Here is a 51,708-nt window from a genome sequence, read left to right as displayed (position 1 = left end):
AATGGTTCAACAACGTCGTTGCGAGCCACAGCAGACGTCCACCACTCCTTCTCAAATAAGTTTTATCTCAAATTCTTAATCCAACTGTTCAAAAATCGCGCTGCTCTCAATTAATAGAATTCCAAATCAACCTTTGATATGTGTGTAAAACTCATGCTTAACTGGCAGGGGTCAATGGTTCAACAACGTCGTTGCGAGCCACAGCAGACGTCCACCACTCCTTCTCAAATAAGTTTTATCTCAAATTCTTAATCCAACTGTTCAAAAATCGCGCTGCTCTCAATTAATAGAATTCCAAATCAACCTTTGATATGTGTGTAAAACTCATGCTTAACTGGCAGGGGTCAATGGTTCAACAACGTCGTTGCGAGCCACAGCAGACGTCCACCACTCCTTCTCAAGTCAGTTATATCTCAAAGTCTTAATCCTAGTATTCAATAATCACGCTGATCTCAATTAATAGAATTCCAAATCAAATTTTTGATGTGTGTGTAAAACTCATGCTTAGCAGGAGAAACCCATACATATTAAGGTTGTCGCAACCAGTGATAAAACATTTCACAACATGTTTTCATGACATCGTAACCTTTAATAACAGAATTTAGGTCATTTATGATGACATCTTGCCAATTTAAGGTTTAAATTAATTTTTACTTTTGATTTTTTCTTTAAATAAAAATTACTTATCAATATTTTTCAATCGTCGATATGATAGGTATCTACGCAAATCGTAAGTTAGGAATAATATGAATCATAAACTGGCTGAGAAAATGCGAGTTTTGATCATTGATGATCAGGTGCTTGCCAAAGGGTATTTAAAATACTCTTTGGAACAACTTGGATTTCAACATATCGATTATGTTGAAAAGTCTTCACAAGCCGTTACAGCTTTGCGAAGTCATTATTACGATTTGGTAATCTGCGCTTATGATTTAAAAGAAGAGCGTGAAGGGTATTTCCTTTACGAACAGCTTAAGGATAATAAAGAACTTCCAGCCACCACTGCATTTGTATTTATCAGTGCTGATACCTCAGCTGAAATTGTCCACTCAATTGTAGAGTTACAACCTGACGAATTTCTTGCCAAGCCTTTTACGATTGGAGATTTAGACAAGCGTCTGAATCGAGTTTTAAAACGAAAGCAAGTCTTAAAGCCTATCTATCAGGCAATGGAAGAAGACAAGCAAGAACAGGCATTGGAGGAAATTGAAGCCTTTTTAACTGAGCCAAAACATGCTGAATTTTTCCCTCTTGCGCTCAAATTAAAGGGTGAAACATTACTTGCATGCGGATTAATTGAACAAGCCAAAGATTTTTATCAGGCCATTATCAATGTCCAGAATTTTACCTGGGCACAGATTGGATTAATCAAAACATTTATAATGCTTGATCAGGATAACGATGCAGAGAAACTAATTTTAGAACTAGCTTTATCACCTGATGCCACCTTAATGGCTTATGATTTACTGACAGGCTTACAAATTAAATTGCACGAATTTGAAGATGCGCTGGAAAGCGTCTCCATGGCGGCAGATATATCACCCCGTAATATTAAACGTCATGAAACCGCCCTGGATTTATCTCGTATCACGCACGATTATCAAGCACAGTACGAAGCGGCTAAACGCATTGTAAAATTCGCTAAAAACTCTATTCATGATAAGCCAGAAATTTATTTGAACGTAGCGCGCGCAAGTATTGATTTTGCGATGACCGCGGAAGATAAACAGACAAGTCAGCTAATAAAACAAGCCACCGATTCTCTGCGGCAAATGAAAAGCAATTTTCCGAAAGCTGATGTAGACGACCAAGTCAAGGTCATTGACGCTCGAATTATGTATTTACGTGATGAGAAAGATAATGCGAAAGCATTGTTACATCAACTCTGTGATGACAGTTGGGAAAAAGAAAATAATGAAGCGCTTCTGGATAAAGCCAAAGCGTTTCATGAAGTCGGGCTACAGGAACACGCTCTAAAAATTCTGGATGTAATAGAAAAACGTTGCCAGGACGACCCTCAACAAAGTGAATTATTCCTACAATATGTACAGCAGGAAAAAACCGAAAAGACTGAAATTACGCATAGTCCAAAAGACCTCAATAATTTTGCCGTGATTAAATATAAACGCGGCGATTTAGCCACCGCCTTGAAAACCTTCCGCCAGGCTTTCACCATCATGCCTAAGAATCCGTCGATTGCACTGAACTTACTTCAAGCCACTGCGATGGAATTAAGGGAAAAAGACAGAATTATAAATGGCAAGGCCGATACCATTATTCATCGCTGCATGAAAACCATCGAGATGGGAACGCTAAGCCAAGAGCAAGAACAAAGGTATCAGAGAATAAAGAACATTCTGGCTGATTTACATTGATTAAGCCTCCCTTTATCAAGGAGGTGTTCGACTGATTAACAACCAGTTACGATAAACTAGTCGTCATGCGTTAAGCCATTGGTTGCTTGATGATTAATTGCGTAGAAATTTTTTCCACCAAATACAACCATTGCCGCATGTGATAATTCGCTTTATCTGTTTACGGGCCAAGTACTGAAAAAATTTCCTGCTTTAACGATTCGTTTCTCACGAGTCTTCGTCATAGGATTCGAAAACGCCCCGGTAGGACATTCTCTTTATAACATTAAAAATTGTTATTCTTCGCAACACCGAGTTAATTCTAGACGCAAATCGCTATGGTCAAACCTAAGTAGTGGCAAAACTATTAATTTTTTGGGTATAAACCACCACTTCTTCATCGAAAAGTTCATCCTGATAATGAAACGTGTGACTATATGTCATGCCGAGTTTCTTCATTATGGCAATGGATGCATGGTTATTAGGATTTGCCAACGCTGAAAACTGACTAATACCAAACTCTGTGAGCGAATCTCTAACTGACTGAGCAGCTTCAGTAGCAAAACCATTTCCCCAATATTCGCGCTTAAAACGCCATCCTAATTCCAAATTCTCAGGGTCTGCTGTGGCGGTGAAAAAACCCATTGGCCGAACCAGTACCCAGCCGATGTCCTGCTGAGTTTCTTTTATGGATACTCGCCAAATCCCCCATCCCAGAGGCAAATTGGCATAGGCTTGTAAACGGGGTAAAAAGACACCTTCAATTTCCTCCCGCGTAGTTGGTTTTCCGCCATTGATATACTTCATAACCGCCTGATCCTGATCGACTTCCCACAAAAAGTCAGCATCAGCTTCCGTCACAAACGAAAAGGTAAGTCTTTTGCTGTCTTCAATTTGCATTGTTATGAATCCTTTTTTATCCGCCAATCATAGCAAAGGGTCTGGTCGCGTCGGTTTCAGGCTCGTGTTACAGGTTCAAAACGCGTTTTCGTCAAGAAAATATTCTACCCATTGAATGTCTCTGTTTATAAGAAAATTTCAAAGTACGATAACAGCGCCACTGAACAAGCATAAATGTAATCTACCTACTGCGCACACGCACAGACGATTACAATATTGACAGAAATCTTTACTGAAAGAAAATTTGAAATTTAGCCGGTCAGGCTGCTCCGAGTGTCAACACTGTGTGGCGCGTCCTATATCAGGCAATGTGGAATTTCGGAGCCTCGATTTTTCGCAACTATCAGCATTGATTGAGCCGAGTAATAATGCTCCCTCAAGGCTAGTTGGTGGTTACACGTCTCCATAAGATCAATAAAGCACACAGGCGTATTCTTCATCCTCGTTAAGAAACGCTTTGACCGTCCTGTGGTATATCCTGCAAACCATACCGCATTAATTTTAACCGCCATGGCAGTTCGAGGGCGTTAAACACACCTGCGGATAAACCATTCACCTTGGTTTTTGCGATAACAGCAGTGGACGGAGCAGGCTCTAAACAATCACTGTTCACATTCACTTGCATGCCCCCCTGCCCTGGTCTAAGCAGCAGCCTGCTGAATTAATCTTGCTGCGTGGGTTGGTAAAACGACTTTTCACATACGTAGGTGCGCGCGCAAACTTCGATAAATTAGGATAACGCTGGATGTAGAGTCGGCTCTTCGCCCGTCACTCAACTTCTACAGGGCTGGTTGGACGGCAGATGTTACCAAGGTGCTTGTTTCGTAAGTAGAAAAGAAAATTAACACTGGTGGACCGCTGTCTTAAGAAAGATAAAATTACCTTTGCAAAAGACAATTCTTGATGATCGAAAGGCGCTAACAATGACCTGTCTGCTAAGCGGATCTTTCAACCATAACTGGTCCGGAAAACAATTTACGTTATATCAGAGGTATTAACATGCCATAAATTTCGTATTGCCCACACTAAAACCTATTATTGATGATAGGATATCGCTCAATTAAATGCCGCTTTACTATTTCAATTATGCGTTCGAGCCGATTCCCCACTTCTCCCAACACCCCTATTCGCTGGCAAGTTTTTCCCATGTTGCTCCCCTATCTTCTCGAGTTTAAGGGTCGAATTGGCTTGGCTTTGGTATGTCTGATTGGAGCAAAGATCGCTACCATTGGCCTACCCTATATATTGAAATTTACCGTGGATTCGTTAAATGCGCCGTCTGCTGCGGAAATAGCAATTGCGGTCGTTGCCGCGCTAGTGGTGGCTTATGGGGCCTTACGCTTGCTCAATGTGTTACTTTCAGAGATACGTGATACGCTTTTTGGCCGCGTCACTGAACGGGCTATGCGTAGACTAGGTTTGGCAGTTTTTCGTCATCTCCACGCTTTAGATTTACATTATCACCTTAACCGACAAACAGGTGGGCTGGCCCGGGATATTGAACGAGGCAGTAGTGGCGTCAGTTTTTTGATGCGCTTTTTAGTTTTCAACATTGTGCCTACGTTTATCGAAATTTTTATCGTCGCCGGGCTGCTATTAAGTCAGTATGGAGCCAATTATGCGGTGGTGATTCTATTATCAGTCCTTATCTACGTCGCATTTTCGATAGTGGCTACGAACTGGCGCACCCATTTTGTTAACGAAATGAATCAGGCCGATTCAGCATCCAATTCCCGGGCTATTGACAGTTTATTGAACTATGAGACGGTGAAGTATTTCAACAATGAAGCCTATGAATGCGCGCATTACGACAGTTCACTGGCGCACTGGGAAACAGCCCGACGAAAAAACCGATTATCGCTGTTTGCACTAAATGGTGGGCAAGCTCTCATTATCGCCGTTGCCATGACAGCCATGTTAGCGATGGCGGCTTTTGATGTGGCGGCACAGAAAATGACCATCGGCGATTTTGTATTGATCAACGCTTTTACTATGCAAATTTTCACGCCACTAAACTTTCTCGGTTTCGTGTATCGGGAAATTAGAGGGGCTATCGCTAATATTAATAATCTATTTACGATATTAGAAAAGCGTTCCAGCATCGAAGACCGCCCCCATGCCCCAGCACTTTCAATTCAAAACAGAAAATTAACGTTTAGTCAGGTAAGTTTTGGCTACGACGAAAAACGCCTCATTTTGCAAAACGTCAGTTTTTCGATCGAACCAGGACAAAAAGTTGCTGTGGTTGGAGAAAGTGGCGCGGGTAAATCGACGTTAGTCAAATTGTTATTCAGATTTTACGACGTTAGTAATGGTACTATCTTTGTTGACAATACAGATATTCGTGATGTGAGTCAGCAATCTTTACGCGAGGCATTCGGGGTAGTGCCGCAAGATACGGTGCTCTTTAATGATTCCATTTGGGAGAACGTTAAGTATGGAAATCCCACTGCATGCGATGAAGAAATCTGGCATGCAATTAGGCAAGCGCAACTTTTGTCGTTTGTAGAGTCGTTACCAGAAAAAGAAAACACCAAGGTAGGAGAACGAGGCTTAAAAGTGTCTGGCGGTGAAAAACAGCGCATCGCGATTGCCAGAGTATTGTTAAAGAACCCACCTTTTTTGTTATTCGATGAAGCGACGTCTTCATTAGACACCCACTCTGAAAAACGGGTAATGGAAGCCATTAATCAGGTAGCACAGAACGCTAGCACTTTAATTATTGCGCATCGATTATCCACTATCGTTGACGCAGATCGTATAATTGTTTTACATCAGGGTGAAATTGTAGAGCAAGGTACACATAGCCAACTGCTCATAAACAATGGTCGATATGCGAAACTGTGGCAAGCACAACTGAAGGAAACATCTCATTGATCCTTTACAAGAAGCGATCAATCAAATAATGCCGTTTGGGAAATATGCAGGCAGAAAACTTATCCATCTACCTGAGCCTTACCTTGTCTGGTTCCACCAGCAAGGTTTTCCTGAAGGTAAACTGGGGGAACAGCTCGCCCTCATTTATGAAATCAAGTTAAACGGGTTGGAAAAAACCGTCAGGCCATTGATTGATATGTCAATTTCATAGGACTGTGGGTTTATTCGGCAAAATGATAAGTATTAAGAAATACTAGTCTTCATCCTGCAATCCGTACTCCAATTCATAATAATGTTTGCCGTTATCCACTTTAATATTCATGGAGCCGACAATACCAGATAATTCTCCGGAGCCTGAATTTGGAATGATTGGAATGTGCAACGCTTCACCTGAAGGGCCCATTATTCCGCTATGTTGCACCACAAACGCGCCCTTTTTCCCCTCAAGCGAGCCCTTAATAATTTCCAACGCAACATAGCCAGCTGAGCCTTTTACGGGTGTAAGGAGACTTAGCATTTCGCCTTTACCTGAAGCGGATAAATTGCCTTTATAAGATTTGTTAATTGTCATGCGATTGACTGTATTATCATCATCCGCCATGAATGTGGGTTCAATGGGTTTTAATTCCACCTCAAACTCGCCTACCACTTTCCTCATGTATCACTCCTTACGCAATAAATCTGATTTTACTTTTACGGTCACCAAGGATAATAGTGCTTACCTTGATAGGTTTATATCGTTTTGTAAACTGTCCGCGCTCGAACGAAAATTAGGCATACCACTGTGCTTTGTTGCGCAAGCCTGCCAGCCAATGCTTTCCATACTTCAGAACATACGGTCAGCAGATAGTGCAGATCGCTTTACCAGATCCACCCATTGTCGGCCACCATCACAGACTGTATACTCATACAGTTAACTTTACAACGTGTATGGATTTGTATTTTGAGACCTAAGCGCCAACAACAAGTCGTTATTGACCGCCAGATACTTGCATTGCATAAAGCGATGGTTGACAAAGTGGTAGCCAGACCTGAATTATGTGAGATATTGCAAAACAACCTTGAGCGATATAAAGAAATGGGCCTGCTCAGTTATGGTAGTGCTTTATTGTGGGAAAGCATATTAGCGGCCTATTCCAACCCCACGATATTCCGTGAACTAATATTAAGCAACGAGCAACGCATGGCCCAATTGCGAAGGCGCACAATATTTAGCGGTATCTTGACTGAGAATGAAAGAGAAAAAGTGCTGGCGCATTATATCACCAGCGAATTAAGTTAAGTATCAGAAGCTATTTAGCTTTGACGCAGATGATCGGCCACCAAAAAGGCCATCTCCAGCACCTGGTCGGCATTTAAGCGTGGGTCACATTGCGTTTTATACGCTTGTTTTAAATCGTCATCACTGATTTGATACGCCCCCCCGGTGCACTCAGTCACATGTTGACCTGTCATCTCTAAGTGGATCCCCCCGGCATGGGTCCCCTCGGCATCGTGTGCGGCGAAGAATTGCTTAATTTCACTCAAAATCGCATCAAAATTACGGGTTTTGTAGCCACTGGACGCTTTAAATGTATTGCCATGCATCGGGTCAGAACTCCACACCACATGCCGGCCTTCCGCTTTAACCCGACGTAGTAAGCGCGGTAAATTTTCAGCTAACGTATTAGCGCCCATGCGAGTGATAAAGGTTAACCGACCAGGATCATTTGCAGGATTCAGCGTGTCTATCAATTTCATTAATTCATCTTCCTGCATGGAAGGGCCGACTTTCACTCCAATCGGATTGTGCAGACCGCGAAAAAATTCGATATGAGCATGATCGAGCTGACGCGTTCGCTCCCCTATCCACAACATATGCGCAGAGCAGTTATAGGGCTTGCCTGACAACGTATCAATACGGGTAAGTGCCTGTTCATAATTGAGTAATAATGCTTCATGAGAAGTAAACAAAGAAGTCTCATGCAGGGTGGCGCTGGTCGTAGAATTGATACCGATGACGTCCATAAACGCGAGCGTATCGTGAATACGCGTCGCCATATCATGATAGCGCTCTTTGAGCGGGTTGTTTTCAACAAATGCCATATTCCAGCGGCTAACCTGGTGCAAGTCAGCTAAGCCACCCTGCGCAAACGCCCGTAGCAAATTCAGTGTTGCCGCACTGTGGTGATAAGCTTCAAGCATTCGGTTCGGGTCTGGGCGGCGAGCGGCTTCGGTAAACTCAAAACTATTGATGATGTCCCCGCGATAACTGGGCAGACTGACCCCGTCCAGGGTTTCCAAATCTGCAGAGCGCGGTTTGGCGTACTGACCTGCCATTCGCGTCACTTTCGTTACGGGACAACGACCGGCAAAGGTTAAGACAATCGCCATTTGCAGCAATACCTTAAAGGTATCGCGAATTTTAGGTGCATTAAATTCAGAAAAGGATTCTGCGCAGTCCCCACCCTGTAATAAAAAGCCTTTACCCTGACTCACTTCACCAAGCTGACGATATAGCTCTCGCGTTTCTTCGGCAAATACCAATGGGGGATATTTACTCAGTTTGCTCTCAACCGCTGCCAGCTGTTGCTGGTCTTCATACACAGGTTGTTGAAGAATAGGCTTATTCCTCCAACTATCCGGACGCCACTGACTCACTTTATCTCCTTAACTTTTCAACTAAGCAATTCACAGTGCTGAACGAACACGTAACCGAACAAACCGCTTAGTTTTATGCATGTACTTATAGTAGGCAGGGTGATTGTTATTATTTTTATGGCGATACTTGCCTTATTCTCCAGAAGCTTACCACACTTAAGGGGGATCAGAAGCCCCTAGCGCGTCGATTTGCCACGTATTTGCGTGTCTTTTTACATCAAAATGGCATTGATAAGTCCGCTTAAGTATATGGGGCGTAATAATATCTTCAGCACCGCCTTGCGCGATTAATTTTCCTGCTTGAATGCACCAGATTTTATCGGCATAACGTGCACTTTGGGCAATATGATGAGAACTACATACCAACGTGTTACCTTGGTCAACTAATTGACGTGAATATTCCAAAAAAGCAAGTTGGTGACGAATATCCAACGCTTGTAATGGCTCATCCAATACAAGTAAGGCTTCCCCTGCTCCTATGGCTGGCCAGACCTGAATAAGTGAGCGACAAAGCTCCACCCGCTGCAACTCTCCTCCCGAAAGGGTAGTGATTTTTTTATTGAGAAGATGGTACAGCTCAAAGACATGTTCAAGTGGCGAAGGAAGATCCCTGTAATTTTGTAAATAAAAACCCAGATACTCGTTAACAGGCAGATCAAATACAGGTTGTACGCTCTGCTGGTGAAAACAACGCAGCGTGGCGAGTTGAGCAAGGGGGATATCTTTCAACATTTGGCCTTGATAAACCACGTCGCCAGAATCAGCGCAAAGGAGTCCGGCAATGAGCTGCAGCAAGCTAGACTTGCCGGCTCCATTCTCTCCTAACAGATGCACCGAAGTGCCTTTCGCTACCTTTGCTGAGATTTGCGACAGACGCGCTCCCACCGAAACGTTTACTAAGGAAAGAGAGCTCACGTTCGCCACCTGCCTCGATAAAGTACCGCCAGCAACATAGGCCCTCCAATTGTGGCGGTTACCATAGAAACAGGTAAGGTGATGACCGTAGCGAGCTCACTTACCGCTGCCACCAGCAGCAAAATTAAGGCGCCGGTTAGCGCCGTCGCTGGGAGTAATTTTTGATTGTCATGGCCTATCACATAGCGCATCACATGTGGCACTAACAGACCAATAAAGGCGATCGAACCAGACACGGAAACAGCTGCTCCCACACCAATGGCGGAAACAAACAAGCATCGATTGATAAGCGCTTGCGGATGCACACCTGCTGCGGCTGTTGCCAATTCTCCCGCATAAAGGAAATTTAATTGTTTGGCATAATAAAGTTGTAAACCAATGCTCAGTAACATTATCGGCCCACTTACCGCGAGCAAAACCCAGTCAGATTGATGCAGGCTGCCCATGATCCAAAAGGTAAGATTACGCATAGCTCCTGCATCAGCAATTAGATACAACCAGCCAATAATAGCTCCTGCCAGGGTTGAGATAGCAATACCGGCTAAAATAACCGCCGAGGCAGCGTTGCGCAGTCGTTTTGAGATTTTGAAAATCAACCATGTCGACAGCAGTGCACCAATAAAACAACCTATTGGCAGTAGATATTGCATAGGAATTGGAAATGTAAAGGGTAATAGCATTAGTCCCGCAGCACATAGGCTGGCGCCGCTTGTAATACCAATAATACCAGGGTCGGCCAAGGGATTTCGCAGGGCCACCTGTAATGTACCACCGCTTATTGCCAGCGTTGCCCCAACCAAAAGCGCATTTAGAATTAGGGGGAATTGGAGCGTGATCAGAATATGCCAGCGTAATGCAGGCTCAGCATAACTTTGCCAGTCATGTAGCGCAATTATACCTGCCACTGTAATCAGCAAAGAGCTCAATACATACAGCAGGCATGAATATCGACTCATTGCTGCTTTAGATGTGCAATTAATCCATCGCTGGCGCTTTCTATTAAGTCCAGCACCAGTTCAAAGCCTCTTTTTCCGCCGTAATAGGGATCGGGTACTTCAGTATGAGGATCGTCGGCAAAATCCAGAAACAGTCTGATTTTGTCGTGATACTTCTCATCGCTCATGTCTTTTAAATTGCTGAGATTACTATGATCCATCGCAAGAATATAATCAAACCGCTCAAAGTCATCATCTTGAACTTTTCTGCATTTTAATCCGGAAAAATCATAACCACGCATCTCTGCTACAGCTTGAGAACGCTTATCCGGTGGACTACCAATGTGATAGCCATGCGTGCCTGCAGAATCAATTTCAATATTAAGAGCACTTTGCTTAACTTTGTGTCTGAAAACCGCTTCTGCTGTGGGAGAGCGGCATATGTTTCCCAGGCAGACAAACAAAACTGCAGGTTTATGCTGCATATAACCTTCCATTTTTAAATCTTTGTATCTTAACGCGATGACGCCTAAAATGCGGTACATAATATAACGTACCAGCAGATTAAAGGTCGATTATGACTTCACATGTATTAATGCTCAGCAGTTCCCGCGCAGGAACCGAAAATTACCTTGAACATGCCAAGCAACCTATTCTGTCACATTTGGGCACCAGGCGCGAGATTCTGTTCATACCGTATGCGGGCGTCTCGATAGAGTGGGATGAATACACGGAAAAAGTGCAAGAAGCTTTACCCGAATGCAAGATTAGGGGGTTACATACATTTGAGGATCCCTTGCGTGCGCTGCTAGAGGCGAATGCTAACTCTCAAGCCATTGCGGTAGGAGGAGGCAATACTTTTCATTTGCTTGCTACACTTTATCACTACGGGATGGTTGAACCGCTGCGCCAGGTGATTGCTGACGGCACACCTTATATAGGCTGGAGTGCAGGATCAAATATTTGCGGCGCCACTATCCGCACCACCAACGATATGCCGATTATCGAGCCGCATTCCTTTAATGCACTGAACATCTTGCCTTGTCAGATAAATCCCCACTATACCGATTATCACCCGCCGGGACACAATGGGGAAACACGAGATGATCGCCTGCAAGAGTTCACTCGATTACATCCCACTATTCCTGTGTTAGCGATCCGGGAAGGTACAGCCCTACGCTTGTCCAAAGGCGAACTGACGTTAGTGGGTGAAAACGGCGGTTTTGTCTTTTTAGGAAAAGATAAAAAGCCAATCGAAGCAGGTGAGAATCTAACTGAATATCTTCGCTAAGTCGTTTAAGGTCTCTATGTGGTTTGGCTGTGAAAAAGGGATTTCGGCTAGCTTCGGAGCCTTCAATAGTGATTCCAGTGTCTGAATATTTTGTTGGTAGTTGGGCATATCCGCAGACAGTTGATTTGCTATCCACCCCTTGATATTCAGGCCATCAGCCCGAACCGCTTCGGCCGTGAGTAAAGCGTGATTTAAGCAACCTAAACGCATGCCAACCACAATTATCACGTCCATCCGCCATTGCTTCACCACATCAGATAGAAAGCCGCCCTGGCCAATGGGCAAACGCCATCCACCGGCTCCTTCCACTAACAGCAGGTCAGGCTGGTGTTGTTGAAGAAGTTTAAGGCCCCCATCTATAGCGTCGATATCTATGGTTGTATTTTCCAGGTTAGCAGCAATGTGTGGCGCTATGGGGGGGGCAAACGCGATGGGATTAACTTGAGAAATCGGTAGCGCGACGGTCGCGGCCCGTTGCAACTTTAGTGCATCTTCATTAACTAACGCATCGCCGACACGCTCACAGCCGGCTGAGACCGGCTTATAAGCAAGCGTTTTAAGCCCCACCTTAGCTGCGGCTCTAAGAAGATATTCGCTAACATAGGTCTTCCCCACCTCGGTGTCGGTGCCGGTGATGAAATACTGCTGCATAATTATTTTTCCAATGTCAAATGACAGACCCGATAGGTCAATGGGAGGCTACCATCTGCCGTGGTCTCCTTCTGATAAGCCAAATTTAAGCGATTTAAATCGCGTCGCGAAAACTTAAACTGATTGGCTGAAGTTCCATCTACCAAGGTGCCAGCCCCTACATGCTTTATGGATTGCAGAAGAGGAAGAATATGACGGAAGTAAACACAATATTCTTTAATGCTTGTTCGCATTGTGCGAAACCCAGCTGATTGCGCTGCTTCGCACCACATGGAAGCGGGCAACAGAGGGTTATTGGCTCTAGGTTGGCCAGCTAGCTTCCTGGCGTGGGCGAGTTCAGCAAAAGAGCCGTCCACCATAATGGCCAAGGAGGCGCACCCGTTCGCTGTCATTACCTTAAAAATTTCTTTTAGCACCTGCAAAGGGCTTAGACACCACTGCAATGCCATCGAGGAAAATACTAAATCCACGCTATTTGATCCCACGGGCAGTTTTTCTGCCATGCCTTCGATAAAGGTAATTTCCGGGTAACGTTGCTGCGCATGGGCCACCATCCCTGCAGCCAAATCGATACCGGTTACCTGCTTGCTAAAACCTTTTAAATGAGACGTATGACGTCCTGTACCACAACCGATATCCAGGGCGTGGACGTAACGCGTCTGCTTTATCAAAGAGAGGGCTGTGTTGGCAATGTTTTCTTGCACATCCGCATAATCGTCATAACTGCCGGCAGCGAGTGAAAACCCTCTGGCAATCCGAGCGTTTCTCTTCGCTAAATCGGTACTCTCAGGCTTTATCAAGATAGACATTCCTGCTCCCCCAGAACAATATGTAGCGCATCAACCAGTGCCTGAATATCTTGGAGGCTGTGCTGTGCTGATAAAGTCACTCGCAATCTATCCTGATGTTTGGGAACCGTGGGATAGCGTATTGCTGTTACCCAAACACCTAATGATTGCAGGCGCTCGGCAATAGCAACTGCTTTGACCGGATGACCAATAATAATTGGTTGGATGGCAGTCTCAGAAGCAGTCAAAGGGATCCCCTGAGCACTGGCCTGTTGCCTAAAATAACGGATGTTTTCTACTAATACAGAACGCGAGTCATTCTTGCTTAACAGCTTAAGTGATTGTAACGTTGCCACTGCCTGGGCCGATGGCATCGCTGTGCTGTAAATATAATGGCGAGCAAAGTTAATTAAATAGTCAATTAAGGTTTGGCTCCCCGCCACAAACGCACCAGCGGTTCCTATCGCTTTACCAAACGTAGCCATCAGGACGGGTACTTTTTCCTGAGAAAGCGACAAAGCGTCAACCGTTCCCCCTCCCTGCTCTCCTAACACGCCAAATCCATGTGCATCATCCAGCATCAGGGTGGCCTGTGACTGCTCACTTAATCCAATGAGATCATGTATGGGCGCAACATCCCCATCCATGCTAAACACACCTTCAGACATAATAAGGTTTTTATCGCTAGAGGATTTGTCTAACAACGTCTTTAAATGCTGCACGTCATTGTGCTTAAACCGTTTGATCGTTGCATCTGAATGCCTGGCACCATCTATGGCAGAAGCATGCATCAGTTTGTCAGCGAAGATGGTGCCTGGTTGGGAAAACAGTGCCTGACACAGTGCCTGGTTGGCGGCAAAACCAGAGTTAAACAAAATTACCGCGTCCCTATTTAGCATGCTTGCCACATAAGCTTCCACTTCAGCATGCGCGCGTGTATAACCAGTCACCAGCGGGGACGCTCCCGCACCACCGCCATATTTCGCCAGCCCTTCTACCCACGCCTGAAGAACGTCAGGGTGCTGGCGCATCCCAAGATAATCATTGCTGGAAAAATTAAGAAAGTGTTTGCCATTGATGCAAATAACACCCTCTTGTTCATACTCCACACATTGGCGGCTGCGCAAATAGCCATCCCTAGCCTTTTCCGCCAGCGCAGTTTGCATAAACGCTAGGCTCATTATCCCTCCGCGTGCGCCGCCTGAGGTTTTTTCGTCGCATCATAGAACAGTTCACTGTCAGGGCTATGGTTGGCAATTTGCTCGGTTAGCGCTTGTTCATAAGCTTCATCTGAATAATTTCTACTGCGTTCGGTATTGATACCCAGCTTTTTAAACAACATGACATCTTCATGGGTCTCAGGATTCGAGGTTGTTAGCAGTTTACAACCATAAAAAATCGAATTGGCGCCGGCCATAAAACACATAGCCTGCATCTGTTCGTTCATATTTTCTCGGCCTGCTGACAGTCGGACATGAGATTTAGGCATCATGATGCGGGCTACTGCAATTGTTCGAATAAATTCGAAAGGCTCCAGGTCATCCACATTGTCAAGCGGCGTTCCTTTTACCTTCACCAGCATATTAATTGGCACACTCTGCGGATGCTCAGGTAAATTTGCTAACTGCATCAACAGGCTGGCGCGATCTTCAGCGCTTTCACCCATTCCTACGATGCCACCCGAGCACACGTTCATTCCGGCATCACGCACATTTTGAAGGGTATTCAAACGGTCCTCGTAGGTGCGAGTTGTAATGATATCTCCGTAGTATTCAGGTGACGTGTCCAGATTATGATTGTAATAGTCCAACCCCGCCTGTTTAAGCGCAACAGCCTGGTCTTGAGACAACATGCCAAGTGTCATACAGGTTTCTAAGCCTAGCTTTTTAACTTCTGCCACCATTTTGGTGACATATGGCATGTCTCGTTCTTTAGGATTACGCCACGCAGCGCCCATACAGAATCGGGTTGACCCCGCCGCTTTAGCTTCTCTGGCTCGCTCAATAACTTTCTCAATTTCCAGCAAGCGCTCTTTTTCAAGGCCGGTATCATAGCGCGCACTTTGTGGGCAATACTTGCAATCCTCAGGACACGCTCCGGTTTTAATCGACAAAAGGGTACTTACTTGTACTTCATTTGGATTAAAGTGCTGGCGGTGAACCAACTGGGCCTGAAATAACAAATCATTAAAGGGCAATGAAAAAAGTTGCTGTACTTCCTGGCGCGTCCAGTTGTGGCGGATAGAGTCTGTGGATGAAGGCAGAGGTGCTGCGCTCATGAGCGATCCTTTACTAATGGTTAATGCTGGCTTAGTCTATGCGTACTTTTGGAGTTGTCAACTCTGACCATTTTAAAACCTTTACCAACGAACAATTAATGAACAACATTGAATTTGATAAGCGCCATATATGGCACCCCTATACGTCGGCGATTAATCCACTTCCTTGCTATGAAGTCATCTCAGCAAAAGGGGTGAAACTTGAACTCGCCGGGGGTCATTCAGTGGTTGATGGGATGGCCAGTTGGTGGTCTGCTATACATGGCTACAATAACCCGACCTTGAACCACGCGGCTAAAACACAAATTGACCGGTATTCTCACGTAATGTTTGGCGGGTTAACGCATGAGCCTGCAATACACTTGTGTAAAACCTTACTCGAAATGGTGCCTGCTGGATTGGAGCGGGTGTTTTTAGCCGACTCCGGTTCTGTGTCGGTGGAAGTGGCAATTAAAATGGCGTTACAGTACTGGGCTTGCCAAGGTCGCAGTGATAAGCATCGCATTGTCAGTCCGCGTAATGGTTATCATGGTGATACCTTCGCCGCAATGTCGGTATGCGATCCGGTAAATGGCATGCACAGTTTGTTTACCAATATGCTAACCAAACAATTGTTCGCCCCTGCTCCCCAAACCCGTTTTGGGCATACCTTTAGTGAAGATGATATTCTTCCGCTGGAAGAGCTGTTTAGCAATCATCATCACGAAATTGCCGCCCTTATTTTAGAGCCTGTCGTGCAGGGTGCCGGCGGGATGCGCATCTATCACCCGGAATACCTTAAACGGGCCCGCCAATTGTGTGATAAGTATGATGCCTTGCTGATATGTGATGAAATTGCAACCGGATTTGGCCGCACAGGCAAATTGTTCGCCTGTGAATGGGCGGATATTTCGCCTGATATCATGTGCGTGGGAAAAGCACTTACAGGTGGATACATGACCTTGGCCGCGACCTTGTGCAGTGAAGATGTAGCTCAGGGCATTTGCCAGGGAGAACCCGGTGTATTCATGCATGGGCCTACTTATATGGGTAACCCGCTCGCCTGTGCCGTGGCAGGAGCAAGTTTGTCGCTGATCAATGAGGGACATTGGCAATCCCAGGTTCAATCCATTCAGCAACAGCTCACTCGTTCCCTTTCTCGGTGCGCTGATTTGCAAAGTGTGGAAGAGGTGAGAATTTTAGGTGCAATTGGTGTGGTTGAAATGAAGCAGCCAGTGAATGTGGCGGCAGCACAAAAATCATTTATTCAAAATGGCGCGTGGATTAGACCGTTTGGCAAACTAATTTACATAATGCCACCGTATATTATCGAAGCCAATGAACTTCAAACGCTCACAGATGCTATTTATACATACGCAAACTCCCTGTAAGGCTATGAAATAGAATGACGCTAATTGTCAGAGTGCTGGATAAAATATTATTTGCAACGCTGCTTTTGATAGCGTTGCAAGTGCCCATTCTGGCTGATCATTACCGTCAGTACCTGACCGGCTACTATGATGCGACATCAACGCAAGTCGAGCAGTACAGAAAGTTATCCGCCCGTCACGGTTATTCCACACTAGAGGCCATGTTGGCCGATCTTAAAAACAATAGTAATGCGGTGATTAGAGAGGATACACAACATAAATATCAAACCATCGCTATGCTGGAGCAACTTGACGAAGGCCTGACTGTTTTAAATCAAGGTCACTACTTTGAACAAGCATGGTACATGCTATCCCCTGCGCAAAATGACACGTTAAAACGGGTATTGGATAACTTTCAGCCTTCTATTCCGTTATCTCCAGAGTCAATTGTGTTTAGTCTTATTACGGCAATTTTAATTAACATCATTGTTTGGGCTCCCTATTGGACGGCCGTGAGGGTCAGACAATGGCGACACAATGTGAAGTATCACCCTTCGGCAGAAACCTGAATAACCCGGATGGGAGGGCAATTACATACGTTTCTATCGAAAATGAACAGGTAAACAACCATTTCACTTCTACACCAAACTCTACAATTTTGCGAAAAAACTACATCCTCAGTTTATGGAAAACACTTGAATAACAAGCTATGCAACGCGGTTTTCGTAGTTTTCTAACGTGGTTATAAATCAAAATAAATGAGTCAGTTACAACATTAACTTTTCGCAAGATTCCATAGTTTTTTACATTCGGGTATCAGAATTGCTACCTATCTATTGAACAGTGCACCTTTTAAATAAGTTTTGTGATCTACACTCAATATCGGAAAGCTTGATTTAAAAGGATTTTTAGTAAGGGTATGGGTTATAAAGGTAGTAGCGATGTTTAATAAAAATATGTTATTGATTGGACAAGTGTTGCAAATCAGGGACAAGATTTTTGCTAAGCGCCATTGCATTCCTAGTTCATTAAAAAAAGAATGGACAGGATTGTTGGAGATGACATCAAGTTTTGATGCATCTAACACTGTGAATCAAGCAGTGAAAGGGCGTCAAACCACCAAGCCAGAGACTTATAAAGGGAACTCTGTTGATCTCGCGCAACTGGTAGCATCCTTTAAGAAGTTTGAGTCAAAGATATCAAGAAATCGCTCAGCGCATTAATCATAATGCAGGCTGAGCGAATGTGGCTAATGCCGCTGCGATGTCTTAACGAAATGTTGCAGACGGTTTACTTACCGGGCGGATACAACACCAAGGCCGAGCGGATCTTACGTTTGCCATAGCAGGTGAAACGAAGAAAATCTTCGCGCGCTACTGGAATGTGCTGAAATTCCAGAAAATGACTCTCGTAGGTGGTCGGGTCTGAGTCATGCAGGTAAAAGCATTTGTCATCAACATGGGTGACAGCGACCCAATGTGGGGCTTTGAGCTTTGCAAAAGGGTATGTGCTGACTAGGCACACTATTGCGGCCCCAGCTTTAAACGCGGTCTCTAAATCAGTAATTCCCCAGTTGAATTGTTTTACCGGCACGTTGGTTTCTTGAGCCTGTTTCTCGAAATGGTGTTCAACCAGCGTGATAATGTCTTTTTTATGTTGGTTGCGTACCCCTTCAACAAATAAAGGTAATCCCTGATTTAACCAAACCTCGGCTGAATAACCCTGTTCGTGGGCAGCGAGAGCTAATCCTATGGGGTGACATCCACCGTGACCAGATGTCATGTAAATTGTTGTGGCCCGTCGCCACAAGTCCAACTCAGTTTGCTGGCGCATGGCAAAATCCGGTGAAAGCTTTTTCATCGCCATCATTAATGCTGCTGGGCCACAGGTAAATTCTGTTGTCTGTTGGTACCAGGGATAGACATCTTGCACTTTCGCTTTATGTGAAAAACGCAATACTTTTTGCATACGCACTGCATTACTGTGATCTTCGTAATAATCTGAGTAGATGCCAAATCGCTTGAATCCCAGACGCTCATACACCGTGATCGCTGCAGCATTATTTTCTGATACTTCAAGACGCATAAAATGCTTACCACGGCTTAACGCAAACTGTTCCAATTCGGTAATCAACTTTTCCGCTAACTTGTTCCCCCGCGCTTCCGGCAGCACGGCAATTGAATAAAGCCGGCTCAACTGAGTCCCTTGCCGTAACAATAGCAGTGCGTACGCCATGACCTCAGCATTGATTTCAGCCACCAATAAGCTTGCGTGGCTGGCATTGATGTAATAACGGATCCTGCGTTCGCTCAATCTGTCATTATCAAAACAGCGATGCTCTATCTCCACCAGCTTTTTTAAATCATCCAGCGTAGCCTGACGTAGCCTCACCTCACCCTTATCGATATTGCTCATCGACCTCTTTGCTCTAAACGGTTGGCAAATTCCTGCATAATTAACTGGTAAAGCTCTTTGCCCAGATAATCATCTTCAACACCGGCATCTATACTTGGATTATCATTCACCTCAATGACATAAACCTTGTTTCCCGATTGTTTGATATCAACGCCATATAAACCATTACCCACTACTTTAGCGGCTTTTATCGCAGCTTGAATAACCGGTTTTGGCACTTCAAACGTGGGCATAGTGGTGAAGCCACCAGAACTCACTGTATCACCTTTATGGTGATAAATTTGCCAATGATTTCGCGCCATAAAATATTTGCATGCATAAATTGGTTTACCGCCTAACATACCAATTCGCCAGTCGAATTCGGTGAAAACGTACTCTTGCACCAAGACCAGCGCTGACCCCGCCAGCATCTCTTTTAATTTGGCGCTAAGATCCCGTGGTTCTTCCACCTTATAGACGCCCCGGCTAAACGAGCTTTCTGGCAATTTCAAAACCAGTGGCATACCTAAATCTTCGATTAGCTTATTACATATTTCGTCGTTTACTTCAGAAATCAATTCACTGCGGGGAGCAGGCACTTTTTGATAGGTAAATGCATCTTGAAGAAATACCTTGTTGCAACACCGTAGAATGGATTCTGTGTCATCAATAACCACCAGCCCCTCTCTTTCAGCACTTCGAGCCAAGCGGTAGGTGTGATGGTCAATAGCGGTGGTTTCGCGGATGAACAAGGCATCAAAATGCCCTAAATCCTGCGGTGTTAAGTGATTAACGATTTGCGCATGAAAACCCACTTTTTCAGCGGCTTTCACGAAATTTTTCAGCGCCTTTTCGTCGCTGGGTGGCGTCGGCTCATCAGGATTTACCAGTATGGCCATATCCCAACGCATGTGTTTTCCTTTACGTACGTCCTGCCATTGTCTCGTTGTATAGGTGCGCAGCTCCTCAATACAATCACTCTGCAATTCCTGTGGAAGTTGGCTTAAACCAATTGCTTCGCACTCAACAAAGCCAATGTTGTGGTGTTTGACATTAGACTTTGCGTTCGACTCGGACTCTTGCGCAAGGTGTAAGGTCAACTGCAATATTGGACACGGGTATTGATTGAAGGCTTTAGTTGCAATTTCCTTAAAATGTCGCGCATTTGAACGTCCGAAAAACACATAAAATGTAGTGGGTAGCGACACCTTCTCTGGCATTACGAATTTTTCTGGCAATGAAATACGTACTGCTCCTTTCCCTGTCGGATCCAAACGCAGGTCATTGATCGTATTCACGCTTGGCAATACCCGGTGACTACGTGCTTGCGCTAACAACGAACAATAGTAACCCTGACTGAGATATTTATTAGTATCGCAAAGATTAATCACCCGTGTTTTGGGTTCGTTCAATTTAGGGAAATCTGCCAGGTAATCATCAAAACTCATTACTGGTATATCAGTATCAGAAAAAAGCGCGATATCGTCGGTTACAATAAGGGTGTTATGCATTAGCTATTATTAATTCCACTTAATAAAATTGTATGGATCTGATTGTGGTCAATAAAACAATAAATACCAAATCAGGATTACCTTTATGGTGGGGCAGTGTATACAATGTCGCAAAATTACAAAGTGTTATTTGTGAATATTTTTTTGTCGTCACCATTAACATAAACAATCCCGTTATCTTACTAAAATAGCAAGTAATAAATGGCGAAACACCTAAGGAGAAAGAATGACGCTGGCGATTATTGCAATCATTGTGGGCTTACCCGTTTTACTTTGGAGCGCAGAAAAATTTATTAATGGGTCAGCTGGCATCGCTAACCATTTTGGTGTATCCCCTTTACTTATCGGTATGTTGATTATTGGGTTTGGTACCTCTGCGCCTGAGATCATCGTTTCGATTTTTGCAGCTATGCAGGGTAATTCGGGAATTGCACTGGGTAATGCCTATGGTTCAAATATTGCGAACATTGCCTTAATTCTAGGTTTGACGGCCGTGATCAGTCCTATTGCGGTGCGCTCCGAGATTATTCGTCGTGAGCTTCCTATTATGCTCGGCATTATGTTTCTCGCGGCTTGGCAGCTATTGGATTTCCACGTTTCAAAAGATGACGCTTTTATGCTAATCGGTATCTTCATCTTACTGTTCTCGTGGAGTGTGTGGCAGGGAATACGCGGTGACAAAGACGCCCTGGCTGAAGAGTTCACTGAAGAGATGAGTCACGCTGACTCCTCGGTAAAAATGAACCTGATCTGGCTACTAACTGGTCTGTTATTATTGATTGCGTCTTCACGAGTACTCGTTTGGGGCGCCGTCGAAGTGGCCACCTTTTTTGGGGTGAGTGATACCATAATCGGACTGACGATTATTGCTATTGGTACGTCACTGCCTGAGCTGGCTTCATCCCTTATGGCGGTAAAAAAAGGCGAACATGATCTAGCATTAGGTAATGTAATTGGTTCTAACATGTTCAATACCTTGGCAGTAGTAGGTATAGCTGGTCTCATTCAACCGATGAGCGTTGAGCCTATTTTCTTTTACCGAGATATTGTGTTTATGTTGGCTGTATCCGTTGCCTTGCTGATTTTTTGTATTGGTATCAAGGGGCCGGGAAGACTTAATCGTTTAGAAGGCGGGGCGTTTCTATTGGCCTATATCGTCTACACCTACTTCCTGATAAATTCGGCATTTATAAGTTAACCGAGGGGTTCGGTTAACTTATTTGCGTTACATCACATTGATATACAACGTAAACAAACTGACGGCTGAAATTCCTACCAGGATGAACAGATTGATGCCGTAATAGTCATTGCGCCGCCGTGTGCGGCGCGCTCTTAATAACATCGTCACTAAGCTTAGTCCCAGACACAACTGCAACAGCGTGAACAAGCGGGTAACGTGTTCTCTCGACCAGCCTGTGCTCGCCTCTAACCCCCAATATTCCTGCACCCCACTGACAAACTCAGGACGAGCAAAATGAAATGTTATGAGGGCGGCCACCAAAATGCCCCACGCAAGTGAATTAATAATAATAATAAGCCGATAAAGTCCATCTTTATACTTAGGCTTATGGCGCCGATCGAGCGGACGCCCTTCTTCGTTATTTTTTGTTCTCATGCAGTCACTAATCTCTGGTAACCATTCATAGGATGAGTATACTAGCTGCCATTAGCTGTTTTCGTACATACGCTGAATATCTGACATCCAGATCTTCGCAGTAAAATCACGTTAACAAACAAAAAACTGCCCTTTTGCGCGTTCATACAGGTTACGTAATGTGCAAAAAGTATAGCAGTGAGTGTACAAATAAACGAAGTGTGCGAAGATATTTGCCACTTTTGAAAAGATTATTGGAGACTGAATAATGACGCATGCGCCCGTTGTCGACGTACTTAAGGGTAAGTACGCGGTTGGCGAACAAGTAACAGTAAAAGGCTGGGTGAGAACACGCCGAGATTCTAAGGCAGGCCTTTCGTTCGTTGCCCTTCATGATGGTAGTTGTTTCGACCCTGTGCAGGTTATTGCGTTAAATTCTTTATCAAATTACCAAGACATTCAGCGTCTTACCGCAGGTTGTGCCATATCAGTAGTCGGTTCGGTTAAAGAATCAAAAGGCCAGGGGCAGGCATTAGAAATAGAAGCTGAATCGGTAGAAGTTGTTGGTTGGGTAGAAAACCCAGACACCTATCCAATGGCAGCTAAACGTCATTCTATTGAGTTTTTACGTGAATATGCACACCTTCGCCCCCGCACCAACGTAATAGGAGCGGTTACCCGGGTACGCAATTGTTTATCTCAGGCCATTCATCGCTTCTTTCACGAACGTGGTTATTATTGGATAAGCACCCCTATCCTGACGGCCAGCGATACCGAGGGTGCTGGAGAAATGTTCCGTGTTTCTACGCTGGATATGATGAACATCCCGCGTACTGATAAGGGCGAGGTGGACTACAGCAAGGACTTCTTTGGCAAAGAGACATATCTTACAGTGTCTGGTCAGTTAAACGTAGAAACCTATTGTAATGCCATGTCGAAAGTATACACCTTTGGGCCGACGTTCCGTGCAGAAAACAGTAACACGTCGCGTCATTTAGCCGAATTCTGGATGATAGAGCCTGAAGTTGCATTTGCTGATTTATCCGATGTTGCTCAGCTAGCAGAAGATATGCTGAAATACGTTTGTAAAGCTGTGCTGGATGAACGTGCGGATGATATGGCGTTTTTCGCACAACGCATTAACAAAGATGTCATCGACCGCTTGGAAAAGCTAATTCATTCTGATTTTGTTCGAATGGACTACACCGATGCGATTGAAATTTTAAAAGCCAGCGGTAAGCAATTTGAGTTCCCCGTAGACTGGGGGGTAGACTTATCATCTGAGCATGAGCGTTATCTGGCAGAAGAACATGTAGGCGCACCGATCATCATGCAAAACTATCCCAAGGACATCAAAGCCTTTTATATGCGTTTGAATGATGATGGTAAAACGGTAGCGGCCATGGACATTCTCGCCCCAGGTATTGGCGAAATCATTGGCGGTTCGCAACGGGAAGAGCGCTTAGACGTGTTCGACGAGCGTCTGGAAGCGATGGGATTAGATAAAGAAGATTACAACTGGTATCGCGATTTACGTCGCTATGGCACTGTACCTCACTCTGGCTTTGGATTAGGTTTTGAGCGCTTAGTTGCCTATGTTACTGGAATGCAAAACGTTCGCGACGTTATTCCCTTTCCGAGAACACCGGGTAACGCCAGTTTTTAATTGCTAAGCCCTTATAAAAAAGTACTTTTTTTCAGCCAGTTAATCTGATTAACTGGCTTTTTAGTATCTATTGTATTCATAATAATGCAATGATACCAAACGGTTGTTAAAGGAACTCAATGGCAAATCCGCACGGATTGAAAGTTTCTTGTAGAGATTGCGGCAAGGAAAGCTGTTTGCCCACCTTGAAGCATAAGCAAAAAGCAGTATGCCCACGCTGTGGGCATACATTGCTCACCTATCGCCATAATGAAACCCAAATTACTATGGCAATGGCCTCCAGTGCAGTGGTATTGCTGATACTGTCTTTGCAATTTGATTTTCTAACCTTCAAACTCAATGGCCAGCATCACTCGGTGGACCTATGGTCTGCATTGGCGGTGCTTGTGCAAAACGACTATCTGTCATTAGCGATTGTAACCGGCCTCGCGACTGTCATTTTACCTGCCGTATTGTTGATAGGTATTTTCTGGCTAATGTGGGCTAGGCTTACCCATCACTATGCGCCTTATCTACGGCGTATTTACAACACGGTGATGCTGGCCCTGCCGTGGTGTATGGCAGAAATTTTTCTGGTCGGAATTTTAGTGAGCCTGATCAAGATTACCACCCTCGCGGAGGTAGAAATAGGGCCGTCATTTTACACCTATATTGGTTTTACTCTTACTATGAGTATTGCACTTTTCTATTTTGATGCTTCCCAGACTGCATATTGGGTGCACGGCAAGAAAGTACCAAAACAGAAGGCAATCACGCCAGTAGTCGCCAGTAAAAGCATTCAACGTACCTGGGCCTTGCTCTTCACTGCCACCATACTTTACATTCCGGCCAATACCCTACCGATTATGAACACCAACATTTTCGGCAAAAATGAGCCTAATACTATTATTGGTGGGGTTATATCATTGTGGGAAATGGGCTCATATCCTATTGCGCTTGTAATCCTGGTGGCGAGTGTAGTGGTACCTGTTGCTAAAATCTTCATCTTGGCATGGTTGAATTTTATTGTGCAAACAGGGATGCTGGATAACCCAAAGGTGCTTACCCAATACTATCGACTAGTAGAATGGATAGGTCGATGGTCGATGATTGATGTATTTGTAGTAGCAATGTTGGTTGCTCTGATCCAATTAGGTAATACCCTCTCCATATACCCGGGACCAGCCGCAATGGCATTTTGTGCTGTGGTGTTTATTACGATGATAGCTGCCATGACCTTTGACGCTCGATTGATCTGGCAAAACAGGAAGTCTGTTGTATGAAAGAAGAAGCACATATCAAGCCCACTTCAACTCTTTCCAAGATTTGGATAATCCCCCTATTAGTAGTGCTCGTAGGGGGCTGGCTTATCTGGTTTCAATGGAACAACCAAGGGCCAATGATTACCATCGAAATGAAGTCAGCAGCCGGCATAGATGTGAATAAAACGCCTATCAAAGTACGCGATCTCAATATTGGCCAAGTTAAGAAAATTGAATTAAAACAGGATTTAGAAGGCGTAATTGTCCATGCGCGTATCGATCAAAGTGCCGCGTATCTGTTGACCGACAAAGCCCAGTTCTGGGTAGTGGCACCGCGAGTTAGCTTTTCGGAAGTATCGGGGCTGAATACCTTACTATCCGGCGCTTACATTGCCATGAGTGCTGACGACAAAGGTAATCAGACTCATCATTTCGTCGCCCAAGAAAGACCTCCCGTGACCCCTCCAGGCACACCCGGCCTGCATCTTTCGTTAAAAAGTGATAATGAACTTGCCTATAAACCAGGCGATCCCATCATTTATAAAGGCTTTAAAGTAGGAGAATTTGAAGATTCGTCATTTAATATCGATGAGCGCATAGTTTATTATAACGCCTTTATTGAAGCACCCTACCATAAGCTGATCACCGAGAATACACGCTTTTGGAACGTTAGCGGAGTCAAACTTAATCTAGAGTCCAGCGGAGTAAAAGTAGAGACAGGTAGTTTGGAAACCTTAATGACAAACGGCATTACTTTTGGCGTCCCAGAGGGCGTCAGCCTTGGTGAGCAGGTAAGCGGCGACGCCTTTTTCTCAATTTATGAAGATCAGATAGCAGCGGTCAACGCCAGATTCAAATTGTCTGCAGAATACCTTTTATTAATTGACGAAACCGTACGCGGACTAAAGGTTGGGGCGCCGGTAGAATACCGCGGCATAGAAATTGGCGAGGTCCGCAGTATCAATGCAGGAAACGTCATTGAGGGTAGTATCCTCCAAGAAGACTTTCCCATTCCGGTCACTATTTCGATCTACCCAGGAAAAGTACGGCAAGACGATAATGAAGTGGGATTGCAGCGAGTTAAGCAGACCATGCGAAAGTGGATCGCGGATGACCTGCGCGCCACGCTGCGTATGGGAAATGTGTTAACGGGCGGCCTTTATGTAGATCTAAAACATGTAGAAAACCATAAGCCCATTCCGCTAAAGACCATTAATGGATTTGATGTTATTCCCACGGTATCCAATGAGTTTACGCAGTTAACCCAAAAAGCGGACGCTATTTTAGATAAAATAAACCAGCTACCTTTAGATACCTTGATAGGAGATATTGGAACGGCTATAGGAGATTTAAGTGAAGCGGCAACATCGGTAAAAACCACTGCCAATAACTTTGATACGCTGGTAACCAATATTGATGCTGAACAGCTTAACAGTAACTTAAACGAGGTACTGGATGACATGTCAAGCCTGCTTCAAAATTATACCGAAGGCGGTTTAAGCAAGTCAGAAATTCAGGAAACGATGGACTCCTTACAAGACACGTTACGCAGTATCCAACCTTTAATAATGCAACTTAATCAAAAACCAAATGGGCTTATTTTTGCTACTGGCAATGAAGCGGACATACAACCAAAAGCGAAGAAGTCGGGAGCAAAACAATGAGAACACCATTTTGGATAATAGCACTTGTTCTGGTGTTAGCAGGCTGTGCCTCTCAGTCAATAAATTTAAATTACTATTTGTTGCACTCTCCGCATGGCGATAACAAAGCCGAACAGCAACCTGTTTCTCAATTGTCGCTGCAAAAGCTGGTATTACCCGAATACCTGAAACAACGTAGTCTGGTCATGCAAACCAGCGCCACTACCCTGCACTTTTCACCTCATCATGTATGGGCCGAACCCGTTCAGAGTGGCATGTTGAAAGCGTTAGAAAATGACCTGTGGCAGCAACATCAAATTTTGTCAGTACCCGCAGGCTTAGCTCAACACAACAATGATCTATCCCGTGCAGACGTAGCTATTGTGGTAGATGATTTTCTACCCACCTACGAAGGACAGGCAATATTGCGCGGAAAATACTGGGTGATGTATCCCGACCAACGCAAAACTATGCATATTTTCACTTTGCAGCTCAATTTAAGTGAAGATGGGTTTGAGCATGCTGTTCTGCAAATGCAGGAATTAGTTCGAAAGTTAAGTGAACATATCGCGAGCACACTTAATACTGAAAGAGGGTAGTATTTCCGATAAGTGAAAGCTGCTTTATCGCAATATAACCTATTGATAGGTAACGCGTTTATATCTATGCCGTCAGGGGGTATGTAGAGGCCCTCGAAACTCACCTTACCCTTTTACACGATTCAAAGTGAAAAATACTAAGTTTGTGCCACACTTTTATAGCCTGGGTAGTTAATAGGCGTGGCTAATTATTTTTTAAATAATCCAGCAAAGCTCATCACCTGTTATGGCACCCTACAATCACTCTATATATAGGTACACTTATGAACATAAAACTCATGGCCGCCTCGGTTGCCCTTTCCGTAGGAACAATCCCTACTGTCTTTGCTGATCATTCTTGGGCAGATTACCACTGGGCTAGAACGACAAGCTCATTTAACTTAACGATAATAAACAGTACAACAAGCGATTGGGATCCATATGTATCTCAGGCCGTGGCCGATTGGTCACAGTCCAATGTTCTAAACATGGTAGAAGATCTGAATGGAGACACCAGCACGCGTACACGGCGAAAATGCAATTCGCCAGATGGCATGATTAGAATTTGTAACTTAGAATATGGACAAAATGGCTGGTTGGGTATTGCGGGTATTTCATTGGATAACAATGGCCATATCACTACTGGCTATACAAAGATGAACGATACCTATTTCAATATGGCCTATTACAGCGGCGCTGACTGGAAGCAAAGTGTGACATGCCAGGAATTAGGACATAATGTTGGGTTAGATCATCAAGATGAAAATTTCAATAATCAATCATTATTCAGTTGTATGGACTACCAAGATCCACCTTATGAATATCCCAATAATCACGATTACCAACAGTTAAGCAGTATATATAGTCACACTGATTCGTACGATTCTTATGCAAGTGAGGGCAGTGGTGGCGGTGGCAGTGGCTGTAACTCCCCTGCTGGTAAAGGATGCAACAAGGCTGAACCCAATGACGGTAAGTCAGTTGGCTGGGGTCGTTCAATTTATAAACGGGGTAATGCGGAAGTGTTTTTACGCATCGACCCTGACGGAACGCGTCATTTGACCCATGTTACATGGGCAATCGGCCACGAAAATCATGACCATTAATTAGGTCAATACCTTGAGGCTCTTAAAATCGTTTTGCTACTTACCACGCGAATTAAAAACGATTTATAAAATCTCAATAGATATAGCTCTTTCCGGCACATGATTTACCCGTGTCGGAATTCCACTTTTGCTCGCCTATTCACCGTCACCTGTATGAAGAACCCAAAGTTAAGCTCAATTTCTCACTAAACGGTTATAGGGCTTATTGCCGCAAAGGATTGTAAAAATCGCGAGATAAGAAAAAAATTCGCAACTGCTTAGTGTCACTTATTGATTGTAAACTCACGTTCGAACTTCGTATACCATCGGTTTGCCGCCCACACGGCCGCACTCACATAAGGCAAGCCACCTAGTACCCACATGATGAGTCCGGCAAGTTGCTGATCCGGTAGCCCTCTCGCTTCTCCATAAAAAGGTGCGTTAGCGAAGGTGAGTAAAGCACCTAAAAAGCCTGTGTGCATGAGAGTGAAAAGCAATGCTAGCAGGGCATAATGGGATTTGCTTGAAAATGCATGTAAACACGCCCACCAAAACCAGATAGCGGTTATAAGAAAGCAAGCATGCTCAAGGATATGTATCCACGGATTAACCACCGCTAGCATATAAAAGGTGGGGATATGCCAGAACCAAATTACGATACCATGCAAATAGGCGCACAACATGGGATACTGGGTGATCTTAAATGCTATCCGCCAACACTTTTTAGCGTATCTACCCCACACTTTGTAATATTGGGGCAGCGGCTTAGCTAATGCAAAAGCTGGTGCAATGATGACCATCATAAGCATGTGCTGCGTCATATGTGCAGCGGCACTTGTTTCCGCCCATTTGTCGAGCGGACCGAGTAGAGTGAATAGCGTCAAGATAGCAGTCAAGTGAAATAGCCACCTTCGCCAGGCAGTGGGTGTGACGTGACGACATCCTACTGCATACAGTAACCATAATCCCGCCACAGTACCCGCTGCTATCCCCGCAGCCACGCTTTCCTGCCCGGAGCTTGAAAAAGGACTGTGAGCGACCGCCTGACCTGAGTTTAACGCTAAGCAGACAAGGACCAGCCGAGCTACAGACATGGCGTTACCATTAATATAGCCCCCCCCACAAGTAGCGTCCCAAACGTGGCAAACGCATATATCGCGGTAGCGATTTGCAGGGGAAATTTAGCTTGGGGTATTGCCTCTTGCTGCAACTTCCAACTTTTTAATGCACAGCCGGAAAGGAAGACAATTACCACAAGCGTAAAGCAAGCCAAACTGATGTTGATCCAGTTAAATACGCCCTCATCGGGGTTTGGTGGGTTGATCTGGCACGCTATGGAAAGACCTCCATAGACTACGACAAACCAAATTGCCCAGATTACCCAGCCTCCTATATAGTGCCACGGGTGATGATTAACCTGTTTCATGAGATCTCACCATACTAATGGCAGTATAAGAAAACTGCCAAAACTGAGCCAGAAGATAGCAAGAGTAAAAAGCCAGAATGGGCTAAAGACAGCGGGTTCATAGGGCAATAACTGACTAATATAGCCTTTGTGAGCACGCAGGGTTTGTAGTCCGCTTGTGACAACCGCTATGCTACTATGAAATAACAAAAACATTAGCATAACAAACAGTGTGGCATCATGTGCATTGTCGGTGATGGCTAAGTCACTCGTCACCACGACATAAATAAGAGTGAGTAGGTGAAGGCCACCAAAAGAAAATACGCAGATCAGTTTCGATGGCAAATTGTTAGCACTTCCAACGCGTAAACTCCTGACCATTCGTCGATAGACAAAAACTGCAATGGTAAGAAACACCCCACTTAACATCATCATGCTAATTGAAATACTCGAGACATCTGGCACTTTTCCACCAGGCGCCACTGTCCACAGATAAAGCCAGCCAAATAGTAACGATAAATATAACGAACCATCACTTAATAAGGTCACCACCATTCCCCATAATCCGGGTCCATTCATAGTGCGGGAATGTAACGGAGGTTCATCACGTTGGTGTTCCTGTTCAGTTAAGGGGGCTATGACTTTATGTGCCCCATTAACCCATCCCCAGCGAAACAAGGAAACGGTTGCGAGAACGGCTACCCCCAAGGCAATTGCATAAGCACGCGACAATAAACTGATGCATAGTGCCGCCAGAAAAAGAGCCGAAATTAAGGGCAGCCAGGAGTGAGTGGGCAGATGAATAACTTCACGTAACTGCGCGGTCACCGCCTCAGTACCATACAGTTCCCGTCGCCCATGACCTATACTTTTCAAGCCTTCGGCTCCGTCCCTGATGGTTGCTTGTAAGTCAGGCTTATCCCACAACGGGTGTCGCGTAGACACTGTGGGTAAACTTAGAAAATTATACGATGTCGGGGGAGTGCCTGTAGCCCATTCTAATGTGTCTGCCTGCCACGGATTAAATGGTGCTTTTTGCCCGTAGCGAAAATGAAGTACTACATCCAGTATCAGCATGCCAAATCCGCTAGCCATAATAAAGCTACCGAACGATGAAAGCATATTAAGCCAGTCCCAGCCAAGCCCTGCTTCATACGTGACAACCCGTCGCGGCATACCCAACAGTCCGGTTAAGTGCATCATCAAAAAAGTCGCGTTAAAACCAATGAAGATAAGCCAGAAAGCCCACTTTCCCATATGCATGCTTGGCATACGACCTGACAGGTGGGGCAACCAATAATAAAGACCGCCGATAAGGGGAAACAACATGCCGCCAATTAATACGTAATGAAAATGCGCCACCACAAAGTGTGTATCATGCACTTGCCAATCAAACGGGACCAAAGCCAGCATCACTCCGGTTAACCCGCCACAAACAAAGATAAACAAAAATCCGAACATCCATAACATCGGCAACTCGAAGCGCACCCTCCCCGTCCACAAGGTCGCGATCCAAGCGAATATCTGAATAGCAGTAGGTATGGCTACCAGCATACTGGCGAGCGAAAAAAATGCTTGCGCTAATTGGGGGATCCCTACAGTAAACATGTGATGCACCCATAATCCAAAGCTAACAAAGCCCATGGTAATAATGGCTAATACAATCCAGCGATAGCCTACCAGCGGACGACCAGCAAATACTGGAATGATAGTTGACACAATGCCTGCTGCGGGCAAGAAAATAATGTAGACCTCAGGGTGGCCAAATAACCAGAATAAATGCTGCCATAAAATGGGGTCGCCTCCTGCACTGGGATCAAAAAACGGCATTCCCGCTGCGCGTTCCAGTTCAAGCAAAATGCTGGCGAGAATAAGCGGAGGAAAACCAAACACGATCATTAGCGCCATGGCCAGAATATACCAGCAAAAAATCGGCATTTTGCTTAAAGACATACCGGGGGCTCGGGTGCGTAAGATAGAAACCGTAAGTTCTACACCGGCAGAAACCGCAGAGATTTCAACAAAAGTAATACCCAGCAACCAGAAGTCAGAACCTGGGCCGGCGGAAAACTCGGCACTGGATAAAGGCGTGTACATAAACCAGCCAGAATCAGGCGCTACCCCCAAAAACAAACTGGCCATAATGATCATGCCACCGAAGAGATAGCAGTAATAACCTAATGCGCTTAAGCGCGGAAACACCAAATCGCGGGTGCCGATCATTTTTGGGATCAGATACATGGCAGCCCCTTCGAGAATGGGGATAGCAAACAGAAACATCATGACCGTGCCATGCATGGTAAAAAGCTGTGCGTAGAGCGCTGGTGAAATCAGCTGTTGGTCAGGTAACGCCAGTTGTGAGCGTATTAGCATTGCCAATACCCCCCCAATGATGAAAAATACTGTCCCAGTCAGCATAAAACGGCGACTAATCGAGGTATGATTGACCGCTGCCAATTGGCCCCAGCCTGGCAGGTTATCCCATACCTTTGCAAACTGTGCGTGTAATGATAAATCGTTATTCATTACTTCACTTCTCCCTTTGCTGTGCTGCTAACCACTGGGTAAATTCCTGTTCGGGTAAAACCGTTACCTCAAATTTCATTTTCGCATGCGCAAACCCGCAATATTCAGCGCACTGGCCCCCGTACACACCCGGCTTGTCACCTTGTAATCTCAGTACATTCGTTCTGCCTGGAATTGCATCTATCTTCCCACCCAGCCTCGGCACCCAAAAACTATGTATCACATCTTCACTGGTCACCTGAATATCAACAGGGATGCCCGCGGGTAAGATTACTTTGTCTTGTAACTGAATACGATGCGCTGGGTAACTGACTTCCCATAACCATTGTTTTGCATGTACGTTTATTTTTATCGTTTGTTCATTTGGCCAGGGAAGCATGCTGTGTCCGGCGGGTATTCCAAACCCAAGCAGTGCTGCGATGCACACCACTGGTAAGCCAATACCACCGACAATCACTAATCGATTGGTTAGCCCCCTCACCTCCTTTGCCGTGTAGTCTTTATGAGGTTTTTTCATGGCATACCACCATACCGCGCACACACCGAGAAGTACGATGCTTGCTACGATAAACATGCCCCACCACAGCCACATCACTTTCTGCGCGTTCGGCCCGGCGGGATCCAAAATAGAATAATGACCGTTACAACCTAATAGCGATATCGCTACTGCAGGGCTAGCCAATTTCACTGCCTGTTTAAACATTTCCGCTACCACTATTATGAGGAAAAGACACGCTATGCTGCGAGAGGAAAAGATTGATAGCCGTTCGCTTATTAAAGGCCATCCGCTGCACCCTGCATTGATTCATTTCCCGGTAGCGCTGCTTTTGCTGCTGGTTATTACTGATATTTGCTATGTGGTAACCAGCGACCCGTTTTGGGGCAAAGCCGGTTTTTACCTGTCGACCACAGGGTTGTTGTTTGGCGTGGTGGGGAGTATTCCAGGCGCTATCGATGTATTTTCGGTTAAACGGATCCGTAGGATTGTCTCGGCCTGGGCGCATGGTTTGTTGGCGATCATGTCCTTGTCGCTTGCTACACTGAACGTTATGTTGCGTTTGGGCGACAATCCGGCGGCTCAAATTATGCCTTGGGGTCTGTACGTAAGTGTGCTTACCGGCGTGATGATAAACATTACCGGCTCGCTCGGTGCGCAGTTGGTTTACGAGTATGGGATTGGTGTCGATGTAGTGCAAAAGGACGAACATCTGGTTGACCCCTAAAGCGTCCATGGCAATATTTCTGGTTCAGCAGGCTTCATCAGTACAATACACAGAATACTCACCATACACACGCTTAACGCAACAAATAAGGTCCAGCTATACAACTCAAGCTTATCGGTATTTTCTCTCTCAAAACGGGTGATAATCAATCCAAGACACGCATGAAAAATAACCATCAGGCAAACAAGCGTGAGCTTAACTAGCAACCAGAAAATAACGATATCACCTATTACGAAGGTTAGGGTGCCGGCAATAATAGAAACCACTGCCGCAGGTGACGCGATATGGGTAAACACTAACCTCGCCACAGACCCCATGCCAGTAGGGTGGTGCATAAACCGCTTTGCTTTTTGGGTTTGCATTGCAATCAAAACCGGTACATAGAGCACAGAAGCAGTCCAGATAAAAAGTGAAATAATATGCAATGACAGAAACCACAACACCGCCGCGTTCCCTAAACCAATTGAAATATAAAAGAATAGTTTATACTGCTGAGGGTTATCAGTTGATCAGCATGAGGAGTAGATAATTCTCTTTTTAAATATTTCATTTAGCGCCATTAAAACATTAACAGTTCGCTAACAGTTCGTTACAATTAACCCGTCAATTTGAGCGTTATTCACGGTACTATGTGAACTAAATGCACCAACAAGAAGTGGTTTAAAATGAAATGGATGAAAATTGTACTTCCGGTTGCCATACTCGCAGTCGGTTTTGGTGGCATGCAGGCAATTAAAGCAACAGCTTCGGACGATGAGATTAAAGAGAAAGTTGACACCCGCCCTTCCGTTACCCTCGACAAACTTAGTACGGACTCTTACACCGTAGCGATTACAGCTTATGGAGAAGTCGCCCCACTCGAACGCACACACCTTGCTGCGCAGGTTTCTGGCGAAGTAGTGTCGTGGAACAAACATTTTGTCAATGGTGGTCTGGTCAAGCGCGGAGAAACCTTGTTTACCATCGAAAAAGACGCCTATGAGGCCGCATTGCTAATGGCAGAAGCTAATGTTACCTCAGCGCAGGCGCAATTAATTCAAGAAGAGGCGCAAGCGCAGGTGGCCAAAGAAGAAGCCGCTAAGCTAGCCAGTGGAAAGGTTAGCGACTTGTATCTTCGCAAACCACAACTGCTTAGTGCGCAAGCGGCTGTAAAGTCTGCTCAGGCGCAATTAAAAATTGCGCAACGGGACTTAGCTAATTGTGAGGTCAAAGCGCCTTATGATGCCCTTGTGGTTTCGCGCGATATTGGCGTGGGTGATTTTGTCAGTACTGGTACGATAGCAGCTACCTTATACAGTGTTGAAACGGCAGAAGTGACCTTTCCCGTCGCGGGCTTCGATCAGGCATTTTTACCTGAGCAAATAACCGACCGTAAGGCAACTATAAATAGTGGCGATGGCAAACAAACTGTGCGCGAGGCTTGGTTGCATAGGGATACCGGCGTGGTCGATAAAGCCACGCGTATGGCGCACCTTGTGGCCAGAATAGATGACCCTTACGGCATCCGCTCCCAGCAACGCCCAATTAAATTTGGTAGTTACGTTCAGGTCAATTTTTCAGGTAAAACAGTAGATGATGTGTATCGCATTCCGCAGGAATTGGTTACCAATAAAAAGTTGTGGACATTAGATAATAAAGACAAGCTTATTGCTAATCAGGTAGATGTTATCCGTGAAGACGGCGGCTATTTTTTGGTTCGTGGTGATTTTGATCAGGACCGGGTGGTTAAGACATTACCAGAGTATCCTCAGGAAGGTATGGAAGTGAAAGTTATTTCCAGTAATGGCGACATCGCTATGACTAGCGCAGCGCAGCCATAAGGATGCCGCTCATGCATGAAAACTACGACACTCACAAGGGCATAATTGCCTGGTTTGCGCGCAATTCTGTCGCCGCCAACTTACTCATGTTTTTCTTAATTATTATGGGGTTTGTTGGCTACAACACCATTCAACGCCAAATGTTTCCCAACATTGAAATTAACTACATTGAAATCTGGGCGCAATATCCTGGTGCTTCGCCGCAGGAAATCGAGGAAAGTATCCTTATCAAAATAGAGGAGTCGGTCAAAGACGTCACTGAAATTAAAAAAACCATTTCACGGGCCTTTAGAAACAGTGGTCGGGTGGTATTTGAAATCGATACCGGTGAAGAATTAAAAGATGTCATGGATAAGGTAAAGCTGCGGGTCGACAGTATAGCTACCTTTCCTGCTGGTATGGAGCCAGTAACCGTTTCCCAGATTGAGTTCAAACAAGATGTAATCGAGATGCCGCTGGTGGGCGATTTACCTTTGGATGAATTGAAAACACTTGCCAAGGAAGTCGAAGATGAATTACTGCAGTTAGGTACGGTGTCACTGGTAGACGTAAGCGCACCAGACGATGAAATTGCGGTAGAAGTGCTTCCTGAAATGCTGCGCCGATACAACCTGACCATTGATGATGTGAGCAGAGCCATTCGAAATTATTCCACTAATCTTTCAGCGGGCCAAGTGAAGACACAGGCTGGATTAATATCTGTCAGGGTGGAAAATCAGTTCTACGAGGGCAAAGAATTTGAATCGATTCCCATTAAAATCGGCGAAAACGGTTCGCGGGTTTTACTATCTGACATAGCCACAGTTGAAGATGGCTTTACTGAAGGTGAACGTTACTTTAAGTACAATGGCCAAAACGCTATTTTTATATCGGTGAAGGCGACCAAAACGCAAAACATGATACCGGTTGCAGAGAACGTCAAAGCTTATATAGAAGAGAAAAACAAAAGCTTACCCCACGGTGTCAGCCTCGAAGTACTGGTAGACATGACCTATTACCTGAATGCCCGCCTGGATATGATGCTAAAGAATCTCTTTCAGGGGTCTATTCTGGTAGCCTTGATGCTAACGCTATTTCTACGTTTCCGCTTAGCTTTCTGGGTCATGATCGGCTTACCTATCTGCTTCTTAGGTGCGGTTATGTTAATGCCGGTGTTCGGTGTCAGCATTAATATCCTTTCCTTGTTCGCCTTTATTATGGTGCTTGGTATCGTCGTTGACGATGCGATTGTCATAGGAGAAAGCGCGTATACCGAAATAGAACATAAAGGAGGAGGCATAGATAATGTCATTCGAGGCGCTAAACGGGTTGCCACTCCCGCCACTTTTGGTGTTCTGACGACAATCGCAGTTTTCGCGCCATTTACATTGAGTAGCGGGCCAGAGGGGGCGTTTTTTTATAATATCGCCGTTGTAGTGATTTTGTGTCTTTTCTTTAGCTTAATTGAGTCAAAGCTTATCCTGCCGGCACACATTGCGCACACAAATTTCAAGCCTATCAAGCCGAACAGCTGGCGCGCCAAATTTAATACCCGCTTTAATAATATAATTCACGGTCCATATCGTCGCACCGTGGAAAAAGCCCTTGAGTGGCGTTGGGTTGTGCTAATGATTTTCGTAGCTATGCTATTGATTAGCTTGGGACTAATGGCAGCTAATTATGTTCGTTTTGTCCCCCAGCCTAAAGTCCCTCATGATTTTCCCAGTGTGCGTATCGAGATGAATAGCAACGTGTCAGATACCGCTGTCATTGATGCCCTGCGCACTATCGAAAATGTCATTTACAAAGAAGAGGAAAAGATCATTCAGGAACAGGGTCGAGGAATGATCAAAGATGTTCTGGCATTCAATCAGGAACGCACGCAGGGTCGAATTGTCGTTCCATTAGTACATGAAGACGAACGTCCCTTCGATACCTTCGAGTTAGCTCGACGCTGGCGCGATGCTATCCCGGAAATTCCCGGCATGAAGTCATTTGTAGTGCAAGACGATGTAAACGGGGGTGGCGACGACGGCGAATTCGGCTATCTCTTATTCGGTCCTGATATTCAGACGTTGAATGCTGCTGGCAGACAGTTTATTAACATGCTTCAACAGCAGACAGGTCTGTACGATATCAGTTCCACTATCGACCCTGAGAGTAAAGAAGTGCAAATGACGCTATTACCGGTGGCTTATGACCTTGGTATTACGTTGTCTACTATCGCGAATCAAGTGGGAGCAGGCTTTTACGGTGGAGAGGCGCAACGCGTTATTCGTGGTGGCGAAGAAGTTCGCGTGATGGTGCGTTACCCTGAAATGACGCGGGCGCGCTTTGCCGACCTTAAGTACAGTGTGATTACGACCCCATCAGGTAAAGAAGTAATGTTAGGGGATGTGGTTAACCTCGAGGAAAAGCCGGGTATCAGTTACATTCGCAGAGAAGGCGGTTTCCGTAGTGTGTATATCTGGGGCTCGATTGATGAAATTGCGATTGAACCTAATGAGGTAGTCAGTCAGATTGATGAAAAATTATTACCCCAGCTTAAAGAGCAATTCCCTTCTGTGATGACTGAGCTAGGCGGCGACATTGAAGAGCAACAAGCGCAACAAAATGAGCAAATTCTGTTTTTTGTTGCAGCGATGATTTTGGTTTATATTTTGTTGGCAGTGCCCCTCAAAAGCTATGGTCAGCCTTTGATCATCATGTCGGTCATCCCATTTAGCTTGACTGGTGCGATATGGGGACACTTCCTCTTCGGCATGGATTTAAGCATGATGTCCACCTTTGGGTTGATTGCGGCCGCTGGGGTTGTAATTAACGACTCATTAGTAATGACTGATTATGTTAATCAACGACGTAAACAAGGGTATGCGGTCAGAGAGGCTGTTGCAGAGGCAGGGGGCGCGCGCTTCAGAGCCATTACCTTGACTTCAATAACCACCTTCGTAGGTGTGCTACCTATCATGTTTGAGACCAGCTTACAGGCGGCTTTTGTTATTCCTATGGCAATAGCATTGGGTTTCTCGGTACTTTATGCCACGTTAGTCACGCTGATTTTAGTACCTTGTCTTTACCTTATCTTAATTGACTTGGGAATACCCTTCAGATGGATAGCGAATAAGATACGTAGCAAGTCTGCTGAATCCGATGCAGATGTTGTTCATTCAAAATAATATAAAAGGGGCATTTTGCCCCTTTCCTGTTAGGAGAGTACATGACTTTATCGATTAGACCTGCTACTGCAGAAGATGCAGGTATAGTTCATCAATTCATTACGGAATTAGCCATCTTTGAGAAAGCGGAAGATGAAGTAGAAGCCTCTGTCGACGATATTAAAAAATCACTTTTTTCCACCACTGCGACTGCACACTGCATTATTTGTGAGAATGACGGTATACCGATAGGATTTGCTGTCTATTTCTATAATTACTCCACATGGCAAGGCAAAAACGGCGTGTACCTGGAAGATCTGTATGTCACCCCAGACGCCCGGGGGAAAGGGGCAGGCAAGGCGCTGTTAAAGCACCTGGCCAAACATGCAGTAGATAACGACTGCGGCCGCTTTGAATGGAGCGTACTTGACTGGAATCAGCCAGCAATCGATTTTTACGAATCATTTGGGGCTAAAGCCAAAAGCGAATGGTTAGGCTACCGTTTGTCTGGCGAAGAGCTAAAGACCTTCGCCGCATCCTAAAAAAGCAAAAAAGGGTCGGAGTCATTTAATTAATTGACTCCGACCCTTTTTTATTAGCTCATCCCGCGCAGCGACTTAGCGGGCACCATACGTAGCACCCAGTGCATCCACGCCCACGGCCAGGCGGGTACATAGCTATTAGCTTTCTCTTTTTCGATAGCTTTCACCAGAGCTTTACAACCGGTCTCGGTATCCACAATGAATGGTACTTTTTCAACTTTTTCATTAATTTCGCTGCGAATAAATCCCGGGTGGACGCAGCTCACTTTTATTGGTGTATTCATCACATCAATGCGAATTCCCTCACTTAACGAGGTTACTGCTGCTTTAGTGGCGGCGTAGACGGTCAGCGCGCGCCGGAAACCGCGCACTGCACTGATTGACGAAATCGTTACCAGATGCCCTGCATTTTGCTCACGAAATATTTCCATGGCCGCTTCAGCCTGCGCCAGCGCTGCGACAAAATTGGTTTCAGCCGTTTGCTTATTCGCCTGGAAGTAGCCTGTTCCTACTGATGCTCCCTTCCCCATTCCGGCATTGATGATGACCCGATCAAGCTGGCCAAGTTCTGTTCGAAACGCCTTAAATACAGAGAACACCTCTTCATGCTGATTGACATCTAGGGGTTTAATCAACACGTTTATGTTCGGATTAATTGCAAGCAGCTCTGTTTTCAATGTCTCTAACCGATCTACTCTGCGGGCACATAACGCTAAATTTCTACCTTTTTTTGCAAACTCGATGGCCATGCCGTTTCCCAACCCCGAACTCGCACCGGTAATGAGTATATTTTTTCTTGTCATAATTAACCCAATTATGTGTATGTGATAAATCGCTTGTCGGCAGTATTGGCAAAGATACTGTGTTCGTTAAGGCTCGACAGAGCCAGTTTTCTGTTTTTGCCGCGGACAATCAGTTTGGTGATGCCTCCATTTACCAGCATCCAGTTTATTTTCATTAAGTCGGTAAGTGGTAAGCCAAGAAGTTGACAGGTTATAACACTGATAGGACCGCCTGAAGTGTAAACAACCGACGCCTGGTGGACCGCTTGACGCACCACTTCTATACCGTCAAAGACACGCGACGTAAAATTGTCCCAGCTTTCAGTATAATCACTGTCATACACACCACTCATCCACCGATCCATAGCATTCATAATCGCTTGTTTGAACGCGTCTTTAGGATTGGGATGGCTGCCCAGTAACTCTTTAGTTGAAGAAGGCGTGGCTAGACGTTCATCGTAACGAGCGAGTATTTCGCGGTGATCGTACTCGTTCCATTGCGGCATAATGTGAACATCCAGGCCTTCCCCATATTCTGGTAAACTGTGCTCCGCCGTCTCCTGGTGGCGAAGTAGATCGCCGCGATAAATCGCATCGGGCACCACTTTCTGGTAAGCCATCGCTCGTCCGACAAACGCCGCCTGTTCTATTCCCAGTGCTGAGAGTTTGTCGTAATCGTCTGCATGAAAACTGGCCTGGCCATGTCTGATTAAGTAGATTGCCGCCATTATTTCCCTCGCCGTTTTATCGCTTGTTTGCTTCGCCACAATAGGTAATGGACAAATACCCAAAAACGTTTAAACGCAGGGTTCGTGGTTTGTCCGTGATGATAACGGTAATAGATTTGCTGAACAATGACCGCTAGACGAAACAGGCCATACACTTCATAAAATGAAAAGTCCTCACACTCGAGATTATTTTTAGATAAATAGTACTCCACCACTTCTTTGCGGGTCAGCATCCCAGGCAGATGAGTGGGTTGCCTGCGTGTGGACTGAGCAAGAAAATCATCCTCCGCTTCTACCCAATACGCCAGGGTGTTCCCCAGATCCATTAGTGGATCGCCCAGCGTAGCCAGCTCCCAGTCGAGCACCCCTGTTACTTTGGTGTAGTCAGCGGGACAAAGCACCACGTTATCAAAACGAAAATCATTGTGGGTAAGACAAATTACTTCTTGCGCAGGCATATTATTTTCAAGCCACTGCATCACAAATTTTGCCGAGGGTACGTTCCATGTTTTGGCATTTGTATAACGCTGACTCCAGCCAGATATCTGACGTTCTATATAGCCTTCGCCTTTTGCCAAGCCGGTAAGACCCGCTCGTTGAATATCGACCTGATGCAATTGCGAAAGGCAATCAATAACATTTTTACACCACTGGGTGGTCCGCGCTGGAGTTAACCTAATGCTGCGAGGCATGGATTTACGTGGGATAATGCCTTCGAGTTTTTCCATCACATAAAAATCGGTACCCAATACCGATTCGTCTTCGCAGAACGCCAGCATTTCGGGCACATAGGGATAAACAGGTTTTAATGCCTGTTGGAGCTCAAATTCCCGTCTCATGTTGTGCGCACTTTTGGCCTTGGTACCTGCTGGAGCGCGTCGTAAAACCAACGCTATGTCATCATATTGTAGACAATACGTCCAGTTTGAAGCCCCCCCACTGTACTGGGCTATTTTAGGCGTACCCTTAATCCCCCTGACATTTCCCTTCAGCCAGGCATCTACCCGTGCAACATCAAGTTCCTCACCCGTTCTGACCGCCCCAGGTTTATCTACCGTTTCAGCCATTATCGACCTGCCCTTCCTTTGCTTTTAATACCATTTTCCTGGTGGCTTTAATTATCTTACTGAGATACCAATCCATAGGCAGCCACTTTTTCATGTAGTAAGCCGCTTTGCCACTTTTATGAGTAATGATTAAAAACTGTCGCTTTTGCGTCTGCCTCCATACCTCTTCTGCCACTTGTTCAGCCGTCATTTCCGCTTTGTTAAATTGGCGGCTGATACTGTCACGCATAAATTGTTCGCGGGTTCGCATGGACTCATCCAGGTTGGTTCTAAAGAAGCTGGGACACACCACGCTTACGTCAATATTTTCTGGAGCCAACTCACTTTTCAAAGTCTCTGAAAAGGAAACCACGCCAGCTTTTACTGCGTTATAACTGCCCATAAGAGGAATAGGGGTGAGCCCTGCCTGGGAGGCAATATTGATAAAATATCCCTGTCCTTGCTGGCGAAATACCTCCACGAAACTTTGGCAGACTTTAACCATTCCAAAAAGGTTGATATTGAATACCCATTGCCATTGCTCAAGAGACTCGCCTTTTAGCGAGCCTCCCGTGGCAACACCGGCATTATTGATGACCACATCCACGCCCTGCCATCTTTTTATAATTTCTTGTTTGGTCGCGTGGATATCCGCTTCACTGGTAATATCACATCTACTGAAAAAAGCCTCTGTCCCCCGTTGGGTTAACTTAGCGACCGTTTCCTGTCCACGTGCTTCATGAATATCGGCAATACATACCTTGAGCGTAGCAGTCTGCTGGTGATGTTTTGCCCATGTCAGAGCCAACGCTTGGCCAAAGCCAGTGGCACCTCCTGTAATCAGTAATCGGAGTGCTTTCATCATGCTCCCTTTTGGTATTTAGCTAATTCTATACGACACACCATACCCATGTGCACCTCATCAGGACCATCCGCGAGCCGCAGAACTCGTGCCGCAGCATTGAATCCTGCCAAAGGAAAATCCCCGGACACGCCCGCACCGCCATGCATTTGAATAGCCATGTCACTGACTTCCTGCAAAACGTTTGGGACAACCACTTTAATGGCAGATATTTCAGTCATTGCATGTTTTACGCCTACCGTATCGATTTTCCAGGCCGCATTTAGAGTTAGGAGGCGAGCTTGATCGATAGCCATCCGTGCTTTGGCGACGCGTTCCTGATTTCCCCCCAATTTAATAACAGGCTTGCCGAATGCTACGCGCTCAAATCCACGCTTAATCATGAGTTCAAGACAACGTTCAGCCGCACCGATCGCGCGCATACAATGATGAATCCGCCCCGGCCCGAGTCGTCCCTGAGCAATTGCAAACCCTTTTCCCATTCCCACCAGCAAATTGTCTTTTGGCACCTTTACATTGGTAAGCTGCAGTTCGCCATGGCCGTAGGGCGCATCGTAGTCCTGACAGGCGGTTAGCATACGTTTAATTTCCAGCCCCTCGCTATCTAGCGGAACTATCACCATGGCGTGACGGGCGTGTTTTTCATTCTCAGGATTCGATAGCCCCATAAAAATAGCGACTTTTGCATCGGGGTGCCCCAATCCTGTGGTCCACCATTTCGTGCCGTTTAATACCAGCTTCCTCCCTTCTTCAATGATGGTAGCTTGCATATTGGTCGCGTCCGATGATGCCACGCCAGGTTCCGTCATTGCGAACACCGAACGAATTTCACCTGCAAGTAAAGGCTCTAACCAGGTTTGCTTTTGTTTCTTATCGCCAAAATGATATAGCACTTCCATGTTGCCCGTATCCGGTGCATTGCAGTTGAAAATTTCTGGTGCGAAGGACACTTTACCCATCTCTTCTGCCAAAGGTGCATATTCAAGGCACGATAGTCCCTGTCCCAGTTCATTGTCCGGAAGAAACAAATTCCATAACCCAGCTTCTCTGGCCTGCTGCTTCAATTGCCTGATTTGAGCTGGTACACGCCAACGCCGCCAGTCTCCATGATAATTAAGCCGATGATTTTCTGTAAGAATTTCTTTCTCGATTGGATAAACATGCGCTTGCATAAACGTTTTCAGTCGCGCCAGGTAAGCTTGGCTATTGGGACTAGGATCAAAATTCACGATGTTCTCCTCACACATATCAGCTTATCAACTTATTTCAGCATAGCTCATGAATGAAGTGAAAAATCTTGCTAACATACTATGAATTAGATTCACAGAATGACAATTCTATGTTAGCAGACAAGCAGTTACAGCAACTCGACCTCAATTTACTTAAAATATTTGAGGTGTTATATCAAGAACGAAACATGACCACCGCCAGTAAGGTGCTTTACGTGAGTCCTTCGGCGGTTAGTCACGCGGTAAAACGATTGCGCTGCGCATTGGATGATGATTTATTTGTTCGTAAGGGCCACCAGTTAGAACCTACTCCAGCCTGTAAACAAATAGCCCCTGGGGTTATAGACTTGCTGGCCCGGCTGCGCAAAACGCTTCAGCAATGTGGAAGGTTTGAGCTGGCTCAAACCCAGCAAAGCTTTGTAGTGGCTGTTCACGATGCGCTGGAGCCTCTGGTCCTTCCCGCATTACATAAGGCGCTCAGTCATCAGGCCCCCCTGGCTAGCCTAAAAAGTGTGAAGCTGGATCGTGATAAAGTAACCAGACAACTTAATAACCGCCATGTCGATGTCGTCATAGACGTCGCACGGGCTATACAATCGCCCATCCGGCATCAGAAACTGAACAGTGATAATTTCGCAATACTCATGTCTCGTTGTCACCCACTGGCAAACCAGCTCTCACAATCCACTTACTTATCCGCGGAGCATATTACAGTATCTAACCGCAGTGATGGGCATGTGGTAGAAGATATCAGTCTGCTCCAAATGGGTATGAACCGGCAGGTAAAAATTCGTTGTCAGAACTATTACTCTGCGAAAGCGATAGTAAAGGAGGCTCCGCTATTATTAACATTGCCGTCACTGATCGCCAATGAGTTGGTAGACAATGAACTTATCGTTCAGCCACTACCCATACCGCTCCCTGAACTTTCTACACATATGTATTGGCATCAGGAAACGGAGCAGGATGAGTCTATCATCTGGTTACGCAGCGCAATAATGCAAACCGTTTCCTAGTCTTTCCCTGGGGCGGTGACCCAGAAGGGAATATTCGCGTAGGCCGCTTTACCGTTAGCGTTAGTGACATATACATACAACCTGTATGCCCCCGGCTTGGCAGGCGCATTAAAGGTGACCTTGCCCAGACCATCACTGGAAATATTTAATCCTTGCACAGCCTGGGGACGGGATTCCGGGTCACCCCCTGCCTTTATATCAGTGCTTTCCGGTAACACCTCCCACTGGATAGCAGGCGTTTTATCATCGGCCGAAGTAAGCCCCACTTCTGCGTTAAGATCTGATTCGGCGCGCACGGTGACATTGTCGAAGCGAGATTGTCCTTCAAGAGTAATAAAATCAATTGATGGCGCCCGTTGTATTGGCCATTTACCGGTCCAGTTATAGGTTAATACATCTACCGCTTCGGTGGCGTGCCCCGATTCTGTAAACACACCGTACCACGTGGGGGTGGTTTCTTGTTTTTGGCCCCACAAAAAGGCAAAAGAACCCAATGCTTTCCCCTTCGCATTGACAATACCCTGTCGGTAACGTTTTTGATACGAGGCGGCTTTTTCGGTACTGGTTTGCTCGATTGGTGCTTCCCATCGGGTCTTTCTCACTTGCCAATGCCCGGTGGGTCCCCACTCGGTGATGACAAACGGTCCTGTGTAGCCCATATCCAGTAAATTTTGGGGCAGCGATGATATGCCGCCGTAGATGTTAACGCTTAAAAAATCGAGACTGGGTACCCGCTGTTGAATTAAGGTAAGTTTTTCCTTATCGATACCCGCAGTGACGGTGGTAACCGGATGATTTTTATCAACTGTCTGAATAAAGCTGGCGATCTGTTCTACCGCCTCCCAAACTTCGTGATTGGTGTAGAAAAGGTCGACCTCATTACCTATCCCCCACGCCAGAAGCGCCGGATGATCCTTGAATTTGAGCACTTCGTCTTTAACCCGTTCAAACTGCTCCTGTACTGCCTGTCTATCACTGTAATCAAAACCATGCCTTTCGTGTCCAATACTGATCCCCAGCATCACCGCCAGATCATTTCTGTGCGCTTTATCCAACAGGTTTTTCGCATCATCGGTAGACCAGGTACGAAAGGCATTACCTCCAGCCTCCGCAAGAGCCACCAAATGGCTTGTACCCCCAGCCCCCTTAATAAAAAAAGGTTTGCCGCCACGATAGAGTTGGTAATCGCCATTTTCATTTATTATTTGCACGGGTATCGGGATAGAGAAAGGATCTGAGGGCCCCATTGGCGTTGTTGCAGCAACATCGGTGTGGCTACTACAAGCAGTGCATAGCGCCCCAGCAACAAAAATTAATGCATAACGAAATAGCGACATCGGCTGTCCTTTTCAATGACGGTGGAAAGTTAACTTATGTACGTAACATTTCCGCCCGACGATTTACTAGTATAGTTTAATGATCGTGCCGGGAGTATTAGGCATCAAGCGATGTTGCCTCGTGTTTCACCTCTTCCCGGGCCTTAGTTGACTGTTACAATGTTTGCTTTGTGTACTTTCCATCCTTCACAATAAACGAATTCTCAATCACTGTGCATTTGAGGCTCGGCAGCCCAGCCTTGTATCTGGTTATTACCCTGGCAAGTTGTAGGTATTGAATACGAAGTACAAAGTACAAAGTACTATGTACTTTTCTGGTTAACTTTACTAATTCAGGTAAAAACAAACAGGTTAAGGCTTGAAAAATAGTACAGCGATACTATCAATACTTAAACTAGTTTGGCACACGAGCCCATGAGAAACCTATTAACGGTTATTTTTGCCCTTTCCCTGTTTACCTTTACAGCACATGCTGCTTTAGCAACTCACACGGAACCGATGCTATCAAGAAGCGAAATACGCGAGATAGTATGCAATACGATAAATTTTTTAGAACACGAATATCTATTCCCTGAGCAAGCGAGCGGGGCTTCGGAAGAGTTGTTGCGCATACTGGAAAGCTCCGAAATTCATCAAGCTTCGCCGTTTGGCATGTTTAAACAAAAGTTTGAACACACTTTAATTAATACTACCAGCGACACCGGCTTTGAATTAACCCTGCGGGAACAATACAACCCGCTGGATACTAACATTGGAAAGCAACAGGAATATGTCATTCAGACGGAAAAATTAGCAAAAGAGATAGGTTATATTCGACTTCATGGCGACTTCCTCTATTCTACTTCAATGCGCGAATTCGATTCCGCTATGACGCATCTTGCTACTTCAAAGGCGTTAATAATTGACCTGCGTGAGGCTGGTTTGGGAACATTACCTATTGCCACACATATTCTTCGTTTTATCCTCAAGCCCAATATGGTGTTGGCACATGTTTATCTGAACCCTGGTGCGTCGCCAGCTCTAATCCTTTCGCCGGCGGATAGCCCCCCTTCGCCAGCGTTTTTTGCAAAGCCGGTATTTATTCTACATTCAAACTTTGTCGCTGGCCCCTGGGAGTTTTTAAGTTAAACCCTTAAACATCACCAAGCTGCCGTCATCGTGGGTGAAGATACCATGGGCGTTGCGCTTATGAAAAAGACCCTTACTGTAAGTGAACATACCAATTTAACGTTACATTATGCGCAAACCAGTCATCCACAAACTCAAGATAACTGGCTTAAATACGGCGTAATTGCCGATCATCAAGTTAGTGCGGAACAAAGCCTTTCAACCGCGATCGCACTGGCAAAACATCAGCTGTCAAAAAAAGAATAAGCATGAGCTACACAGAACTAAATATCGATACCTGGGAAAGAAAAGCCCATTACCATTTCTTTAAAGCCTACGAAGAACCATTTTTCGGTGTCTCGGTGGATATTGACTGCACTAATGCCTACACCATTGCTAAATCAAATGGTATCTCGTTTTTTTTATTTTATTTGCATAAAGCTCTGACTGCCGCCAATATTGTGGAAGCCTTTCGTTATAGGATTATGAACGACAGCGTCGTAATACACGATAACGTTAACGCTGCCTCCACAATAAACAGACCGAATGGCACATTTGGTTTTTCGAATATTGAGTATAAAGACTCCTTTGAGGAATTTGAGAAGCAAGCACGCGACGAAATAGAACAGGTCAGAAAGGGTAACGACTTACTGCCCTCAGGCGCGGGCGATAATGTCATTCATTTTTCGGCCCTGCCTTGGATTAAGTTCACGTCAGTAACCCATGCCAGAAACTTCTCTTTTGCCGATAGCTGTCCCAAAATCTCAATCGGCAAAATCACTGATGTAGGAGGTAAAAAAATCATGCCATTTTCGGTGCATGTGCATCACGCTCTTATGGATGGCTATCATTTAGGCCTGTTTATTGACGAATTTCAGCAATTAATGAATCAGGGCCATCTCCCCTTGCAATCACGTTGATATGATTGACAGTTGATTTAACGCTGCTCTCATTTTGTTTGCGCGAGGGCGAGAAAGGTCGAATAGGTTTTTAGGCGTCGCCTCCGTGAAAGGAGCATTGTATACATGTGGCGTGATGGCCTAGAACTACGGTGAGCAACCCTTGTGCAAAAAAACGTAATCAAATGAAAAATTTAAAAGAACAGTCTTACAAAGGACTAGCCGGTGCCAATGGGAGATACTTCCGGTTTGTCAGCCTTGGCATGCGAACTTTCTCCATCTCTAACTATCGGTTCTACAACACCTTCTGAAGTTATTCGTATTGCTATAAACCCATTCAAAAGTGAGATAATTAAACCATTCGCGTTAAAAAAGACGCTTTCTTGAGAACGCTATCTGCGCACAAGGATCTCACGTACGTTTCAGCAGTACGCGTGAACAAATTCACTCAACCATAAACTCCTGATACATATTATTGGCATTAACTTCCGACACCCAAAGATAACGACCTGCCTCTAGGTTGACCATGATATAGCCATGTTTGCCGGCATTCATATGTTCAACTCCACCCAGGAATTCAACAGGTGCAGGAGCGCGCAGCCCCCCTATATTCGTCCAGTCCATCCATAAAAAAACCTTTTCTAAATTGGTATCTGGTGAAAGCTTTGCCAAGTTTATATCGTAGGGCATAAATCCAGGTGCCTTGGCCGCAAAATTCACTTTGATAGTGTGCTTTCCACTTTTTACTTTAGCGGGGGCATTTAATCCCGAATCGGTGAGCGTTACTTCCCAGTCTGGGGATGGCTCTCGGGTTTGCGCTATCTGGTTGCTGACTATTACCTGTTTTAACATTCCCATCAAGGTGTGCCATTGGCCATCTGGTGCTTTGACGTAACACTCGAGTAAATAAGTTCCTGGTTCGTCAAGTTTAAACGTTGCGTGGGTGGTGCGGCCAGGAGATAACAGGCCTGCCCCTCCCACCCAGGTCATTTTTAAGCCCCATTCAGGGATATTTTTCTCTAAAAAGGAACCGATATCTTTTTTGCGAAGTTCCCCCGAACGTAGTCCTTCCATTAAAGTACCAAATGCAGGGACTACTTCCCTCTTCTGGTCTTCAATATTCTTTCCGTCCACCAATTTGTACATGGCAACAAAGTGAACCTGATCCCCTTTATTGGTAAATTCAAACTGGACCCAGCCCATCTTCATTTCATCTGGTGCTTCTATGGCGTATTCTGTGGTAACCACTTTAATAACTTGTTGGTTATCGGATGAAGACCACCCTCCCCCTTCTGTGAGCGCCTTGGAGGTTCCTGTAGCAGACTCGCTTTGCACGACTGTTGATTGGACCAATGCGTCATTTAGAGTGGAGTACGCATCATCAGAGCATGCTGTTAATGTCAGTATTATTGCGAATGTCGAAAGCCAGCTAGGGCAAATATATTTCATGGGGTATCTTTCTGTTAATTTGTGTTGCCGAGTTACGTCTCGCCACAGGAGCTACATTAAATTTAGTTTATGTTTCGTCAAAGTAAAGGTAAACGGAATATAGCGAGCAATGATAGCTGCAATCTGACTCCCCCTAAGGGCGATGTCGTGGATGCGGACTAGCTTCCTTTCAGCGCCCAACCAAGATTTTTTCACCGTAATTGACCCGACTTTCCGAATCGGAATATTACTTTATGCACAACGGTAAAATGATGTCCCTTCCTGCCCCCAACATACAACTCTCGTACCTATCTACTATTTTGTGCTACTTATTAACTAAACTCTGTGTTGGGAGCCATGGCCTATCAACGATACCCTGTCGGTTGGTTAGGAGCTAGTGCACTCCATTTTTACAGCTCACGCTTTTACGTCGTAAAAAGATTAGCGAGACGCTGTTAAAAAAAGTGATGAATTTCGTTAAGCTTTCAAATAAACATTCTGAATACTAAATTTAACAGACTGAATAACCCCTCAACTCCTTAACCCTTAATAATGCTACATATTCTCACCCAAGTTTTGCCTCAATCTGAAAACTAAATTGTGTAACAACGATTGAATTATAGATAGGCTCTTTTCCTGGTTAAATTTGATAACCTTTGCGGGCAAGGACCGCGTTATTTTCCATCCTCCTTTTTTCGAAAATTCTTTCCAAAAATACACTTGCGTTTATTTATTCATACACTTAATTCAAAGATAACAATTTTTTGTTTGTGTGCTGGATATTTCCATTAAGTGGATAATACTAAATGAGATGGAATTGAAGAGAAAAAAAGATGGATTTAAGCAACTGCCCTATCAAACAGAATAGTATTTGCTTGGTAGCATGCCCCGCTGCAGAAATGGCTGTCATCGCCCTGCTAGAGGAACATAATATTATCCAATCGGTGCCTTATTGCGATCGATTTAGCGGAATTGCAGATGAGATAAAAGGGGATGAACGTTTTTTCCAACTGGAAAAAAGTTCGCAAGCTGTCAGATGTTTTTCGATGGTAGCTGAGTCTTTTACTGAATTTAAACCGGGAAGAAGGCTTTATTCGATCCTCCCTGATGGAAGCAAAATAGATCTTTGTCAATTGTCTTTAGACCAAATAGAAGAAATAACCCTTCAGAGCAACATTATCGCTATTTTTGATGCACGTTAAGCCATGGTTTGGCGATTTATCGTATACACGCCCCACTCAGTCGCTTGCAATAACGCTCCCATACTAACCGAAAAGACACCTCCGCAAACTTTTTAAGTTCCCTTGGTGGCGGTAAATTTTGTGCCCTCTGCCCACCACACTACAATAAATCCATCTAAGTTTGCCGAGGTTTATTATAAATATAGAACGCCAAGTTCAGAAAAAAGGGCTGCACAGGTAAGGCTACACTACTGTCCCGCTCAGAAGGCGCACATTTAAGATCCGAACTTGCCTACCTCATTCACAGGCGGAATATGCAAAATGGTGTAACCGAACACACTAGCTGGGATGATTCCATTCCCAATGTAGTCGACTCTTCTAGACAAATTGATACACTCGAAGGTTGGGTAGAAATTAGGTTTTGCAACTCTCACTTTATCCTGCTGTTTTGTCAAACCCTTTACCCCGACTCTTATCCATCTCTCGCCTAGATATAAAAAAACCCCGCATTAGCGGGGTCATTTATATCTGGCGGAGAGAGAGGGATTCGAACCCTCGATACGCTATTAACGTATACACACTTTCCAGGCGTGCGCCTTCAGCCACTCAGCCATCTCTCCAAATTTTTCTTCGAAGCAGGTAGTCAGTAACACGTCCATGATGATCGTCACCCAAGCAAGACGTCCTGTCTTGCCGTTGCGCTTCTAAAACAGTGATGTTAAATCACTGTTTTTTGTCTTCGACAACCGAATG

The 51,708-nt window shown here is 45.1% G+C and carries 49 protein-coding genes and 1 tRNA gene; 23 read left to right on the top strand and 27 right to left on the bottom strand.

What is annotated here, in order from left to right:
* Positions 1-746: 746 nt before the first annotated feature.
* Positions 747-2,375 (top strand): response regulator, encoded by a 1,629-nt coding sequence (locus OPS25_RS05195; protein WP_265616580.1) that lies wholly within the window; start codon positions 747-749, stop codon positions 2,373-2,375.
* A 327-nt stretch (positions 2,376-2,702) separates the two neighbouring features.
* Here the strand turns inward: OPS25_RS05195 and OPS25_RS05190 are convergent, their stop codons facing one another.
* Positions 2,703-3,254: a GNAT family N-acetyltransferase gene (locus OPS25_RS05190; protein ID WP_265616579.1), complete on the bottom strand. Its 552-nt coding sequence runs from the start codon at positions 3,252-3,254 to the stop codon at positions 2,703-2,705.
* A 445-nt stretch (positions 3,255-3,699) separates the two neighbouring features.
* The gene (locus OPS25_RS05185) at positions 3,700-3,873 is read right to left on the bottom strand and encodes a hypothetical protein (RefSeq protein ID WP_265616578.1); all 174 of its coding nucleotides are present in this window, start codon (positions 3,871-3,873) and stop codon (positions 3,700-3,702) included.
* Between the two features lie 467 nt (positions 3,874-4,340).
* Here OPS25_RS05185 and OPS25_RS05180 point away from each other — a divergent pair, with 467 nt between their 5' ends.
* Positions 4,341-6,131 carry an ABCB family ABC transporter ATP-binding protein/permease gene (locus OPS25_RS05180; protein ID WP_265616577.1) on the top strand — a complete coding sequence of 597 codons (1,791 nt, stop codon included), beginning with the start codon at positions 4,341-4,343 and terminating at the stop codon, positions 6,129-6,131.
* Positions 6,127-6,342: a DUF3820 family protein gene (locus tag OPS25_RS05175; RefSeq protein WP_265616670.1), complete on the top strand. Its 216-nt coding sequence runs from the start codon at positions 6,127-6,129 to the stop codon at positions 6,340-6,342. The genes OPS25_RS05180 and OPS25_RS05175 overlap by 5 nt, the downstream gene beginning before the upstream one ends.
* Before the next feature lie 42 nt (positions 6,343-6,384).
* Here OPS25_RS05175 and OPS25_RS05170 read toward each other — a convergent pair whose 3' ends face one another.
* Positions 6,385-6,789, bottom strand: coding sequence for a DUF3224 domain-containing protein (locus tag OPS25_RS05170; RefSeq protein WP_265616576.1), 405 nt, complete (start codon positions 6,787-6,789; stop codon positions 6,385-6,387).
* Between the two features lie 285 nt (positions 6,790-7,074).
* Between OPS25_RS05170 and OPS25_RS05165 the strand changes: the two genes are divergently transcribed.
* Positions 7,075-7,413, top strand: coding sequence for a hypothetical protein (locus OPS25_RS05165; RefSeq protein ID WP_265616575.1), 339 nt, complete (start codon positions 7,075-7,077; stop codon positions 7,411-7,413).
* Between the two features lie 14 nt (positions 7,414-7,427).
* Here OPS25_RS05165 and OPS25_RS05160 read toward each other — a convergent pair whose 3' ends face one another.
* The 4 genes from OPS25_RS05160 to OPS25_RS05145 all read right to left on the bottom strand — a co-directional run bounded on the left by OPS25_RS05160 (position 7,428) and on the right by OPS25_RS05145 (position 11,118).
* Entirely contained in the window at positions 7,428-8,771 is a 1,344-nt protein-coding gene (locus OPS25_RS05160; RefSeq protein ID WP_265616574.1) for a class II 3-deoxy-7-phosphoheptulonate synthase, read from the bottom strand.
* Between the two features lie 156 nt (positions 8,772-8,927).
* Complete coding sequence (locus OPS25_RS05155; protein WP_265616573.1) at positions 8,928-9,686, bottom strand: ATP-binding cassette domain-containing protein; 759 nt, start codon at positions 9,684-9,686, stop codon at positions 8,928-8,930.
* Positions 9,683-10,642, bottom strand: a complete 960-nt coding sequence (locus OPS25_RS05150; RefSeq protein WP_265616572.1) for a FecCD family ABC transporter permease — start codon at positions 10,640-10,642, stop codon at positions 9,683-9,685. Before OPS25_RS05150 ends, OPS25_RS05155 begins: the two co-directional genes overlap by 4 nt.
* Positions 10,639-11,118 (bottom strand): low molecular weight protein-tyrosine-phosphatase, encoded by a 480-nt coding sequence (locus tag OPS25_RS05145; RefSeq protein ID WP_407080211.1) that lies wholly within the window; start codon positions 11,116-11,118, stop codon positions 10,639-10,641. Before OPS25_RS05145 ends, OPS25_RS05150 begins: the two co-directional genes overlap by 4 nt.
* An 80-nt stretch (positions 11,119-11,198) precedes the next feature.
* Here OPS25_RS05145 and pepE point away from each other — a divergent pair, with 80 nt between their 5' ends.
* Positions 11,199-11,912 (top strand): dipeptidase PepE, encoded by a 714-nt coding sequence (pepE, locus tag OPS25_RS05140; RefSeq protein WP_265616571.1) that lies wholly within the window; start codon positions 11,199-11,201, stop codon positions 11,910-11,912.
* Here pepE and bioD read toward each other — a convergent pair.
* The 4 genes from bioD to bioB are packed head-to-tail and all read right to left on the bottom strand — an operon-like array spanning position 11,892 to position 15,629.
* Positions 11,892-12,563, bottom strand: coding sequence for a dethiobiotin synthase (gene bioD / locus OPS25_RS05135; RefSeq protein ID WP_265616570.1), 672 nt, complete (start codon positions 12,561-12,563; stop codon positions 11,892-11,894). The genes pepE and bioD overlap by 21 nt on opposite strands.
* A gap of 2 nt (positions 12,564-12,565) precedes the next feature.
* Positions 12,566-13,372 (bottom strand): methyltransferase domain-containing protein, encoded by an 807-nt coding sequence (locus OPS25_RS05130; RefSeq protein ID WP_265616569.1) that lies wholly within the window; start codon positions 13,370-13,372, stop codon positions 12,566-12,568.
* On the bottom strand, positions 13,360-14,532 hold the full coding sequence (gene bioF / locus OPS25_RS05125) for an 8-amino-7-oxononanoate synthase (RefSeq protein ID WP_265616568.1): 1,173 nt from the start codon (positions 14,530-14,532) through the stop codon (positions 13,360-13,362). The genes OPS25_RS05130 and bioF overlap by 13 nt, the downstream gene beginning before the upstream one ends.
* The gene (bioB, locus tag OPS25_RS05120) at positions 14,532-15,629 is read right to left on the bottom strand and encodes a biotin synthase BioB (protein WP_265616567.1); all 1,098 of its coding nucleotides are present in this window, start codon (positions 15,627-15,629) and stop codon (positions 14,532-14,534) included. The genes bioF and bioB overlap by 1 nt, the downstream gene beginning before the upstream one ends.
* A gap of 98 nt (positions 15,630-15,727) precedes the next feature.
* Between bioB and bioA the strand changes: the two genes are divergently transcribed.
* The 3 genes from bioA to OPS25_RS05105 all read left to right on the top strand — a co-directional run bounded on the left by bioA (position 15,728) and on the right by OPS25_RS05105 (position 18,201).
* The gene (bioA, locus tag OPS25_RS05115) at positions 15,728-16,999 is read left to right on the top strand and encodes an adenosylmethionine--8-amino-7-oxononanoate transaminase (RefSeq protein ID WP_407080217.1); all 1,272 of its coding nucleotides are present in this window, start codon (positions 15,728-15,730) and stop codon (positions 16,997-16,999) included.
* A 14-nt stretch (positions 17,000-17,013) separates the two neighbouring features.
* The gene (locus OPS25_RS05110) at positions 17,014-17,547 is read left to right on the top strand and encodes a DUF2937 family protein (protein ID WP_265616565.1); all 534 of its coding nucleotides are present in this window, start codon (positions 17,014-17,016) and stop codon (positions 17,545-17,547) included.
* A 372-nt stretch (positions 17,548-17,919) separates the two neighbouring features.
* Positions 17,920-18,201 carry a hypothetical protein gene (locus tag OPS25_RS05105; RefSeq protein ID WP_265616564.1) on the top strand — a complete coding sequence of 94 codons (282 nt, stop codon included), beginning with the start codon at positions 17,920-17,922 and terminating at the stop codon, positions 18,199-18,201.
* 67 nt (positions 18,202-18,268) lie between these two features.
* Here the strand turns inward: OPS25_RS05105 and OPS25_RS05100 are convergent, their stop codons facing one another.
* The gene (locus OPS25_RS05100) at positions 18,269-19,393 is read right to left on the bottom strand and encodes a GNAT family N-acetyltransferase/peptidase C39 family protein (protein WP_265616563.1); all 1,125 of its coding nucleotides are present in this window, start codon (positions 19,391-19,393) and stop codon (positions 18,269-18,271) included.
* Positions 19,390-20,883 (bottom strand): RimK family protein, encoded by a 1,494-nt coding sequence (locus tag OPS25_RS05095; RefSeq protein WP_265616562.1) that lies wholly within the window; start codon positions 20,881-20,883, stop codon positions 19,390-19,392. The genes OPS25_RS05100 and OPS25_RS05095 overlap by 4 nt, the downstream gene beginning before the upstream one ends.
* Before the next feature lie 226 nt (positions 20,884-21,109).
* Between OPS25_RS05095 and OPS25_RS05090 the strand changes: the two genes are divergently transcribed.
* The gene (locus tag OPS25_RS05090; protein ID WP_265616561.1) at positions 21,110-22,081 is read left to right on the top strand and encodes a calcium/sodium antiporter; all 972 of its coding nucleotides are present in this window, start codon (positions 21,110-21,112) and stop codon (positions 22,079-22,081) included.
* A 27-nt stretch (positions 22,082-22,108) separates the two neighbouring features.
* Here the strand turns inward: OPS25_RS05090 and OPS25_RS05085 are convergent, their stop codons facing one another.
* A complete protein-coding gene (locus OPS25_RS05085; protein WP_265616560.1) occupies positions 22,109-22,498 on the bottom strand; it encodes a hypothetical protein in 390 nt (129 codons plus the stop codon).
* Between the two features lie 247 nt (positions 22,499-22,745).
* Between OPS25_RS05085 and asnS the strand changes: the two genes are divergently transcribed.
* From asnS to OPS25_RS05060, 5 genes are all read left to right on the top strand, one after another.
* Positions 22,746-24,143 carry an asparagine--tRNA ligase gene (asnS, locus tag OPS25_RS05080; RefSeq protein ID WP_265616559.1) on the top strand — a complete coding sequence of 466 codons (1,398 nt, stop codon included), beginning with the start codon at positions 22,746-22,748 and terminating at the stop codon, positions 24,141-24,143.
* A gap of 176 nt (positions 24,144-24,319) precedes the next feature.
* A complete protein-coding gene (locus OPS25_RS05075) occupies positions 24,320-25,405 on the top strand; it encodes a paraquat-inducible protein A (RefSeq protein ID WP_265616558.1) in 1,086 nt (361 codons plus the stop codon).
* Positions 25,402-27,048 (top strand): intermembrane transport protein PqiB, encoded by a 1,647-nt coding sequence (pqiB, locus tag OPS25_RS05070; protein ID WP_265616557.1) that lies wholly within the window; start codon positions 25,402-25,404, stop codon positions 27,046-27,048. The genes OPS25_RS05075 and pqiB overlap by 4 nt, the downstream gene beginning before the upstream one ends.
* Positions 27,045-27,626, top strand: coding sequence for a PqiC family protein (locus OPS25_RS05065; RefSeq protein WP_265616556.1), 582 nt, complete (start codon positions 27,045-27,047; stop codon positions 27,624-27,626). Before pqiB ends, OPS25_RS05065 begins: the two co-directional genes overlap by 4 nt.
* 263 nt (positions 27,627-27,889) lie before the next feature.
* The gene (locus tag OPS25_RS05060; RefSeq protein ID WP_265616555.1) at positions 27,890-28,711 is read left to right on the top strand and encodes a hypothetical protein; all 822 of its coding nucleotides are present in this window, start codon (positions 27,890-27,892) and stop codon (positions 28,709-28,711) included.
* A 263-nt stretch (positions 28,712-28,974) separates the two neighbouring features.
* On the opposite strand, the gene OPS25_RS05055 is transcribed toward OPS25_RS05060, so the two are convergent.
* The 4 genes from OPS25_RS05055 to coxB are packed head-to-tail and all read right to left on the bottom strand — an operon-like array spanning position 28,975 to position 33,324.
* Positions 28,975-29,784 (bottom strand): cytochrome c oxidase assembly protein, encoded by an 810-nt coding sequence (locus OPS25_RS05055; protein ID WP_265616554.1) that lies wholly within the window; start codon positions 29,782-29,784, stop codon positions 28,975-28,977.
* The gene (locus OPS25_RS05050; protein WP_265616553.1) at positions 29,775-30,116 is read right to left on the bottom strand and encodes a hypothetical protein; all 342 of its coding nucleotides are present in this window, start codon (positions 30,114-30,116) and stop codon (positions 29,775-29,777) included. The genes OPS25_RS05055 and OPS25_RS05050 overlap by 10 nt, the downstream gene beginning before the upstream one ends.
* A gap of 6 nt (positions 30,117-30,122) precedes the next feature.
* Positions 30,123-32,621 (bottom strand): cytochrome c oxidase subunit I, encoded by a 2,499-nt coding sequence (gene ctaD / locus OPS25_RS05045; RefSeq protein ID WP_265616552.1) that lies wholly within the window; start codon positions 32,619-32,621, stop codon positions 30,123-30,125.
* Positions 32,622-32,625: 4 nt separating this feature from the next.
* The gene (coxB, locus tag OPS25_RS05040) at positions 32,626-33,324 is read right to left on the bottom strand and encodes a cytochrome c oxidase subunit II (RefSeq protein ID WP_265616551.1); all 699 of its coding nucleotides are present in this window, start codon (positions 33,322-33,324) and stop codon (positions 32,626-32,628) included.
* Positions 33,325-33,358: 34 nt separating this feature from the next.
* On the opposite strand from coxB, the gene OPS25_RS05035 reads away from it, so the two are divergent.
* Complete coding sequence (locus OPS25_RS05035) at positions 33,359-33,844, top strand: DUF2231 domain-containing protein (RefSeq protein WP_265616550.1); 486 nt, start codon at positions 33,359-33,361, stop codon at positions 33,842-33,844.
* Here OPS25_RS05035 and OPS25_RS05030 read toward each other — a convergent pair.
* On the bottom strand, positions 33,841-34,287 hold the full coding sequence (locus tag OPS25_RS05030; RefSeq protein ID WP_265616549.1) for a CopD family protein: 447 nt from the start codon (positions 34,285-34,287) through the stop codon (positions 33,841-33,843). The genes OPS25_RS05035 and OPS25_RS05030 overlap by 4 nt on opposite strands.
* A gap of 222 nt (positions 34,288-34,509) precedes the next feature.
* Here OPS25_RS05030 and OPS25_RS05025 point away from each other — a divergent pair, with 222 nt between their 5' ends.
* Genes OPS25_RS05025 through OPS25_RS05015 form a run of 3 tightly spaced genes read left to right on the top strand, consistent with a single transcriptional unit; the run spans position 34,510 to position 39,340 of the window.
* On the top strand, positions 34,510-35,664 hold the full coding sequence (locus OPS25_RS05025; protein ID WP_265616548.1) for an efflux RND transporter periplasmic adaptor subunit: 1,155 nt from the start codon (positions 34,510-34,512) through the stop codon (positions 35,662-35,664).
* Positions 35,665-35,675: 11 nt separating this feature from the next.
* Positions 35,676-38,819 (top strand): efflux RND transporter permease subunit, encoded by a 3,144-nt coding sequence (locus OPS25_RS05020; RefSeq protein WP_265616547.1) that lies wholly within the window; start codon positions 35,676-35,678, stop codon positions 38,817-38,819.
* 41 nt (positions 38,820-38,860) lie between these two features.
* Positions 38,861-39,340, top strand: a complete 480-nt coding sequence (locus OPS25_RS05015; protein WP_265616546.1) for a GNAT family N-acetyltransferase — start codon at positions 38,861-38,863, stop codon at positions 39,338-39,340.
* A gap of 53 nt (positions 39,341-39,393) precedes the next feature.
* Here the strand turns inward: OPS25_RS05015 and OPS25_RS05010 are convergent, their stop codons facing one another.
* The 5 genes from OPS25_RS05010 to OPS25_RS04990 are packed head-to-tail and all read right to left on the bottom strand — an operon-like array spanning position 39,394 to position 43,930.
* Positions 39,394-40,143, bottom strand: a complete 750-nt coding sequence (locus OPS25_RS05010; RefSeq protein WP_265616544.1) for an SDR family oxidoreductase — start codon at positions 40,141-40,143, stop codon at positions 39,394-39,396.
* Between the two features lie 11 nt (positions 40,144-40,154).
* Complete coding sequence (locus tag OPS25_RS05005) at positions 40,155-40,850, bottom strand: histidine phosphatase family protein (RefSeq protein WP_265616543.1); 696 nt, start codon at positions 40,848-40,850, stop codon at positions 40,155-40,157.
* Complete coding sequence (locus tag OPS25_RS05000) at positions 40,850-41,920, bottom strand: phosphotransferase family protein (RefSeq protein WP_265616668.1); 1,071 nt, start codon at positions 41,918-41,920, stop codon at positions 40,850-40,852. The genes OPS25_RS05005 and OPS25_RS05000 overlap by 1 nt, the downstream gene beginning before the upstream one ends.
* Entirely contained in the window at positions 41,910-42,761 is an 852-nt protein-coding gene (locus tag OPS25_RS04995; protein ID WP_407080210.1) for an SDR family oxidoreductase, read from the bottom strand. Before OPS25_RS04995 ends, OPS25_RS05000 begins: the two co-directional genes overlap by 11 nt.
* Positions 42,758-43,930: an acyl-CoA dehydrogenase family protein gene (locus tag OPS25_RS04990; RefSeq protein WP_407080216.1), complete on the bottom strand. Its 1,173-nt coding sequence runs from the start codon at positions 43,928-43,930 to the stop codon at positions 42,758-42,760. Before OPS25_RS04990 ends, OPS25_RS04995 begins: the two co-directional genes overlap by 4 nt.
* Before the next feature lie 125 nt (positions 43,931-44,055).
* Between OPS25_RS04990 and OPS25_RS04985 the strand changes: the two genes are divergently transcribed.
* Positions 44,056-45,003: a LysR family transcriptional regulator gene (locus OPS25_RS04985; protein ID WP_265616540.1), complete on the top strand. Its 948-nt coding sequence runs from the start codon at positions 44,056-44,058 to the stop codon at positions 45,001-45,003.
* Here OPS25_RS04985 and OPS25_RS04980 read toward each other — a convergent pair.
* Positions 45,000-46,340 carry a glycoside hydrolase family 2 TIM barrel-domain containing protein gene (locus OPS25_RS04980; RefSeq protein ID WP_265616539.1) on the bottom strand — a complete coding sequence of 447 codons (1,341 nt, stop codon included), beginning with the start codon at positions 46,338-46,340 and terminating at the stop codon, positions 45,000-45,002. The two genes, OPS25_RS04985 and OPS25_RS04980, sit on opposite strands and share 4 nt — an antisense overlap.
* A gap of 414 nt (positions 46,341-46,754) precedes the next feature.
* Between OPS25_RS04980 and OPS25_RS04975 the strand changes: the two genes are divergently transcribed.
* Genes OPS25_RS04975 through OPS25_RS04965 form a run of 3 tightly spaced genes read left to right on the top strand, consistent with a single transcriptional unit; the run spans position 46,755 to position 48,367 of the window.
* Positions 46,755-47,468, top strand: a complete 714-nt coding sequence (locus OPS25_RS04975; RefSeq protein ID WP_265616538.1) for a S41 family peptidase — start codon at positions 46,755-46,757, stop codon at positions 47,466-47,468.
* A 60-nt stretch (positions 47,469-47,528) separates the two neighbouring features.
* Entirely contained in the window at positions 47,529-47,714 is a 186-nt protein-coding gene (locus OPS25_RS04970; protein WP_265616537.1) for a hypothetical protein, read from the top strand.
* A gap of 2 nt (positions 47,715-47,716) precedes the next feature.
* On the top strand, positions 47,717-48,367 hold the full coding sequence (locus OPS25_RS04965) for a chloramphenicol acetyltransferase (protein WP_265616536.1): 651 nt from the start codon (positions 47,717-47,719) through the stop codon (positions 48,365-48,367).
* Positions 48,368-48,790: 423 nt separating this feature from the next.
* Here OPS25_RS04965 and OPS25_RS04960 read toward each other — a convergent pair whose 3' ends face one another.
* Positions 48,791-49,795 (bottom strand): hypothetical protein, encoded by a 1,005-nt coding sequence (locus tag OPS25_RS04960; RefSeq protein ID WP_265616535.1) that lies wholly within the window; start codon positions 49,793-49,795, stop codon positions 48,791-48,793.
* A gap of 812 nt (positions 49,796-50,607) precedes the next feature.
* Here OPS25_RS04960 and OPS25_RS04955 point away from each other — a divergent pair.
* On the top strand, positions 50,608-50,976 hold the full coding sequence (locus tag OPS25_RS04955) for a hypothetical protein (protein ID WP_265616534.1): 369 nt from the start codon (positions 50,608-50,610) through the stop codon (positions 50,974-50,976).
* A 508-nt stretch (positions 50,977-51,484) separates the two neighbouring features.
* Here the strand turns inward: OPS25_RS04955 and OPS25_RS04950 are convergent.
* Positions 51,485-51,575, bottom strand: a tRNA-Ser gene (locus OPS25_RS04950).
* Between the last annotated feature and the right edge of the window lie 133 nt (positions 51,576-51,708).

It is taken from the genome of Alteromonas aquimaris, from assembly GCF_026183695.1.
GTDB classification, from domain to species: Bacteria; Pseudomonadota; Gammaproteobacteria; order Enterobacterales; family Alteromonadaceae; genus Alteromonas; species Alteromonas aquimaris.
Note: the sequence above shows the minus strand (reverse complement) of the source record. Positions and strands in the feature narration are given on the sequence as shown.

Coding starts and splice junctions, on each gene's coding strand:
- OPS25_RS05195 (WP_265616580.1), top strand. CDS start 747: ATGAATCATAAACTGGCTGAGAAAATGCGAGTTTTGATCATTGATGAT.
- OPS25_RS05190 (WP_265616579.1), bottom strand. CDS start 3,254: ATGCAAATTGAAGACAGCAAAAGACTTACCTTTTCGTTTGTGACGGAA.
- OPS25_RS05180 (WP_265616577.1), top strand. CDS start 4,341: ATGCGTTCGAGCCGATTCCCCACTTCTCCCAACACCCCTATTCGCTGG.
- OPS25_RS05170 (WP_265616576.1), bottom strand. CDS start 6,789: ATGAGGAAAGTGGTAGGCGAGTTTGAGGTGGAATTAAAACCCATTGAA.
- OPS25_RS05150 (WP_265616572.1), bottom strand. CDS start 10,642: ATGAGTCGATATTCATGCCTGCTGTATGTATTGAGCTCTTTGCTGATT.
- OPS25_RS05145 (WP_407080211.1), bottom strand. CDS start 11,118: ATGGAAGGTTATATGCAGCATAAACCTGCAGTTTTGTTTGTCTGCCTG.
- pepE (WP_265616571.1), top strand. CDS start 11,199: ATGACTTCACATGTATTAATGCTCAGCAGTTCCCGCGCAGGAACCGAA.
- bioD (WP_265616570.1), bottom strand. CDS start 12,563: ATGCAGCAGTATTTCATCACCGGCACCGACACCGAGGTGGGGAAGACC.
- OPS25_RS05130 (WP_265616569.1), bottom strand. CDS start 13,372: ATGTCTATCTTGATAAAGCCTGAGAGTACCGATTTAGCGAAGAGAAAC.
- bioF (WP_265616568.1), bottom strand. CDS start 14,532: ATGAGCCTAGCGTTTATGCAAACTGCGCTGGCGGAAAAGGCTAGGGAT.
- bioB (WP_265616567.1), bottom strand. CDS start 15,629: ATGAGCGCAGCACCTCTGCCTTCATCCACAGACTCTATCCGCCACAAC.
- bioA (WP_407080217.1), top strand. CDS start 15,728: ATGAACAACATTGAATTTGATAAGCGCCATATATGGCACCCCTATACG.
- OPS25_RS05110 (WP_265616565.1), top strand. CDS start 17,014: ATGACGCTAATTGTCAGAGTGCTGGATAAAATATTATTTGCAACGCTG.
- OPS25_RS05105 (WP_265616564.1), top strand. CDS start 17,920: ATGTTTAATAAAAATATGTTATTGATTGGACAAGTGTTGCAAATCAGG.
- OPS25_RS05100 (WP_265616563.1), bottom strand. CDS start 19,393: ATGAGCAATATCGATAAGGGTGAGGTGAGGCTACGTCAGGCTACGCTG.
- OPS25_RS05095 (WP_265616562.1), bottom strand. CDS start 20,883: ATGCATAACACCCTTATTGTAACCGACGATATCGCGCTTTTTTCTGAT.
- OPS25_RS05090 (WP_265616561.1), top strand. CDS start 21,110: ATGACGCTGGCGATTATTGCAATCATTGTGGGCTTACCCGTTTTACTT.
- OPS25_RS05085 (WP_265616560.1), bottom strand. CDS start 22,498: ATGAGAACAAAAAATAACGAAGAAGGGCGTCCGCTCGATCGGCGCCAT.
- asnS (WP_265616559.1), top strand. CDS start 22,746: ATGACGCATGCGCCCGTTGTCGACGTACTTAAGGGTAAGTACGCGGTT.
- pqiB (WP_265616557.1), top strand. CDS start 25,402: ATGAAAGAAGAAGCACATATCAAGCCCACTTCAACTCTTTCCAAGATT.
- OPS25_RS05065 (WP_265616556.1), top strand. CDS start 27,045: ATGAGAACACCATTTTGGATAATAGCACTTGTTCTGGTGTTAGCAGGC.
- OPS25_RS05060 (WP_265616555.1), top strand. CDS start 27,890: ATGAACATAAAACTCATGGCCGCCTCGGTTGCCCTTTCCGTAGGAACA.
- OPS25_RS05055 (WP_265616554.1), bottom strand. CDS start 29,784: ATGTCTGTAGCTCGGCTGGTCCTTGTCTGCTTAGCGTTAAACTCAGGT.
- OPS25_RS05050 (WP_265616553.1), bottom strand. CDS start 30,116: ATGAAACAGGTTAATCATCACCCGTGGCACTATATAGGAGGCTGGGTA.
- ctaD (WP_265616552.1), bottom strand. CDS start 32,621: ATGAATAACGATTTATCATTACACGCACAGTTTGCAAAGGTATGGGAT.
- coxB (WP_265616551.1), bottom strand. CDS start 33,324: ATGTTTAAACAGGCAGTGAAATTGGCTAGCCCTGCAGTAGCGATATCG.
- OPS25_RS05035 (WP_265616550.1), top strand. CDS start 33,359: ATGCTGCGAGAGGAAAAGATTGATAGCCGTTCGCTTATTAAAGGCCAT.
- OPS25_RS05025 (WP_265616548.1), top strand. CDS start 34,510: ATGAAATGGATGAAAATTGTACTTCCGGTTGCCATACTCGCAGTCGGT.
- OPS25_RS05020 (WP_265616547.1), top strand. CDS start 35,676: ATGCATGAAAACTACGACACTCACAAGGGCATAATTGCCTGGTTTGCG.
- OPS25_RS05015 (WP_265616546.1), top strand. CDS start 38,861: ATGACTTTATCGATTAGACCTGCTACTGCAGAAGATGCAGGTATAGTT.
- OPS25_RS05010 (WP_265616544.1), bottom strand. CDS start 40,143: ATGACAAGAAAAAATATACTCATTACCGGTGCGAGTTCGGGGTTGGGA.
- OPS25_RS05005 (WP_265616543.1), bottom strand. CDS start 40,850: ATGGCGGCAATCTACTTAATCAGACATGGCCAGGCCAGTTTTCATGCA.
- OPS25_RS04995 (WP_407080210.1), bottom strand. CDS start 42,761: ATGATGAAAGCACTCCGATTACTGATTACAGGAGGTGCCACTGGCTTT.
- OPS25_RS04990 (WP_407080216.1), bottom strand. CDS start 43,930: ATGCAAGCGCATGTTTATCCAATCGAGAAAGAAATTCTTACAGAAAAT.
- OPS25_RS04980 (WP_265616539.1), bottom strand. CDS start 46,340: ATGTCGCTATTTCGTTATGCATTAATTTTTGTTGCTGGGGCGCTATGC.
- OPS25_RS04975 (WP_265616538.1), top strand. CDS start 46,755: ATGAGAAACCTATTAACGGTTATTTTTGCCCTTTCCCTGTTTACCTTT.
- OPS25_RS04970 (WP_265616537.1), top strand. CDS start 47,529: ATGAAAAAGACCCTTACTGTAAGTGAACATACCAATTTAACGTTACAT.
- OPS25_RS04965 (WP_265616536.1), top strand. CDS start 47,717: ATGAGCTACACAGAACTAAATATCGATACCTGGGAAAGAAAAGCCCAT.
- OPS25_RS04960 (WP_265616535.1), bottom strand. CDS start 49,795: ATGAAATATATTTGCCCTAGCTGGCTTTCGACATTCGCAATAATACTG.
- OPS25_RS04955 (WP_265616534.1), top strand. CDS start 50,608: ATGGATTTAAGCAACTGCCCTATCAAACAGAATAGTATTTGCTTGGTA.